This is a genomic window from Lewinella sp. JB7, assembly GCF_024297185.1.
Lineage (GTDB): Bacteria > Bacteroidota > Bacteroidia > Chitinophagales > Saprospiraceae > Neolewinella.
In genome coordinates, this window is record NZ_JANCTD010000007.1 from 1 (window position 1) to 57,671 (window position 57,671).

The 57,671-nt window shown below is 60.1% G+C and carries 51 protein-coding genes and 1 tRNA gene (1 of these 52 running past the window's edge); 16 read left to right on the plus strand and 36 right to left on the minus strand.

What is annotated here, in order from left to right; translation table 11 throughout:
• Positions 1–386: 386 nt before the first annotated feature.
• Positions 387–1,700: a lipopolysaccharide biosynthesis protein gene (locus NMA52_RS13095; RefSeq protein ID WP_254828139.1), complete on the minus strand. Its 1,314-nt coding sequence runs from the start codon at positions 1,698–1,700 to the stop codon at positions 387–389.
• Positions 1,690–3,024 carry a saccharopine dehydrogenase C-terminal domain-containing protein gene (locus NMA52_RS13100; RefSeq protein ID WP_254828140.1) on the minus strand — a complete coding sequence of 445 codons (1,335 nt, stop codon included), beginning with the start codon at positions 3,022–3,024 and terminating at the stop codon, positions 1,690–1,692. The genes NMA52_RS13095 and NMA52_RS13100 overlap by 11 nt, the downstream gene beginning before the upstream one ends.
• 152 nt (positions 3,025–3,176) lie before the next feature.
• Here NMA52_RS13100 and NMA52_RS13105 point away from each other — a divergent pair, with 152 nt between their 5' ends.
• Positions 3,177–3,569 (plus strand): four helix bundle protein, encoded by a 393-nt coding sequence (locus NMA52_RS13105; protein ID WP_254828141.1) that lies wholly within the window; start codon positions 3,177–3,179, stop codon positions 3,567–3,569.
• Positions 3,570–3,610: 41 nt separating this feature from the next.
• Here the strand turns inward: NMA52_RS13105 and NMA52_RS13110 are convergent, their stop codons facing one another.
• The 5 genes from NMA52_RS13110 to NMA52_RS13130 all read right to left on the minus strand — a co-directional run bounded on the left by NMA52_RS13110 (position 3,611) and on the right by NMA52_RS13130 (position 7,214).
• Positions 3,611–4,372: a zinc ribbon domain-containing protein gene (locus NMA52_RS13110; RefSeq protein ID WP_254828142.1), complete on the minus strand. Its 762-nt coding sequence runs from the start codon at positions 4,370–4,372 to the stop codon at positions 3,611–3,613.
• 28 nt (positions 4,373–4,400) lie between these two features.
• Positions 4,401–5,189, minus strand: coding sequence for a Nif3-like dinuclear metal center hexameric protein (locus NMA52_RS13115; RefSeq protein ID WP_254828143.1), 789 nt, complete (start codon positions 5,187–5,189; stop codon positions 4,401–4,403).
• 40 nt (positions 5,190–5,229) lie between these two features.
• The gene (gene rfaE2, locus NMA52_RS13120) at positions 5,230–5,715 is read right to left on the minus strand and encodes a D-glycero-beta-D-manno-heptose 1-phosphate adenylyltransferase (RefSeq protein ID WP_254828144.1); all 486 of its coding nucleotides are present in this window, start codon (positions 5,713–5,715) and stop codon (positions 5,230–5,232) included.
• Between the two features lie 91 nt (positions 5,716–5,806).
• The gene (locus NMA52_RS13125) at positions 5,807–6,283 is read right to left on the minus strand and encodes a hypothetical protein (RefSeq protein WP_254828145.1); all 477 of its coding nucleotides are present in this window, start codon (positions 6,281–6,283) and stop codon (positions 5,807–5,809) included.
• Positions 6,270–7,214 (minus strand): D-2-hydroxyacid dehydrogenase, encoded by a 945-nt coding sequence (locus NMA52_RS13130; protein WP_254828146.1) that lies wholly within the window; start codon positions 7,212–7,214, stop codon positions 6,270–6,272. The genes NMA52_RS13125 and NMA52_RS13130 overlap by 14 nt, the downstream gene beginning before the upstream one ends.
• Positions 7,215–7,269: 55 nt before the next feature.
• Here NMA52_RS13130 and NMA52_RS13135 point away from each other — a divergent pair, with 55 nt between their 5' ends.
• Positions 7,270–7,845: a CvpA family protein gene (locus NMA52_RS13135; RefSeq protein WP_254828147.1), complete on the plus strand. Its 576-nt coding sequence runs from the start codon at positions 7,270–7,272 to the stop codon at positions 7,843–7,845.
• 45 nt (positions 7,846–7,890) lie between these two features.
• Here the strand turns inward: NMA52_RS13135 and holA are convergent, their stop codons facing one another.
• The 12 genes from holA to NMA52_RS13195 form a co-directional block, all read right to left on the minus strand.
• Positions 7,891–8,925: a DNA polymerase III subunit delta gene (holA, locus tag NMA52_RS13140; protein WP_254828148.1), complete on the minus strand. Its 1,035-nt coding sequence runs from the start codon at positions 8,923–8,925 to the stop codon at positions 7,891–7,893.
• Between the two features lie 890 nt (positions 8,926–9,815).
• Positions 9,816–10,994 (minus strand): aspartate aminotransferase family protein, encoded by a 1,179-nt coding sequence (locus tag NMA52_RS13145; protein ID WP_254828149.1) that lies wholly within the window; start codon positions 10,992–10,994, stop codon positions 9,816–9,818.
• A 48-nt stretch (positions 10,995–11,042) separates the two neighbouring features.
• Positions 11,043–11,540, minus strand: coding sequence for a DUF4252 domain-containing protein (locus tag NMA52_RS13150; protein WP_254828150.1), 498 nt, complete (start codon positions 11,538–11,540; stop codon positions 11,043–11,045).
• Between the two features lie 40 nt (positions 11,541–11,580).
• Positions 11,581–12,081 carry a DUF4252 domain-containing protein gene (locus tag NMA52_RS13155; protein WP_254828151.1) on the minus strand — a complete coding sequence of 167 codons (501 nt, stop codon included), beginning with the start codon at positions 12,079–12,081 and terminating at the stop codon, positions 11,581–11,583.
• A gap of 40 nt (positions 12,082–12,121) precedes the next feature.
• Positions 12,122–12,577: a hypothetical protein gene (locus NMA52_RS13160; RefSeq protein WP_254828152.1), complete on the minus strand. Its 456-nt coding sequence runs from the start codon at positions 12,575–12,577 to the stop codon at positions 12,122–12,124.
• On the minus strand, positions 12,574–13,077 hold the full coding sequence (locus NMA52_RS13165) for a sigma-70 family RNA polymerase sigma factor (RefSeq protein ID WP_254828153.1): 504 nt from the start codon (positions 13,075–13,077) through the stop codon (positions 12,574–12,576). Before NMA52_RS13165 ends, NMA52_RS13160 begins: the two co-directional genes overlap by 4 nt.
• 907 nt (positions 13,078–13,984) lie before the next feature.
• Positions 13,985–15,022: a radical SAM protein gene (locus tag NMA52_RS13170; protein WP_254828154.1), complete on the minus strand. Its 1,038-nt coding sequence runs from the start codon at positions 15,020–15,022 to the stop codon at positions 13,985–13,987.
• Between the two features lie 161 nt (positions 15,023–15,183).
• A complete protein-coding gene (locus NMA52_RS13175; RefSeq protein ID WP_254828155.1) occupies positions 15,184–17,835 on the minus strand; it encodes a DUF5916 domain-containing protein in 2,652 nt (883 codons plus the stop codon).
• Positions 17,836–18,005: 170 nt separating this feature from the next.
• Positions 18,006–18,767 (minus strand): hypothetical protein, encoded by a 762-nt coding sequence (locus tag NMA52_RS13180; protein ID WP_254828156.1) that lies wholly within the window; start codon positions 18,765–18,767, stop codon positions 18,006–18,008.
• 11 nt (positions 18,768–18,778) lie between these two features.
• A complete protein-coding gene (locus NMA52_RS13185; protein ID WP_254828157.1) occupies positions 18,779–19,567 on the minus strand; it encodes a hypothetical protein in 789 nt (262 codons plus the stop codon).
• A 14-nt stretch (positions 19,568–19,581) separates the two neighbouring features.
• A complete protein-coding gene (locus tag NMA52_RS13190; RefSeq protein WP_254828158.1) occupies positions 19,582–20,250 on the minus strand; it encodes a HEAT repeat domain-containing protein in 669 nt (222 codons plus the stop codon).
• On the minus strand, positions 20,247–20,774 hold the full coding sequence (locus NMA52_RS13195) for an RNA polymerase sigma factor (RefSeq protein WP_254828159.1): 528 nt from the start codon (positions 20,772–20,774) through the stop codon (positions 20,247–20,249). The genes NMA52_RS13190 and NMA52_RS13195 overlap by 4 nt, the downstream gene beginning before the upstream one ends.
• Positions 20,775–20,953: 179 nt before the next feature.
• On the opposite strand from NMA52_RS13195, the gene NMA52_RS13200 reads away from it, so the two are divergent.
• Entirely contained in the window at positions 20,954–21,133 is a 180-nt protein-coding gene (locus NMA52_RS13200) for a hypothetical protein (protein WP_254828160.1), read from the plus strand.
• A gap of 3 nt (positions 21,134–21,136) precedes the next feature.
• On the opposite strand, the gene NMA52_RS13205 is transcribed toward NMA52_RS13200, so the two are convergent.
• The gene (locus NMA52_RS13205; RefSeq protein WP_254828161.1) at positions 21,137–21,598 is read right to left on the minus strand and encodes a cytochrome B; all 462 of its coding nucleotides are present in this window, start codon (positions 21,596–21,598) and stop codon (positions 21,137–21,139) included.
• Between the two features lie 38 nt (positions 21,599–21,636).
• A complete protein-coding gene (locus NMA52_RS13210; RefSeq protein ID WP_254828162.1) occupies positions 21,637–22,725 on the minus strand; it encodes an AI-2E family transporter in 1,089 nt (362 codons plus the stop codon).
• 89 nt (positions 22,726–22,814) lie between these two features.
• Here NMA52_RS13210 and NMA52_RS13215 point away from each other — a divergent pair, with 89 nt between their 5' ends.
• On the plus strand, positions 22,815–23,225 hold the full coding sequence (locus NMA52_RS13215) for a secondary thiamine-phosphate synthase enzyme YjbQ (protein WP_254828163.1): 411 nt from the start codon (positions 22,815–22,817) through the stop codon (positions 23,223–23,225).
• On the opposite strand, the gene pnuC is transcribed toward NMA52_RS13215, so the two are convergent.
• Positions 23,190–23,843 (minus strand): nicotinamide riboside transporter PnuC, encoded by a 654-nt coding sequence (gene pnuC, locus NMA52_RS13220; protein ID WP_254828164.1) that lies wholly within the window; start codon positions 23,841–23,843, stop codon positions 23,190–23,192. The two genes, NMA52_RS13215 and pnuC, sit on opposite strands and share 36 nt — an antisense overlap.
• A 6-nt stretch (positions 23,844–23,849) precedes the next feature.
• On the minus strand, positions 23,850–24,764 hold the full coding sequence (locus NMA52_RS13225; protein ID WP_254828165.1) for a PfkB family carbohydrate kinase: 915 nt from the start codon (positions 24,762–24,764) through the stop codon (positions 23,850–23,852).
• A gap of 97 nt (positions 24,765–24,861) precedes the next feature.
• On the opposite strand from NMA52_RS13225, the gene NMA52_RS13230 reads away from it, so the two are divergent.
• Positions 24,862–24,935, plus strand: a tRNA-Asn gene (locus tag NMA52_RS13230).
• Between the two features lie 42 nt (positions 24,936–24,977).
• Here the strand turns inward: NMA52_RS13230 and NMA52_RS13235 are convergent.
• Positions 24,978–26,324 carry a hydroxymethylglutaryl-CoA reductase gene (locus NMA52_RS13235; RefSeq protein ID WP_254828166.1) on the minus strand — a complete coding sequence of 449 codons (1,347 nt, stop codon included), beginning with the start codon at positions 26,322–26,324 and terminating at the stop codon, positions 24,978–24,980.
• 21 nt (positions 26,325–26,345) lie between these two features.
• The gene (locus NMA52_RS13240; protein WP_254828167.1) at positions 26,346–27,404 is read right to left on the minus strand and encodes an isopentenyl-diphosphate delta-isomerase; all 1,059 of its coding nucleotides are present in this window, start codon (positions 27,402–27,404) and stop codon (positions 26,346–26,348) included.
• A gap of 197 nt (positions 27,405–27,601) precedes the next feature.
• Between NMA52_RS13240 and NMA52_RS13245 the strand changes: the two genes are divergently transcribed.
• Entirely contained in the window at positions 27,602–28,111 is a 510-nt protein-coding gene (locus tag NMA52_RS13245; protein WP_254828168.1) for an SPOR domain-containing protein, read from the plus strand.
• Between the two features lie 67 nt (positions 28,112–28,178).
• Here the strand turns inward: NMA52_RS13245 and NMA52_RS13250 are convergent, their stop codons facing one another.
• From NMA52_RS13250 to NMA52_RS13290, 9 genes are all read right to left on the minus strand, one after another.
• Positions 28,179–28,472 (minus strand): rhodanese-like domain-containing protein, encoded by a 294-nt coding sequence (locus NMA52_RS13250; protein ID WP_254828169.1) that lies wholly within the window; start codon positions 28,470–28,472, stop codon positions 28,179–28,181.
• A 55-nt stretch (positions 28,473–28,527) separates the two neighbouring features.
• Positions 28,528–31,005 carry a T9SS type A sorting domain-containing protein gene (locus NMA52_RS13255; protein ID WP_254828170.1) on the minus strand — a complete coding sequence of 826 codons (2,478 nt, stop codon included), beginning with the start codon at positions 31,003–31,005 and terminating at the stop codon, positions 28,528–28,530.
• A gap of 44 nt (positions 31,006–31,049) precedes the next feature.
• Positions 31,050–34,601, minus strand: a complete 3,552-nt coding sequence (locus NMA52_RS13260) for a PASTA domain-containing protein (RefSeq protein ID WP_254828171.1) — start codon at positions 34,599–34,601, stop codon at positions 31,050–31,052.
• Between the two features lie 86 nt (positions 34,602–34,687).
• Positions 34,688–35,113, minus strand: coding sequence for a DUF2141 domain-containing protein (locus tag NMA52_RS13265; RefSeq protein WP_254828172.1), 426 nt, complete (start codon positions 35,111–35,113; stop codon positions 34,688–34,690).
• Between the two features lie 88 nt (positions 35,114–35,201).
• Entirely contained in the window at positions 35,202–36,704 is a 1,503-nt protein-coding gene (locus NMA52_RS13270; protein ID WP_254828173.1) for a trypsin-like peptidase domain-containing protein, read from the minus strand.
• Positions 36,705–36,814: 110 nt separating this feature from the next.
• Entirely contained in the window at positions 36,815–39,472 is a 2,658-nt protein-coding gene (gene clpB / locus NMA52_RS13275; protein ID WP_254828174.1) for an ATP-dependent chaperone ClpB, read from the minus strand.
• Positions 39,473–39,756: 284 nt separating this feature from the next.
• A complete protein-coding gene (locus NMA52_RS13280) occupies positions 39,757–41,760 on the minus strand; it encodes a hypothetical protein (protein WP_254828175.1) in 2,004 nt (667 codons plus the stop codon).
• Positions 41,761–41,871: 111 nt separating this feature from the next.
• Complete coding sequence (locus NMA52_RS13285) at positions 41,872–42,219, minus strand: hypothetical protein (protein ID WP_254828176.1); 348 nt, start codon at positions 42,217–42,219, stop codon at positions 41,872–41,874.
• Between the two features lie 258 nt (positions 42,220–42,477).
• Positions 42,478–43,602: an endo-1,4-beta-xylanase gene (locus NMA52_RS13290; RefSeq protein ID WP_254828177.1), complete on the minus strand. Its 1,125-nt coding sequence runs from the start codon at positions 43,600–43,602 to the stop codon at positions 42,478–42,480.
• 346 nt (positions 43,603–43,948) lie between these two features.
• Between NMA52_RS13290 and NMA52_RS13295 the strand changes: the two genes are divergently transcribed.
• Together NMA52_RS13295 and NMA52_RS13300 are read left to right on the plus strand one after the other, a co-directional pair.
• Entirely contained in the window at positions 43,949–46,453 is a 2,505-nt protein-coding gene (locus NMA52_RS13295; protein ID WP_254828178.1) for an FG-GAP-like repeat-containing protein, read from the plus strand.
• Between the two features lie 479 nt (positions 46,454–46,932).
• Positions 46,933–47,895, plus strand: a complete 963-nt coding sequence (locus NMA52_RS13300; protein WP_254828179.1) for a YHYH protein — start codon at positions 46,933–46,935, stop codon at positions 47,893–47,895.
• A 162-nt stretch (positions 47,896–48,057) separates the two neighbouring features.
• On the opposite strand, the gene NMA52_RS13305 is transcribed toward NMA52_RS13300, so the two are convergent.
• The gene (locus NMA52_RS13305) at positions 48,058–48,630 is read right to left on the minus strand and encodes a hypothetical protein (RefSeq protein ID WP_254828180.1); all 573 of its coding nucleotides are present in this window, start codon (positions 48,628–48,630) and stop codon (positions 48,058–48,060) included.
• A 478-nt stretch (positions 48,631–49,108) separates the two neighbouring features.
• Positions 49,109–49,858 (minus strand): hypothetical protein, encoded by a 750-nt coding sequence (locus NMA52_RS13310; protein ID WP_254828181.1) that lies wholly within the window; start codon positions 49,856–49,858, stop codon positions 49,109–49,111.
• Positions 49,859–50,104: 246 nt separating this feature from the next.
• Here NMA52_RS13310 and NMA52_RS13315 point away from each other — a divergent pair, with 246 nt between their 5' ends.
• From NMA52_RS13315 to NMA52_RS13350, 8 genes are all read left to right on the plus strand, one after another.
• Positions 50,105–50,836 (plus strand): DUF1080 domain-containing protein, encoded by a 732-nt coding sequence (locus NMA52_RS13315; RefSeq protein WP_254828182.1) that lies wholly within the window; start codon positions 50,105–50,107, stop codon positions 50,834–50,836.
• Positions 50,837–50,900: 64 nt separating this feature from the next.
• Positions 50,901–51,821, plus strand: a complete 921-nt coding sequence (locus tag NMA52_RS13320; protein ID WP_254828183.1) for a hypothetical protein — start codon at positions 50,901–50,903, stop codon at positions 51,819–51,821.
• Between the two features lie 11 nt (positions 51,822–51,832).
• Entirely contained in the window at positions 51,833–53,335 is a 1,503-nt protein-coding gene (locus NMA52_RS13325; protein WP_254828184.1) for a Gfo/Idh/MocA family oxidoreductase, read from the plus strand.
• 59 nt (positions 53,336–53,394) lie between these two features.
• Complete coding sequence (locus NMA52_RS13330; protein WP_254828185.1) at positions 53,395–54,660, plus strand: sodium:proton antiporter; 1,266 nt, start codon at positions 53,395–53,397, stop codon at positions 54,658–54,660.
• Positions 54,661–54,672: 12 nt separating this feature from the next.
• A complete protein-coding gene (locus tag NMA52_RS13335; protein ID WP_254828186.1) occupies positions 54,673–55,194 on the plus strand; it encodes a DsrE family protein in 522 nt (173 codons plus the stop codon).
• Positions 55,195–55,414: 220 nt separating this feature from the next.
• Entirely contained in the window at positions 55,415–56,653 is a 1,239-nt protein-coding gene (locus tag NMA52_RS13340; protein ID WP_254828187.1) for an inositol-3-phosphate synthase, read from the plus strand.
• On the plus strand, positions 56,650–57,612 hold the full coding sequence (locus NMA52_RS13345) for a hypothetical protein (protein ID WP_254828188.1): 963 nt from the start codon (positions 56,650–56,652) through the stop codon (positions 57,610–57,612). The genes NMA52_RS13340 and NMA52_RS13345 overlap by 4 nt, the downstream gene beginning before the upstream one ends.
• Positions 57,597–57,671, plus strand: partial view of a methyltransferase domain-containing protein gene (locus NMA52_RS13350; protein WP_254828189.1) — the start only. The gene runs 1,023 nt beyond the window's last position; 75 of the gene's 1,098 nt are visible here — the first part of the coding sequence; its start codon is at positions 57,597–57,599; its stop codon lies off the right edge, out of view. Before NMA52_RS13345 ends, NMA52_RS13350 begins: the two co-directional genes overlap by 16 nt.

Below are 57,671 nucleotides of genomic sequence, written 5' to 3' on the forward strand. Positions count from 1 at the left end.
CGGGTGGTGGCCAACGCGGTGAAGAACAAAATCATCGAGCGCGTCTTCGCCGTCGTGCGGCGGGGCACTACATATCAAAAAAATTATCAACCAAACTTGCAAGCATCATAGAAAACACGGATTGAACACGGATTTTGCTACCGCACGACTCAAGTCGAGGCGTTGCACGCCGAGCAGGCAATAGGTCGAGTGGCCTCCGGTCCGAGACACGTTCACCACCGATGGGCACGGATGAAACACGGATTTCGCTACCGCACGACTCAGGCCGAGGCGTTGCACGCCGAGCAGGCAATAGGTCGAGTGGCCTCCGGTCCGAGACAAGTTCACCATGGGTGAGTACGGATTAAGCACGGATGCAGCTTCTACTCGGCGGTCATGGAGTGGGGTTACACCACCCACCAATACACCACGAACAATCCGACCAGGTATAGGGCGTACCAGCGCAGATCGGCATAGGCACGCCAGCTCGTGCGAGTGCGGTAGCGAAGATAAAGTACTAGACAAAGCTCATGAAAGTAACTGGCGATCACGGTGGCCCATACGATTCCCATCAGACCGTAGTGGGGGGCCAGGGCCAGCGATAAGATGATGTTCACCAACAGTTCCAGCAACCCCCAGAGATACAGTCGCCGGGTTTCGTGGAGAGCGGTGAGCACGGTCATCGCGAATACGAGACGGCAACCGACGACCAAGAGGAAGGTCCGGAAAATGGGAAGGCTGGCGGCAAAGGTCTCGGTGAAAATTAGAGTCCACCAGTAATCCGCGGAGGCGAGCAGCACGAGCGCCAGGGCGAAAACGTAGTGAAACAAGCGCCGCGACTGGTCACGCAGAACCCGTAGTCCAGGCGCCCCTTCGCGGGTAATGACGGGGATCGCCACGACCGTCATCCCATTAATGAGGGCGGCCAGGAAGGGCAGTTCCCGCACCCCGTAGCGGAAGATGGCGAATACCTCCTCGTCCCCGCCCGACCAGTAGTTGACGATCCAGGGGTCGACGGCCGAAACCAGGGCACCCACGGTGGCGTAGGCCATCAGCGGACGACTGAGACGCACCCAGTCCCGCACCTCATCGCTTACTTTTCCCCGTTTCGGGTCCGGTATCGGCTTGCGGGTGACTACCAGTGCCCACAGCATGATGAGGAGGGCTTTTGCTCCCGCGAACCCCGCCAAAAATTGCAGCGCTCCCACCAGATTATGGCCCAGATACAGGGGCGTGAGCAGAGACAGCACCAGGCCCAGGGCGTTTGTCACGGCGTAGCCGGTGAGCAGGCGTACGCGCCCGGTAAGGAGCAGGGCCTGTTCGAAGCAGTAGGAAGGCCACCGGCTCAGCAGCAGGAGGAAGAAAAAATACCACCCGACGGGTTCTCCGCTTAGTTGCAGCAACTTAAAGACGGCCGAGTGAAACACCGTGGCCATTGCCAGCACTCCAACTGAGAATACCGCGGTGGTCAGGACGGCCGCGCGAGCGAAAGATGCGGTACGGGCGGGATCTGCCTGCCCCATCTTGACGAGAAACCCCTGTAGGAGCCCGGTAGTCCAGCCGAACCCGAGCACATAGCCGATGAACAGCAGGGTTTCCCAGGCGCCGATCTGTTCGGTGGGTACGCCCAGCCGGGGAAGGGCGAGGGCGATGAAGATGTACGCCCCCTGCCGTGCGGCCTGATTGAACTGACCGGCCCGGACCAGTCCGCTAGAGGTCAATCGTATGGTGGGTGAATTCCAGTCCGTAGTCCTCCATTTCCTCCAGAACGGGTTCGTAGACCTCGCGCATGGTAGGAATGTGTACCCCGGTAGTTTGGATCTTTCCCTCGGTCATGAGTCGGACGAAGATGCCGAGGGGGAGTCCGACGAGTCGGGACATGGCGGTGTCGCGGGCATTTTCGCCCTTCATCATCAGGTTCGACACGTCGCGATGGGTGCGCCCGTTAATCTCGTAATCGATTTGGTGCTGCATCACGATGAGGTCCTTATCGTCGGCTTGTAGCTTCCAGCGGTCGAGGAGCAGATTCTCGAGGATGAGGGCGGGGGTGGCACCCTTCAGCTTGATGCGTTTCTTACGGAACAGGCCGAGCCAGACGAGACGATCCATCACTTCACCGTTCGGATCGAGTTTGAGCATCTGGGCGATACGGTCCTTCACGGAACCGGGACCGCTGGGGGCGAGGGCCTCCATGAGTTCGTGGTAGGTGATCTGGCTGCTGTCGAGGATTGGAAAATCGCCATCCGTCATGCCGATCCGGACCAGGGCGTTCCAGGCGGCGCAGAACCCCGGGTAGCGGAGGGTGCCGCGCAAGATGGTGGGAATATCCGTCAGGCCATACTGCTCACGGTAGAGGAGGCTGTCGCGATTGGCGTAGGCTTCGAACTTGCCGATGCCGTCGAGCTCGACGTTCCAGGTGTTGTTGAATAGCCGGTAGTAAGGAAGATACTTGAGCTTACCGTTTTCGAGGTACTGGGCGGTACCCTGACCGGCCAGGACGACATTGCGCGGGTTCCAGGTGAATTTATAGCCCCAGGGATTATCGTTGCTTTCGGGGGAGATCAGTCCACCGGTGAATGACCGGAAGGCCGTGACCGTGCCGCCCTTCTCGCGGATCGTGTTGATGCGTTGCATGGCCGACATGTGGTCGATACCCGGGTCGAGCCCCATTTCCCCCATGAAGATCAGTTCCCGGTCGCGGGCCTCGTCTCCGAGTCGGTACAATTCCTGGCTGACGTAGCTGGCCGTGACGAGATGTTTTTTCAGCCGAATGCAGTCCTGAGCCACCTCGATGTGCAGGTGAGCGGGAAGCAGGGAAACGACAATGTCGGACCGGCCGATCAGTTCCCGTCGGTCGTTGGTCTTCGTCACGTCGAGCCAGGCGGTAGTTCCCCGGGAATGACCATCCACCTTAGAGGCAGCTGCTGCCGGATCGGCATCCGCTACCGTCACGTTCCAACCGAGTCGCTCGCTGTTGTCCAGGGCGTACTTAATGAGGGCGGAGGAGGAACGGCCGGCGCCGATAATGAGGATGCGGGAGGACATGTGGTGGTAGTGTAGTAAATGGGTATTGTGGTCGGTAGGTAGTATAGTACCTCAGTATTACACAAACGTCTATACTCGACTATATACGTTTAAGTCACGATTAATGAATGTTACTCGACGGACTTTTGGGGGAAATTACGAACCACACGACTATGCTTACCTCAGGATTCCGTGCGTGGCATGCATATCAATACGCTTTCGAGTTAGCCGCGTCAATTTTCCGACTCACGAAAACCTTTCCTAAAGATGAACAATACCGTTTGTCGGATCAAATATGCAGATCGTCGCGTTCGGTATGTGCTAATTTAGGCGAATGCTTCGGGCGCAGAAATTACCCCAAGCACTTTCGATCAAAACTTAACGACTGCATTGCGGAAAACTACGAGACACAAGTATGGCTTGACCTAGCATTAAAGGCAGGCTACATCTCCGACGATCACTATAGTGCGTACATAACGGCATCAGAGAGGGTCGGTAAGCTGCTCTCTTACATGCGAAACACACCCGAGCAGTTCACATCAATCAAAACGGTAAGCCGGTACTGATTCGACCATACGACTATAGTACCTTCCTACCATTCTACCCCTTACGCTTCCTCCATTTCCTCCAAAATCGTATCGTCCACCAAAACGCGACTGCAGTGCTCGCAGGCCATGAGGCGCTTGCGCTGACTGATCTCGAGTTGCTGCTGGGGCGGGATGGCGTTGAAGCAACCGCCGCAGGCGTTGCGCTCTACCGTGACGACGGCGAGACCGTTGCGGTAATTGCTACGGGTCTTGTCGTAAGCACGCAGAAGGCGGTCTTCGATGATCTTGCGCTGCTTGTCGGAGGCACGGCGCAGCTTCTTCTCCTCTTTCTCGGTCTTGGCGATGATGCTCTTGAGCTCTTCCTGCTTCACTTCGAGCAGTTTGAGCTTAGCGTCGCGGCGCTCCTTCGTGGCATCGAGGGTAGCCTGGCGACCTTCGAGGTCCTCGGTAGCGGTCTTGGCTTTCTTCTGGCTGAGCTGGATCTCGAGCCGCTGCATTTCGGTCTCCTTCATCAGGGCCTCGTACTCGCGGTTGTTCTTGACGTTGTTCATCTGCTCCTCGTAGCGGGAGATGAGCATGTCGGACTCGTTAATGTTCGCGTCGTGGCGGCTGATCTCGTTGCGCAATTCATCGACGATGGCTTCCGTCCGGCTGATGCGGGTCTCGAGGCCGGCGATCTCGTCCTCGAGATCGCTGACTTCCATGGGAAGCTCGCCTTTCAGAATTTCTATCTCATCTATTTGGGAGTCAATGAGTTGCAGGCGATAGAGTTCGCGCATTTTTTCTTCAACCGTCAGTTCGGTGGGGGCAGCAGCGGCCATGCAGGATAGCTTTATAAGTGAAGGATCCTCAGACGAAATAGCGGACCGGATTGGTGTTCCGCTCCGTCGAAAGGACCGCAAAGGTAGTAAATTCTTTACTTAACAAGTCCGCAAGTAATTGAGTTGTAAACTGTTCGCTTTCGTAGTGTCCGATGTCGCAAATGACCAGTTCCCCGTCGGCATCGAAGAACTCGTGGTACTTATAATCGGCCGTGACGAAAGCCTGGGCCCCGGCCTGCTTAGCGTCCGGCAACAGGAACCCACCCGCGCCACCGGCCACGGCTACCGTGCGGATCGGCGTACCGAGCAGGGGGGTATGGCGAACGACGGGCGCCTGCATCCGCTCCCGTAGGTAGGCCAGAAAATCGCGTTCGTCCAGCGGTCGGGGCAGCTCGCCCACCATGCCGGACCCAATTGTTTGTTCCTCGTTCTTAGCCCTGAGCAGGCGCAGGTCGGTAAGCCCGAGGCGCTGGGCGATCCGTTCGTTAACGCCGCGGAAGCGGACGTTGTCGAGGTTCGTGTGGATGGCATAAATGGCGATGCCGAGGCGGATGGCTTTAATCACCGTGCGTTCGACGTAGTTGGCACCGTTCAGCCGCTTGAGCCCCCGGAATACGATGGGGTGATGGGCCACCACGACGTTGCACCCGCGCGCCGCCGCCTCCTCCACGATGGCCTCCGTGCAGTCGAGGGAGGTAAGCACGCCGGTCACCTCCTCCGCCGGGTCGCCCACGATCAGCCCCGCATTGTCGTAGCTTTCCTGCAGGTGTGCGGGAGCGATGCCTTCGAGGAAATCGGTGACTTGCCGAATGGTCATGGGGAGATGCTTTTAGAGGCGGGAACGCAGGAGCGGAAAATTAACCGATGAGCTCCAGAATCTGGGTGGTCGAATGCCCTTCCAAAAAGGGAAGTACTTCCACCGTGCCCCCCCAGCTTCTTACCTCGGCGGCCCCCACGATGCCCGCTTCGGTATAGTCGCCGCCCTTCGTAAGAATGTCGGGCCGTAGGGTTTTGATCAGTTCAAGGGGTGTATCCTCTTCGAAAGCCACGACGCCATCCACGAAGAACAGGCTCGCGAGCAACTGCATCCGGGCGGCGAGGGGCATGACGGGCCGGCTATCTCCCTTCAGTCGCTTCACGCTCTCGTCGGAATTCACCCCGACGATGAGGCGCTGTCCGAGACCGGCGGCCTGCGCCAGGTACGTGAGGTGGCCGGGATGCACGAGATCAAAAACGCCGTTGGTAAAGACCGTAGGCTGACTCCGCGTCCGCCAGCCGCAGCGGCGACGGCTCAGTTCGGTAAGGGGAAGAAGTTTGTCGTAAACGAGTTCGAGAGGCGTCATGGCGAATATTCGCTGAAAAATTCGGTTGGGCCCTTCAAGCTAGCCCTTTCGTCACGGATATTCGGACTTAGCCACCGTAGATAACAAATATTTATTTCCGCACGCCGGCCCGGTAACGCAGCCACGCATTGTACGTAAGGCGAAACGGGGTGATGGCCGCCGCTACGATGGCCCAGATGCCGAAGAAGCGGTACTCGGCATGGAGGTAACTGTCAAGCGTCTTACCCATCGATTTGTCCAGCGACCGGATGAGTACGTCGGGGCCCCGCTCGTCGAAAAAGATGATGAAGCCGTTGAAGGCCTGCACCATGTAGAAAATCAGGGGGATGACCGCGAGGGCCAGCGCCGCCTGCAGGATCAACCGATCGCGTAACCAACTCACGCGCAACAGGAACAGGTAGCGCGTGAGGGTGACGGCCACGACCACGTATACCAGGTTGGGCACGAAGAAGGGAAACTCCGGTAGGGAATCGTAAATCGGCAGCAGTACCAGACCGGCCAGTACCAGGGTGAAGGCCCACCAGGCAAGTTCAAAAATCGCCGCGACCGATCGCTTACTTTTCGGCAAAGTGATCGCGGATTTTTTCGAACAGCTCGACGCCGATATTGTCCTGGGCCTCGTTGGTAGCGGCACCGATATGGGGAGAGACGCTGGCGCGGGGGTGCTCCAGCAGGTCGCGGCGGGGCTGGGGCTCTCCGACGAACACGTCGAGGGCAACGCCGGCAATCTTTCCGCTATTGAGTCCTTCGAGGAGGGCGTCCTCGTTGATCACGCCGCCGCGGCTGGTGTTGGCGATGATGACGCCGTCCTTCATGCTGGCAATCTCATCGGTGTTGATGAGGTTGCCCCCGGGAACGTGAATGGTGATGTAGTCTGCCTGCTTGATGGCCTCTTCGAGGGAGATCGTCTTGATGCGGAAGTCGAGGGTCTGACCGTCTGCGAATTCCAGCTTCACGGTGTCCTCCTCCTTGTAGGGGTCTACGGCGACCACCTTCATTCCGAGTCCGAGTCCGATGCGGGCGGCGGCCATGCCGATGCGTCCGAAACCGATTACGGCCAGGGTACGACCACGTAGTTGCCGGCCCTTGGCGTAGGCCTTCTTGAGCTTGTTGAAGTCACCGTCGGCGGCGGTCAACTCGCGGTTCGAGCGGTGGAGGAAGCGGCTCAACGCGAAGAAGTGGCCGAACACCAGTTCGGCAACGGCGTCGCTCGAGGCGGCGGGGGTATTGTAGGTAGGGATTCCCTTGCTGGCGGCGTACTCGTGGTCGATATTGTCGATGCCCACGCCACCGCGGAGAATCGCCTTCAGGTTGGGACTGGCGTCGATCAGCTCCTTACGGACTTTGGTGGCACTGCGGACGATGATGGCGTCGAAGTTATTGAGCTCGGTCATCAGATCGTCCTGGGCGATCTTGTCGGTGACGACTTCGAAGCCGGCGTCCTGGAGAAGCTGCTTGCCGTTAGCGGCGATACCATCGTTGGCGAGAATGCGGATCATAGCGGAGTAATTTGGGGGCCGCAAAGATAACCTACGCATCCCGTACCTTTGTGGTATGGTCATCGACATCGTTTGCCTCATATTTCTTGCTTACGGTTTCTGGGTGGGCTATAGCCGGGGTATTATTTCCACGGTCCTGAGCCTGGTGAGCTACGTCTTCGGAGTACTGGCCGCGATGAAGTTCGGCCCGATCGCCGGCGACATGATCTTTAACGCCTTCCCGTCGGTGACCAGCGCCGGGGCCTTCCTCATCGGGGTCGTACTGCTCTTCTTTCTGACGCTCATCCTGTTCCGGATACTGGCGCGGGGCCTGACGGGCTTTATGGAGTCGGTCAATATTAATTTCATCAACCAGGTACTCGGGGGCATCCTTTCCGGACTGTTCTTCACCTTCATTTTCTCCGGGCTCGTGTACTTCGGGGATCGCAGCAAGATCATTACCGATGAGGTGAAGGCCGACAGCATTACCTATCCCGTACTCATCCAGCTGCCGGATATCGTCATCGAGCGGGGCAAGGCTCTTTTCCCCATATTTTACGATTTCTACGAGCAGGCCGTCAACGCCATGGACCGCCTAAAGGACAATGTAGAGCGGGGGGAGAGTGATAGTATTTTTGACTTGGAAGAGTGAGTGGTGGGGTGGTAGAATGGTAATGTGGCAAACCAACCTACCACATTACCACCCTACCACACTACCAACATTCATCATCTTCCACACCATCTCCTTCAGCAACTCATGCTCTCCCTTACCGGCCAGGTTGCTGTCTACCCCCTTGCTTTTGAGGTCGTATTCCCGGAGGAGGGCGAAGAGGGTATGTAGGTCGCCTTCGGAGTAATTGCGGGCGGTGGTTTCGTAGTCGTCGAGGAAGAAGTCGAAACGCAGGCCGAGGGTTTTCATGATCTCGGACCGGCTTTCGCGCTTCCGGTGCAGTTCCTTCAGGAGGAATACCTTACTGAAGTAGTTGTAGAGACTGCCGGTGACCATGGGCAGGGGGGCGGCCTTCGGGTTAGCGCGGAAGTAGTGGAGGATGCGGGCGGATTTGGCCGTATCGTGGTGTCCGATGGCGCGTTGCAGTTCGAAGACGTTGTAATCCTTACTCACACCGACCTGCTCCTCCACGATCTGGGTCGTGATCTCGGTGCCGGGGGCCAGGTTGAGCATGAGTTTGTCGAGCTCGTTTGTGATCTTGCCCAGGCTCGTACCCAGAAACTCGGCAAGCAGATTACTGGCTTCGGGTTGGATGCGGTACTTGCGGTCGCGCAGGTAGCCGGTGATCCAGTTGGGAACCTTGTTGTCGTACAGCCCCTTGGATTCAAAGACGATGCCGGTCTGCTTAATGTTCTTCGTGAGGGCGAAGTTGCCGTTAAGCTTTTTGTGCTTGTGACTGATCACGAGCACGGTGGTAGGGGCGGGCTTGGCGGCGTAGGCGGCCAGTTCCTTCAGGTCGCGCATATCCTGGGCCTCGCGCAGAATGATCAGTTGCCGCTCCGCCATCATCGGGAACCGGCGGGCGGCGTCGATCACCTGCAAATACTCCGTGTCCTTCCCGTAGAGAATGGTCTGATTGAAGGCGCGTTCGTGTTCCTGGAGAGCGTGCTGCTCGATGGCCTCCTCCAACTGATCGATGAAGTAAGCCTCCTCCCCGTGCAGCAGGTAGACGGGCGCGAAGTCTTTCGCCTTGATTTTTTTGAGGAGAGAGGGGAAGTCCACGGGGGGGGGGTACGATTTACCCCGGCAAAAGTACCACTTACATTCCGCTAGGTCTGGATACCCTGCCGGTGGTTACCCCCACTTAGTAAAATTGGCCGGCCGATAGTCAGCCATCGCACGATACTATATATTCCTTTACACCCCACGTAAACAGCAGCGAGCTCGCCGCGCACGTTGCCCTGATAACCCGTCGATTACCGGAACAAAGGCACTGCAAGCTCGCAAATTAAAGTTCGCTGTAGTGTCAGCTTTAAATAATAAGGAATAATCTCGAGTCTAATATCGTTGAGTATAAGAATACTCGTTCCGTCAGTACGGCATACTGTATATCCGATCGCATCCGGCTTGATCACAATCCGGAACTACCCTATTCCTGCATAAGAATAGGTCTGTAATTATGGGTATCCTTGATAGGATTCTGGTCCCGAAGACCTCGGGAATTGGTATCTATCCGCCGCTCACAAATATGATGGAAGGGCGCCGTCCACACTATCGAAATACGGGTATCCGCGATATGTAATACTAAGTGGGCGGGGTTGATTGGGTGTTCGCATAGGTGAAGTGTAAGTCGTGAAGAAACGACGCGGACGCAAGAAACATCCTGAATGGTGAGTAAATCGTGCTACTGCACGGGATTTACGACAGATTCATGTCATCGGGTTTCGTTCGTCTAACTAACGGCCGTTTTTTAACATTAGGTATACAAAATCCCATGTTTCGACCCATAATTTTTCTCATTTATACGTTGAAAAATCGCGCTGGCCGACGTATCTGCCTCATTTTGTGATAGATACGTACCCGATCTATGGATTACAACACAAAAAGATTGAGTTGCTTATGCTCAGCAAGTGTTTTTGCCACGCATTATTCCATTCCGTACCTCCAGAAGCTTACGCATCTATGCTCTCCAGGAGTACCCCGCACGCCCATTCGATCTCCTCATTGGTGATCGTCAGCGGCGGGGCGATTCGGAGGCTTCGTTCGTTGAACAGGAACCAGTCGGTGATCACCCCCCGCTCCAGGCAGCGGGCGATCACGCGGCGAATTTCCTCGAAGTCGCTGAGCTCCACGGCCATCCATAGACCAGCCGAACGGATCTCACGGATGCGGTCGTGGACCAGCAACCGCCGAAAGAGCGCTTCCTTCTCCCCTACCGATGCGATAAGGTCGGTTTGACGCGTAAGGGTTTGCAGGGCGGCCAATCCCGCCGCGCAACTCACCGGGTGACCGCCGAAGGTGGTGATGTGGCCCAACACCGGATTTTCGGTCAGGGCTTGCATATTCTTCCGCCCGGCCACGAAGGCACCGAGGGGCATCCCGCCCCCGAACCCCTTGGCCAGGAGTAGTATATCCGGGACGATGCCGTACTGCTCGAAGGCGAACAGCGTGCCGGTCCGTCCCATACCAGCCTGAATTTCGTCCAGGATCAGTAGTGCCCCCACTTCGGTGCAGCGACGGCGCACGGCCTGCAACCACTCCGGACGGGGTTTTCGGATGCCCCACTCCGCCTGCACCGTCTCCAGGATCACGGCGGCGGTACGGGGAGTGATGCGCTCCAGACCGGCGTCGTCGTTGAACTCAAGGTGGTCTACACCCGGCAACAGGGGGTGAAAAGCCCGGGTAAAATCCTTGGGCCACATCAGGCTGGCGGCCCCCTGGGTGCTTCCGTGGTAGGCGTGGGTGGCGGAAACGAAGCCGCTTCTGCCCGTTACGCGCTTCGCCAGTTTCATGGCTCCCTCGGTGGCCTCCGTTCCGGAGTTGGTGAAGTATACGTTGTCGAGTCCTTCAGGCAACTGCGCGCATAATAAGGTAGCGAGCTCTACCTGGGGCCCGAGTACGAATTCCCCGTATACCAGGGTGTGCATATAGGTTCCGGCCTGCCGCTGTACCGCGCTCACCACCGCCGGATGATTGTGTCCGAGGGCACTTACGCCGATACCGGCAATAAGATCCAGGTAACGGTTTCCGGAAGTGTCCATCAGGTAAACACCTTCCCCCCCGGCAATCTCCAGACCCATCGGGGCCGGACTCGTCTGGGCTACGTGTCTTAAAAAATTCGCGCGCTGCATCCCGCAAAACTACAATGCGGTTTCCGACCGGGAGCCCACACCCCCGCTTTACAAGCCCTCCAACTGATTCACCAACCGCCCCAGCTCCTCCGCCGTCAGATGCGCCCGCGCCGCTACCAGCGTCGTACGGTCCTCCTCCGTGACCACGGCCACCAGTTCCCGTATTTTCTGTCGTTCGTACCGCACCGTCAGCGCCACCCGGTCCCCTTCCTGGGTGCGGACCTCCGCCCACCGTTCGAAGCCGCGGTAACGTTCAAGACTGTACAGCAGGTTGACCACGCTCGACTCCGGGCGCCGGAAGTCTTCGTTCAAAAAGGTGACCATGCGTACCGTTCCTAGTTCACCGAGTAGTCTAAAGAGCACTTGTTCGTCGGGATCGTCGCTCGCCGTCGCACCGATGTCGCTGGCCAGATTCACCATCCAGCCCGGCACCTTCAGGGCCACGTTTTCTTCCCCACGGCGGTGTTCCCGGATGAAGTCTTTGATGATATCGTCCTGAGCGGAAAGGACGGTCGTGAGCAGGAGGAGGGAGAGGAGGAGTTTCATGATTGGATGGGTGGAGGCTTGAAGGATTAGATAGGGGAGCTTAATCGAGGGCCCGCTGGAGTTGGGAGAGCTTGCTGAGGTCGATGTCGCCGACGAAACTGAGCATGGCGAAGGTGTCATTGGCACCGACGAGCAAGAAGAGTTCGTTGATCATGGCCTTTTCGTTCTGGATGAAGGCTTCCACGTTCTGGCCATCCCTGGTCCGGACCTTGAAGAGCAACTCGTAGGTGTCGGTATTGATGCGGCCCTTCGCGCTCCGGTAAAAATCTAGCGGGGTGACGTCGGTGTGCAGCACGCGGATTCCCCGCACATCCCGTACGACCTCCAGAATGGCGCGGAGCTCTTCCTCGTCGATTTCGTCGAGGTCGATTTTAGCATCATTAAACAATTCAAACATCTTACCACTGACGTAGACCGCCGTGAAGCGTTGGTCATCGACGTATTCGCTGAAATAATTTGAAATGGCATCGAGCGGCTCGTTTTTTTGCGCGGACGCGGGTGCCAGCGACAGCACGAAGAGCGCAAGGATCAGGTATTTCATCGTAGTATACTTTGCTTGGCCGAAGCCGGTGATTAAAATTTTAGTCCAGGATGTCCTCCACTTCCCGCAGCTCCCGCAGCGTGATGGCGGGTCCCTGCTGCATCTTCTCCGCGGTGGTTTTCAGCACGCCCCGGAGTATCCGTAGGGCCTCCCGTTCGTCGGTGACTTCGTAGCGGCTCCAGTCGACGGGCTGCCGTTCCGCTACGGGGAAAGCGGTCACCGTCGGGGCCGGGCGGATATTGCGGACCACGACCAAAAGCAGCAGGGCCGCCGCTACTGCGAGAAGTAGTTGGGGTAGCCTACGCGGACTCCGCTTCGGATGCGACGCGGTTATGCTCCTTTCTCTTTTCCAGTACCCGAAGAGCGGTACGTACTTACGCAGCTCGGGATCGACGTGGTCACTACCGAAGTAGGCCCGCAACTCCCGTTCTTCGGCGAGGCTGGTTTCCCCGGCGAAGTACCGCTCTATAAGCGCTCTGGCACGTTGGTGATTCATCTTTCTACGATCTTCTCGTTCAGTAATAATTGACGCAGTTGCGTACGCCCCCGGTGGAGGTAAACCTTTACCTGGTCCATCGTCAGTCCGGTGGCACTTACGATCTCCCGGTAACTCATGCCCTCCACCTCCCGCAGGTGCAGGACCGTGCGCTGCTCGGTCGGTAAGCGAGCCATCAGCCGGTGAATGTGCTGCAGGGTGTCTTCGGATTCCACTTGGCGGTAAGGATCCTCCGCGCAACGGTCGCCCGGCGCGGCGGCGTGTTCGTTGCGGCGGCGACTTTCCCGGAGTCGTAGCCGATCGATTGCCCGGTTGTGGGTCATGCGCATCAGCCACGCCGGCGGGTTGTCCAGTCGCACGATCTCCTCCCGTCGCTGCCAGCCGCGCAGCAGCACCTCCTGTACCACGTCCTCCGCTTCGCCCCCGTCGCCGGTCATTCGCAACGCTAGCCGGTACAGGCGGTCGCGAACGGTAGCGGCAATGGCATTAAAAGTTTGCACGGTGGGCATTTGACTGATCCACGGATCAAGCTAGCGCGATGTTACAGTCAAGATTATATTTTTTCGATGGCACCGCTCATTCGGCGGATGTATGATTGTTATTGATGTTTCGCGGGGAGGGGGGATGGCGGGGAAGATGAGCTCGGCGTGCAACGCCCCGACCTGAGCCGCGCAGCAACAAAATCCGTGAATACCAATCTGTGGCAATCCGTGCTCATCCGTGGTGAACCTGTCTCAGACCAGAGGCCACTCGACCTGTTGCTCGGCGTGCAACGCCTCGACCTGAGCCGTGCGGTAGCAAAATCCGTGTTCAATCCGCGCCCATCCGTGGTGAGAATGTCTCGGACCAGAGGCCAATCGACCTATTGCTCGGCGTGCAACGACTCGACCTGAGCCGTGCGGTAGCGAAATCCGTGGCAATCCGTGCCCATCCGTGGTGAGAATGTCTCGGACCAAAGGCCATTCGACCTATTACTCGGCGTGCAACGCCTCGACCTGAGCCGCGCGGCAACAAAATCCGTGGCAATCCGTGCCCATCCGTGGTGAACCTGTCTCGGACCAGAGGCCGCTCGACCTATTGCTCGGCGTGCAACGACTCGACCTGAGCCGTGCGGTAGCGAAATCCGTGGCAATCCGTGCCCATCCGTGGTGAGAATGTCTCGGACCAAAGGCCATTCGACCTATTACTCGGCGTACAACGCCTCGACCTTAGGTCGCGCGGCAACAAAATCCGTGGCAATCTGTGCCCATCCGTGGTGAGAATGCCTCGGACCGGCGGCCATTCGACCTATTACTCGGCGTGCAACGCCTCGACCTGAGCCGCGCGGCAACAAAATCCGTGGCAATCCGTGCCCATCCGTGGTGAGAATGTCTCGGACCAGAGGCCAATCGACCTAGCAACTACCGTCTACACCTCCGCCCCCAGCCACACTTCGCACCCTTCCGTGCAGTTCCGGCAAATGTCGATCTCGGCCCGGCCCCGGAGTAGTTTCTGGCGAAAATCATCGTAGGCAGCCCCGCCCCATACGTCGGCCAGTGCCTGGGATTTCACGTCGCCGAGGCGGTGGGTGACGTCCTTATCGAAACAACAGGGAGCAACCAGCCCGTCCCAGGTGATGACACAGCTGTGCCAGAGTTTCCAGCAGTGGTTTTGAAGTTTGTTCTTGAGGCCGTAGGTGCCGTCGTCCTTCTTGTAGTAGCGGGCGTACTGCTCCTGCTCCGGCATCAGGGGGTTGCCGTGTTCGTAGTCGTAGAGCTGGGCGGATTTAAACTTCACCTCATCGATCCCGATCTCGTCAGCCAGCCGGACTACCTCCTGCATTTGGTGTTCGTTGGGCTTCACGACCAGGAACTGGAAGATCAGGTGGGGCGTAGCTGACCGCATCGCCCGTTTGTGCTTCACGAGATTGCGGGCACCCTGGAGTACGGTTTCCAGCTTCCCGGACTTGCGGTACTGCTCGTAGACCTCCTGAGTGGTACCGTCGACGCTGATGATAAGCCGGTCGAGCCCACTCTCGATGGTCCGTCGGGCGTTGGCGTCGTTGAGAAAGTGGCCGTTGGTCGAGGTGATGGTATACACCCCCCGATCGCTGGCTTCCCGCACCATGTCCAGGAAGTCGGGATTAATGTAAGGCTCCCCCTGAAAGTAAAAGATGAGGTACAGGAGGCGGTCAGCAATATCATCCATGGTCCGGCGGAAGAAGTCCGCCTTCAGATTCCCGGTCGGGCGGGTAAACTGACGCAGTCCGCTGGGGCACTCGGGACACCGGAGGTTGCAGGCGGTCGTCGGTTCGAAGCTCACGGTAAAGGGCTTACCCCACACCACCGGCCGTTGTAGCCAACGCGTGGCGTAGTAACTTGCCGTGACCTGCACGGCATTGATCACCCGACGAAGCGTAAGTTTTCGCAGAAAGTTCAGGGTGTCCGCCGGATAGAGTTTGGCCATCCGCCAAAGATAAAGGAACCGGTCCGCGCGAACGGACCGGTCTCCCTAAAAACGTGGTGTAATCAACTAAATGCAATATTCATCGCTCCCGCGTCCCCGCCCCCTATGTTTCGACGGACGGCCAGCACGTATCTACCAACCGCCCCCCTGTTTTCCACCCGTCAACGCAGCCATCGGTAGGTGGCCTTGAGGAGAAAATTATTACGCACATCTTCCGAGAATACGTTGCGGCCCAGGCTGTGCAACAACCGATCGCCGGGCTCGCCGCTCGCCGTGTTGCCCTGCGACCAGACGAGGTATAGCTCCGACCCCGGCAGGTACTCCCACCGAACGACCAGATTCGACCGGAACTGAATGAAGCTGAAATTCGGGTCGTTCACCGTATGCCCTTCCCCGGGGCCCAGGCTATACCGCCCGGATTCCGCGTCGTACTGTACCTCCTCCGCCGCGTAGGGAATGAAGCGCTCGGCAAACCGATCGGCCAAACCCGCGCCGGAAAACCGCTTAAACTCCCGGTACCGTCCCCGGCTGATGAAGGGTTGCCCGTAGTACTGCACCGTAAGGTCGGGCGTCAGGTTGTAATTCAGGCGGACCGTGGTACTGAAGGTACGCTGGTCCACCGCGCCGACGATGTAGGTTTTGTTGCCGGCAGCTCCCGGCTGGGCTACGTACTGATCGGCCCGCGCGAAGGTGGAATAGCTCGGAGATATGCTCACCGAAGCGGCATCCAGGGGTTGCCAGTTGAAAAAGAGGGAGATGGACCCCTCCACCTGTGTCCCGTCGAAGGTGCGAAACTGGTAGCCCTGGGCGCCCACGGTAGCCTTCTTTCGGTTGTCGGAGGTCACGTAGCCGAAGTATTCGTAGCCGGGGCTCTGGCGGAGAATGGGCCCGCCCCGCAGATCGGTCTTGGAGGCCCGGTAGTGCACGTAACTGAATCCGGTGCCCGCCCGCATGAAGTTGGTGAAATTGGCGTGGCTGTTCGTATTAAATACTTGTCCGAGCAGATTGCCCCCGAAGTCCAGGGTGGTGTACACATTGCCGTTCACCTGGAAGCGGCGGAAGATGGAAAAGGGTTGCTGCCACCGCCGCGCCGCCCAGCCGAAGTAGTTAATCTCGTCGGCGTTGCGCATGAACCCGATATCGTTGACCTCGAAGCCCGGCGAGCGCCAGGTGGCACCGGTTTCGAAGATGAAATTGCCACCCAGATTACCCACCTTGAGCATACCGCTGCTGCCGTTGAGGCGGGTGGCGGTGCTGTCCACGGAAAGATGGTCCGCGTCCGGTCGCTGAAAGAAATGCTCGAAACCGGTTTGCGTCCGGAGGATGGACTCCCGGCTGCCGCTTACCGACGATAAGACGGTATTGCCCGCCACGTACCAGGAGCGGTCGTTCCAGCGGTGGGTGAAGTCCAGCCCCCCGGAATACGCCTGCCGGTGGAGAAAGTCAAGCTCGGGATCCTCGCCCAGGCTCCGCTGTACGCCGGTAAGAATGGCGCCGACGTAGGTATCCCCGCCCCGAAAATCCTGCTGTACCCGACCGACCTGGAAATTGGTGAGCGGCTCCACGACCGTTTCGCTGCGCTCGCCGGCTAGGTCGATGGTGGCCAGCTCCCGTTCGGTGATGCTCTGCAGCAAACCCACCGACAGGCCCGAGGCGGTCTTCCCGCTAAATTTGGCCGCCCCGAGGATCGTCGTATTCACCGGCTGATCTACGTAGTAGCGGCGCCCGGCGTCCGAGGAGACCGACCGGTGGGGGCTCCCCCCGATGCGGCGGGAATAAAAGATCTGGTCCGAGGTGTGTCGCCCCCCCGCTTCGGCCGGTGACAGTCGAAAATCGAAGATGTTCTGTCCCTCGACGAAGAAGGGCCGCTGCTCCCGGAAGAATATCTGGTAACCATCCAGGTTCAGGGCGCCCGGATCGGCTTCTACCTGTCCGAAGTCAGGATTGATGGTTAAATCGAGCGTCAGGTCGTTTGTAATGCCGACGCGGGCGTCGAGCCCGGCGGAAACCCGGTTATCGGTCCCGTCGGCGAAGGGATTGCCCTCCTCGGCGGGGTAGGTGGAGCGTTGGGCGACTACGTAGGGTTGCAGTTCGAGGGTGCGACGGGGGCGTAGGTTCCGCAGGCCGCGCAGTTCGCCGAAGCGACTTACCCACCCGGAGGCGTTGCGGGAACGGGGTTGCCAGATGCTGCGCTCGTCCATGCGGAAATCGCGACGGGTGGACTGGATGCCCCAGACTTGGTCATCACCCGCTGAAAACCGGATCTGGGAGAGCGGGATGCGCAACTCGGCCGTCCAGCCGGCGGAGTCGAGCTGGGTCCTGGTTTCCCAGATGGGGTTCCAGGAGCTGTCCCAGTTGTTGCCGTCGTTGGAGACGAATTCGTCGCTCTTTACTCCGGAGGCGGAAACCGTGAAGGAAAATGCCGTGCGTTTGTCGTGGTAGCTGTCGATGTTCATCTCCACCCAGTCTCCCGGAAATTGGTCCCGCCGCCCCATGCGCTGTTCGATAAGCTCGGGCTGACTGTCCAGGCAGCGGTAGGCGACGTACAGGTTACGATCGTCGTACAGAATTTTGAAAAAGGTCTGTTGCGTAGGTGCGTCACCGGGATTGGGCTCGAACTGCATATAATCTCCGCTCCACTCCACGGCGTCCCAAGCTGCCTCGGTGGGGCTGCCGTCGATCAGGGGGGCATCGCCGACTACCCGTTGGGTCTGGTAGTGCCGGAGGGGGTAGGTTTCTACATCGGTCGAATCCTGCGCTGCCGCTATGCCGGAGAGGAGTATCGCAACGGGAAGGAGTAAATGGTTGAGCATTGCTGGAGGTGTGTAGCGTTAAAAGGGACGAGCCCGGACGACCGAGGTTGCGCGTTGTTTGATATTTCTCTTTCCCCCCGGCGGCCGCCCCCCCGTTGGACCGCTATAGCCGTTGGACGGTGTGACACCGTCCAACGGCTATAGCGGTCCAACGGCTACCCCAGGCTACCTCACCCGCCGCCCCGCCCCCGCCGCACGTACACCTTGCCGTAGGGTGCGGTACACTTGACCGATGTCGCGGCCGGCCCCGACCCCACGGTGCTCACGATGTGCTCGTAGAAATCACGGCGTTCACTGGCTTCCCGGTCGATGAGCAGATCGAAGTCGGTGAGCAACTCGCCAAACTCCGTAATGAGCTCCAGGCGGGCGGCGACTCCCGGGGGCAGGGTAAGGTCGACGGTGCCGTAATTGCTGTACAGCGTCAGTTGCTCGGGTAAAGCATCGGCTACTGAATAGATGACGTCCACCCCGCCGTAGGTAGCCTTTACCTCCCGGAGACCGGGGTGATCGATGACGTTCACGCTGCCGTATACGGTCTCGATGGTCAACGGCAAATTTTCGGGCACGGTGACCACCAGCGCGAGCTCCATGTGGCGATCGTCGTAGCCGGAGGTCCGCCGGCCGTTGATGACCGTCGATACCCGGCGCATCTCCGGTTCCAGCTGTTCCTGAGTCGGACCGGCCTCCGCTATCCGCAGCACCCCGCCTTGCCGGTCCATTTGCAGCTCACTGAGTTCGGCGCGTGCGCGGCCGTCGATGAGGATCATGTGGTCGATTTCGATATTGGGGCCGTCGCCGGTAATTATTTCGACGCTGCTGAAGAGGGCGGAGAGGTGAAGGGCGGTAGCCCCCTCCGGCGCTACGGTGGTTGTCGACTGGGCATACAACTGGCCCACAGCCAGCAGGAGGCTGCAAAGAATGGTGCGGAACATGGGAGTTTATTTTACTTCTTGCGGATGTAGAGGTTGTCGTAGGTCGCCGTCAGCGACAGCAGGGTGCCGCCGCCGTTGATGGTGCCGACCAGGTTGCCCAGCGAGACCCGGTGCGGTTCGTCCCGGTCGTTCTCATTCTCGCGTTCCTGACCGGCTACGGTCTGGGTCTTGATCTGGATATCGAAGTCGGTGTACATGTTCCCGTAGCCGGTGTTGAGGCGCAAATCGGCCTTCGTAGCGGCGGGGAGGGTCACGTCAACGTCGGAATAGGTGGAGTGCAGGCGCACTTCCTTAGTCGGAGGCGAGTCCCAGCGAGCCACGATGTCCTCGTATACCGTGTTTACGGCGACGGGGCCGGTCACGTTTTCCAGGTTCACGGTGTGGTACATCATGCTCACGTCCAGTTCGCCACCGAAATCGCTGATCTGGAGGTCCCCGCCCCGGTGGGTGCTCTGCTCGACCGTCACGCTGGCGCTGTTGGGCACCCGCACGGTCACCCGGCTGCCTTCCCCCCCGACCTGTTGTACCAGGATTCGCCCCTCACGCTCGGTGACGCTGAGTCCGAATCCGGTATTGTCCTTCAGTCCCGAAGCGCTGATCTTGCGCAGGCCGGCGGCCCGGTCGTCCTTATCGCGGCCGTTCAGTTTGGCTTCCACGACCATCTCGGACCCGGAGCCGCCGACGATGGTGAGGTGATCGATCTCCCGAAATTCAACGGTTTTGCCCGCGGCGGCGATCTTGAAGTCCTGCTGGGCTCCGAGGGCGGAGGTTAGGCAGAGAAGCAATAGTATACGTAGCATGGGGGTCTGTTTTTTTAGATTAGTTTGAAGGTTCCGAGCTCGGCGGCGTCGCGCAGTCGGCGGGGGATGCTGTCGTTGGAAATAATGTCTTCCAGGTAGGGCAGCACCCGTTTTTCGTTCAGGCTCACCAGCGTTTCGAGCAGTTGTACCTGGACGGCGGGCGGGGGGGCTCCGGCCATGGCGTCGAGCATTTCCCGGCGGGCGGAGGGATCATCGGAGAAACGACGCAGGGCATCCAGGGCGGCCAGGCGCACGTTGGTGTTGGGGTCGGTGCGGAGGAGTAAACCCAGATTGGCGATCACTTCCGGATCGGCGACTTCGATGCTCAGACTGACCGTCGCCGCCTGCATGCGCTGGCTGCTTCGCCGGTCCTGCATCAGTTCCAGCATCAGCGTACGGGTGGCGGCCAGTTGCCGTTCGGCGGTTGATTCCGCGCTCCCGAAGTACCAGCCCAGTCCGAAAACGAGCAGTAGCAGAGTCGCCGCGACGGCCAGGAGGGCGGCGGGGCGCAGGTGCCGCGGATTTCCGGAAGAGCGGGCGGTCCCGGTATGGGCCGCGAGCATTTCGGTGAATCGGCGGTCGGCAGCGGCGCTGGGGTGCGGATCGGGTAGTCCCGCGATCTCGTTACGCAGGTCGCTGAGGGCATCGATCTCCCGTTGCAGTTCGTCGTCGTTCGTGTTCATAGCCGGTTAGCGTTTTGGTAGTTGGCCCGCAGTTGCTTGCAGGCGCGGTGCATACGCACCTTGACGTTGGCCTCGGTGGTGTCAAGCACCCGGGCGATGTCGGCGTACTTCAGGTTGCGTTGCCAGGCCAGTTCCACCACGATGCGGTAATTGTCGGGGAGGGCGGCCAGGGCGGCGCGGCAGTCGGTCGGGGCCTCCTCCGGGGATTCCAGGGGCAGATCGCCGAACTCGAAGTCGTCGCTCAGCGGCATCCTGCCTTCGCGGCGACAGCGATCCCGGTGTACGTTGCGGGCAATGGTGAATGCCCAGGTTTTGAAGTTTTGCCCCGTCCGCCAACTCGTCCGGTACTTAATGATTCGTTCGAAGGTGGCCTGCAGGAGGTCTTCGGCGGTGGCCCGGTCTCCGTTGGTCCGGTTCAGCAGGAAACCCAGCAGGGGGGACTTGTAGCGCTCGTACAGGGGAGCCAGGCAGTCGAGCCGGTTGTCGGCAACCCGTTCCATCAGTGTTTCGTCGGTGAGCGTCAAGGTCCGTAGCTTGTTTCCTTCGGTAGGGGATACTCAAGTTAGGCCGGATGGTTACACCTCCGTTATAGTTTTCTTCACCTTTCTGTAAGGGTACCCCGTGTCCGTCTCCGGAACGGGCCGCGGAGAATGCACAATTCGTTGCCCGCCTTCGTTTCGGGAGTCTACCAGAGACGTTTGCTATGCCGCCCACCAACTCCGCACCCGCGACCCCGCCAAAAAAGCGGACCTCCACCCTGATGAAGGTGGTCTACGTAATCATTCTTCTGGTGGTGCTGTCGTTGATCCTACAGGCACTGGGCTTCGGCGTGATGGACCGCCGGGAAGAAGATACGCTCATCGAACGGCCGCACGCGGAGTAAAGCCTACCCCCAGCCTACGCTTTCCAGACCGGGATAGAAGGGCCAGGGAATGCCGGCGAGCATGATCAGCAGCCCTACCAGGTAATAAATGCCGATGGTCTTCCACCCCTTGTTGAGCTCCGCCTGCCGCTTGGCCTTGCTGTAGCCCACGGTGATGAGGATGACGGCGATGAGCATCGTCCACCAGTGTACGTAGTTGTAATACTTGGCTACGGCCGAGCCCCCGCCCTCGATCGGATCGGCGGCAATGCCGTACGGGCTGAGCCACAGAAAAAGGGCGAGGCCCAGCAGCAACTGGATATGCACGGAAATAAGCGCGAAGAGCGCCAGCTTATCCTTTCCCGGGTACACCTCACCGGTGCGGCGGCGGGAAGCGGCCCGCCCGATGGCGGCGAGGAGCAGGATGAGGACCACCCAGCGCAGGCCGGAGTGAGCGTGTTGAACGGCGGTGTAGAGTACTCCCATGGTAACGATTAGTGGGTTGCAAGATAGGGGCGCGGGAATTAATCCTGCCCGAGCAGATAGGCGTAATCCTTGGTACCTTCTACGTGGCTGAACACGATGCGCAGCATGGCCACGACCGGTATGGCCACGATGGCCCCCACCGCCCCCCAGAGTACGGTAAAGGCGATGACGGCGACGATGGTGGTCAGCGGGTTGATGTCGACCTCGTCGCCCACGATGAGCGGAGTGAGGATGTAACTCTCGAGCATTTGCGCGACGGCCATCGTGACCAGCACGCCGATCATGGCCGAGGTGCCGCCCCCACCGGCCAGCGCGATGGCCAGCGCCAATCCACCGCCGATGATGTTGCCGAGGTAGGGAATGATGCTGAGTACGGCGGCCAGTACGGCTATGATCAGGGCGTATTCAAGGCCCGACACCAGAAAGCCTCCGGTATAGAGCACGGAGAGAATGAAGATCAGGATCAGTCGACCCTTCAGGTACTTCTGGGCAACGTCGGCACTTTCGTTGATGGTCTGGTGAGTGAGCCCGCGCTTATCCTCCGGGGCCCGGCGCAGCACGAATACCCGCAGCCGCTCCTTCTGCGACAGGAAGAGCACTACGTACACCAGGATGAGGAGGAAGTCCCCGACAACGCCTAGCGTGGTAGACAGCAGGCCGGTGATCTGGCCCCGATTGATGGGCAGCTTACCGGCAATACTGCCCGTGGTGTTGCCCCCGCCGGGATTACCGATGGGTAACTGGGCGGATTGTCCCGTACTATCGGCGGTGGATTGCCCCTGGCTACTTCCGGTGGAGGTCGGCAGTTTTTCCTTCACCTTCTCCAGTTGCTCACCAAGTCGCTGTTCGATTTGCGGCCAGTTCTCGGCGAAGCGGGTAGCCTGCTTACCGACGGCGAAGAAGAGGGCGGCGAAGACCAACAACAGGACGGAAACGGCTCCGGCAATGGCGAAACCCGGTTTCCACCCCCAGCTTCGGAGCTTTTCGTCGATGGGGTCGAGCAGCACCGCCAGCAGTCCGCCGACCGTCAGCGTGAGAAGTACCGGCTTTCCGAAATAAAGAATCGTGACGACGCCGATGACGAGGGCGAGCCGGAGGACAACCGCGGTGAGTTTAGACGAGGGCATAGATGGCAGGGCGTTTACCCTTTGATAGGTCGTCGCCCCACCCACTGTTCACTCCGCCGTACTTTTGCGCCTTACCCAATCCCACCGCCGTGGTCGCCCAATCTACCTTCCGCCTCGCCGCACGCCCCCGTGGATTTCACGTGGTAACCGCCGAAATCACCCGTCACCTGCCCACCCTTCCCCGGACGGGCCTGCTTCACCTGTTTATCCAACACACCTCCGCGGCCATCACGGTCAACGAAGCGGCGGACCCGGACGTCCTGGCTGACTTTGAGTCGATCTTCAACAAACTGGTGCCCGAAAATATGCCGTTCCTGATCCATACGCTGGAGGGTCCCGACGACATGCCGGCCCACATCAAGGCGGCCATGATCGGCAATGCCATCACGTTGCCCATCACCGAGGGGCGCATCAATCTGGGTACCTGGCAGGGCATCTACCTGTGTGAATTTCGCAACCGGGCTTCAGAGCGCAGTCTGGTGGCTACGGTCTACGGTTGATCGCCACGTGAAGTAGCCGTACACTGCCATGATCACGTACAGGACCATCAGCAGGGCAAAGAGCGTGGCCCCGGAACGGAAGTAGATGTAGACATACACCGCGTCGATCACCACCCAGTACAACCAGTTCTCCAGCCTGCGCCAGATAAGCAGGAAGGTGGCGATGATGCTGAAGCTGGTCGTTATGGCGTCCAGGTACGTCTGGGTGGCCGTGGCTACGGCACCGACCACGTAGCCCAGCAGGAGCCCGACGGTCAGTCCCAGGGCTAACGTCACGGCGTGTTCGCGTGCGTCCATGCGTAAAATTCCCGTCTGCGGTCCTTCAGCAGGCATGGCTACGGCGTCCAGCATCGGATTGTCGGGGCGGGTCGCGCGGGAGCGTTGCCAGCGGAACAGTCCGACCCCCGCCATGACGAGGTAAAACAGTTGGAGTAGGGCATCCGATACCAGCCGGTACACGACGAAGGACTGGTAGGCCCATAGCAGGGCGCTCACCGCCGCGAAGAACCAGCACCAGTTATTGTCGCGCGCGGCTAGCCACACGTACGCCAGCGCGGTCAAAGTAGCGATCCACTCTACGATCTCCGTCGCCTGGATCTGATCGAGCAGAACTTCCATCCTGGCTTACAGGCTCACGTTCATCAGTTCGACGAAGCGGGCGACGCGGGCGTCGATCTGCGCGCGATCGAGGTTTTGCATGCGCCGGGTGCCGAAGTCTTCCACTACGAAGCTCGCCATGGCCGAACCGTAGATCACGGCCCGCTTGAGGTTAGCGAAACTGAGGTCGTCGGTGGCGGCCAGGTAGCCGACCAGTCCGCCCGCGAAGGTATCGCCGGCCCCGGTCGGGTCCACCACTTTGGGAAGCAGCAGGGCCGGTGCGTAGAAGACCTTATCTTCCTCGAAAAGCAGAGCTCCGTGCTCCCCCTTCTTGATGATGAGGATCTTCGGCCCCATCTCCACGATTTTGGCGGCGGCCGTGAGCAGGCTCCGTTCCCCGCTGAGCTGCCGCGCCTCCTCGTCGTTGATGATCAGGATGTCGATGCGTTTGAGTACCTCCTTCAGATCGGCGAGGGCAACGTCCATCCAGAAGTTCATGGTATCGAGGGCGATCAACTTGGGGCGCCGGGCCATCTGGTCGATCACGCGGGCCTGTACCGAGGGGGTGAGGTTGCCCAGCATCACGTAGTCCGTATTCCGGTATCCTTCCGGCACCTTGGGGTCGAAGTCGGCCAGCACATTAAGCTGGGTGTCGAGGGTGTCGCGGCCCATCATATCATCGTGGTAGCGACCGGCCCAGTAAAAGGACTTCCCCCCGGGGATCACCTCCACGCCCTCCAGGCTGGCCCCCCGCCGCTCGAGGTCGGCCAGGAAGTCATCGTTGTAGTCGCCGCCGATCACGGACACCAACTGTACCGGCTGGGTGAAGTACGTCGCCGCCATGGCGATGTAGGTGCAGCTTCCGGCCTCGATCATTTTGACCTCTCCGTAGGGGGTGTACACATCATCGTAGGCCAGGGTTCCAACTGCGAGCAGACTCATAATTTATTTTTTTGCGGGGGCAAAGATTGCAAAATAAAGCGGGACGGCGTAAATTTGCGTCCGCTTAGGCAACCACCCGGTTTGTCTTGAGTGCCCTGCCTCAGTAGCTCAGTTGGTTAGAGCGGCGGACTGTTAATCCGTAGGTCAAAGGTTCGAGCCCTTTCTGAGGCGCATTTCCCGAGGGGACGCAATGGTTTGCGTCCCCTCGCTCGTTTACCCCCCTACTCCCCCTTCCCGCAGTCGATCGAGGTACTGCCGCACGCCGTGGTGGCTGACCGTGCGCCCCCGGAAGAATTCGGCCGTTTGTTGGCGTTCCGGCGGACTGGCCTGCAGACTGGACAGGATATTCTGTAAGTGCATCTTCATGTGGCCCTGTTGAATACCCGTAGTGACCAGGCTGCGCAGGGCGGCAAAATTCTGGGCCAGGCCGGTAGCCGCGGCGATGCACATCAGTTCCCGCGCCGACGGCCGCCCCATAATGTCGAGGGCCAGATCGGCCAGTGGATGCAGGCGGGTAAGCCCCCCTACGGTGCCCAGGGCAAGCGGGACGGTCAGTTCGAAGTGAAAGATATCGTCCTCGACGCGGCAACGGCTCAGGGAGCGGTAGCGACCACTTTCGGCCGCGAAGGCATGAGCGGCGGACTCCACCGCCCGGAAATCGTTGCCGGTCGCCAGCACGACCGCATCGATGCCATTCATGATTCCCTTATTGTGGGTAACGGCCCGGTAGGTATCCTCGCGGGCGATATCTACGGCCAGTCGGAATCGGCGCACGAAATCCGCGGCGTCGACGCCGGATCCGGGGATATTCATCTCCTCTATGGGGCAGCTCACGGCGGCCGTAACCACGCAGTTCGGCGTGTGGTTACTCAGGATGGCCATGATGACTTCCACGTCACGCTCCTCATCACTGAGGGCGGCGCTGGTGGCCGACCAGGCCTCCAGTTCGGTGGCGTACGCTTCCAGTACGGTGTTGATGAAGTTGGCGCCCATGCTGTCCCCCGTTCCGAAACGGACGAGCAACTGGTAGCACTGGGGATCCACGGTGGGCAGGTGCTTCCAGGTGAGCCCGCGCACCCCCCCGCCCCGGGCCTCCATCCGGTCGGTGATGCCGGCGGTCGCACGCTCCAAGTGAGCCTTCAGATCGGGCAGTAGGGCGGCGCGGCGGTCGGGGTGTCCCGCCCAGCGAAAGTGCAGCTGGCCCAATTTTTCGGTGGCGACGACTTCGACCCGGAAGCCCCCCCGGGTGAGCCAGTACTTCGCCGAACTGCTGGCGGCGGCGACGACGCTGCTCTCCTCGGTGACCATGGGTACGGCGTAGGTCTTCCCGTTGATGAGAAAGTTGGGGGCAATGCCGAAGGGGAGGGGGAAACTGGCGACGGTGTTCTCGCTGAAGTTGTCGAAGACCTGCTGCAGATCGCCGCTGTCGGCATCGAAGTAGGTGAACTCTTCGTTCGTACGTCCGGGAAGGAACTGGTTCAGCAGCCACTCCCGCCGTTGACGTTTATCGAGCTTACTGAACCCGTTGATCCGTCCGTTTTCCTGCTTGTTGTCGGCCACTGCGTGGAAGGTGTATGGTGATTAGCGCCGGGGGTGAAGATAGGCCTTTGCCAATTCCAGTCCCCGAAGCTGGGTAGCGACGTAGCGGCGCAAGCTGTCGTAATCTTCCCGGGCATGCCGCAGGAAGGCCGACGCCTGACCGTAAATGGCCGGCATCCGGGCGATCTCCGTCAGGTAATACCCGTCGAGGAAGCCCTGTACTCCCCCGCTGATGATGAGATTCTGGCACCGGAGTTGGAGGTGTTCGTCTGACGTCAACGCATTGATCCGGTGCACCATATCGGTCGCCGAATGCCCCACCCGGGTGAGCCCCCCGTAAGCTGACCGGGCCAGCGCGTCGGAGCGAAAGAGTTCCAGTTTGCTGAAATTGGTCCCCCCGTTCGCGGCGGTATCGAGCGCCAGTAGGGGCAACTCCAGGAGGGCGCGTAGACTCGCCGGTCCCATCCCCTGCCCTACTTCCTTCACGATGAGCGGCAGGTCCGGCAACTCCTCCAGCAGGGCACGTACCGTGTGGATGGGCGCGACGGTGAAGCGGTCGCCCTCCGGTTGCAGCCACTCCTGCAGGGGATTGACGTGTACGATGAGCCCGTCCAGTTGCAGGGCGTCGACGAGTTGGGGGATCATTGCCAGTTCGCCCCGTTCGAGAAGGATTTGCACCTGGGCGGAGCCGAGGTTGGCGAAGATGGGGGCGTCCGGGCCGGCCGCAGGCCGGACGTTGAAGTCATGGAAGCGACCGTCGTCGTACAGCAGGCTGCGGCAGGATCCCAGTCCCATGCCCAGGCCGAATTCACCGACCGCCCGGGCCAGATTATGATTGATGGTATAGGCCTTATCGGTCCCCCCCGTCATACTGCTTACCCACAGCGGAGCACGCAGGGTGGCCCGCCCCCATTTCATGCGAGGCAGACTTCCGGGAACCGGGTGAGCGGCGAGTAGGGGTTCGTAGTCGAAGCGGTCGTCCAGCATGCCGTGCTCGACCTGCGACTGGAAGGCCAGCTCGATGTGGTCGTCTTTCCGACCGGGGGCGGTGGGATCGTTGGGCACCGCGCCGGGCAGGTGAACGGGAGAGGGTTCGGGCATACCAAAGCCAACGTTGGGTAAAAAGAATGGTTTAGCGCAAAAAAAAGGGAGCGCCGATTCGGCACTCCCTCTAAAAACGGTCTTTCCAAAAAGCAAACACTTGACAAAATTCTTTACTTCGCCGCTCCCTAGAACCGGGAGGGTAGTTATTTCCTTAGGTGTAAGTCCTCACTATACATTGTCGAACTGACTTACTGATGAAATCATCCATTCTCGTTCCCCTGATCCTTATCGTCTGCCTGCTCGCGCTCGCGCTGCTGATCTCCCAGGCCTTTACCGCATCAAACCAGGATAATGAGCCCGAAGATACCAACTTTACGGGCGCACGGCCAAACGAGACCGGGGAGGATTCCGTCGACTTCTATGACATCCAAACGGCCGAAGAAACCGGAGAGGAACCCGTAGTGGAAGAACTTTTCGCCGTTACCGAAGCGGATTCCGCCGATGCATCTCCCGGCGACGCTACGTTTGGCGACGACGGGCGGTTTCTCGTGATCGCCGGCACCTTCCGCCAGGTCATCAACGCCCGTGCTAGGGTCAACGACCTGAAAAGGGCCGGATTTTCCGAAACCGAAATGGCAAAATTCGACCGGGGTACCTTCGCCGTGGCACTCGTCGATCGCTCGAACGACTACACCGAGGCCACCCGTATGGCCGAACGCGTTCGCTCGGCCGGTTTTGAAGCCCGGGTGTACCGCAAAAGATAGTCCTTTTTTAGTACATGCTTTCGACCTGCCTCCTCCGGGCGGGAGAGGGGCCGTTTACCGTTTTCGTCTATCCCTGGTAAGCCAGCATGCCGCCTTCCAGGTTGCGGACGTTCTTGAATCCACATTGCCGCAACAGCTCCTGCGCCATCGCCGAACGCTTACCACTCCGGCAGTACACGATGATCTCCTGGTCGCGGTAGGGGGTAAGCTTGTCCATCGACATACTTAGCTGGCCCAGGGGCACGTGAATACCGCCTACGTTGAATTCCGCGCGTTCGTAATCTTCCCGTACGTCGAGTAGAACGTAGTCGTTCTTGCCGTCGGTTTCTCTTTGCTTCAGCTCCTCTACGGTTGCTTCCATTGTCGGTTTCAATTTCTCTTCAAAGGGTGCCCAACAAGCTCAACGACAAAATAGATTAACGCCTGACAATCTTGTGACGACTGACGCGATCTCCGATTCTGCACTCCAGTACGTACACGCCGGCGGGCAGGGTCGCCAGCGACACAACCGTCGCCGCTTTCCCGTCCCGCACCAACCGTCCGTCGGTGGTGAAGAGTCGGTAGCTGAGGTCCTTAAGCTTGAGCGCTTCAAGCGGCCGAATGTTCAGTACCTGCCCCGCCGGATTGGGGAAAACGTCTACAATACGTGTAGAAACGTCAATTTGTTCGGTGGAGGTAGGCCGCACCTCCGCACCGGAGAGCAACGGACGAATCATGATGGCTCCCCGGGTGGCCCCGTCAAGCGCCTGCCACCCGGCCCCGGCGTCAAAAAATTGCACGCCCGCCGGCTGGTTGTTCCGGTCGAATCCTACGGGCAGGGAACGATTAGCCGTCGGCTGCCGCCACCCCACGAAGAAATCGCCCACGGGCAGCGCTACGGCTTCGTCCAGCTCGTAACTACTGAATGCCTGCAGCGAATCCCGGTAGTAATCCTCGGCGTACAGGATGGGCACCTCGGTGGAGTACAATAAGGTCCCGGGCAGTCCCTCGGCGTCGGCTCCGTACACGACGAAATTTATGTTTTGGTCTCCGGTGCCGCCCAGAGTCCGGGGGATGCGGATGCGAATGCCCGTCAGCTCATCCGCCACGTAGGCCGTGTAGCGCTGCACGATCACGTTGCCGCTCTGGCCCTCAATTGCCACTTCCGCGCTTCCGTCGTCGTACGCCAGGTAATCTCCGAGGACGGTGATCTCACTCGCCCGATTGTTGCGGCCGATGCCGGGGGCGAAGGAGGCGTCCTCGGTCGCCACGGTCAGGTCGTAGGTGGTGCGCAGTCGATAATTCTCTTCCGGGTCGAGGTCAAACAGGAAGCTGCGAATCTGCTGGTACGTCGGCAACTGATCGAAGGTGGCCCCCCGGGTTTCGAAAGTACGGGGAGCGATGCCGTTATCCTGCCCGAAATAACTGGAGGGAAACAGGCCCCCTTCCGAACGGAAGGCGGGGTCGCCCAGATTCTCAACTAGGTAGGTGGAGGCCGTGACCGGCGTTACGTCCGCCCGGTGATTCCACAGTTTCAGGTAGATAGAGTCGACGAGCAGTGCCTGACCGCCCGCCTGCAGATGACGGACCGGCAGGCTCGTATAGGGAGCCACCAGCCGGAACGGGGCCTCGGTCAGCGCCAGATCCTGGGTGACCAGGGAGGTCGAGGTGTTACTGAGCTTCACGTAATCCAGGTGCCAGTTATCGACCGCCCCGACTTCGGTACTCAGGTTCAGAAACCGAAACTGGAAGCCGTCGTACTGGTAATCCGCCGCCACGTTCACCAGGTAGCCGGTGAAGGGATTGACGAACGTGTTGGATTCGGTGGTGGGCCGACCGGCCTGGGCGAAGACGGTATTCCATTCACCGCTCCGGTCCAGGAACTGCACGAGGAAACTGTCCTGCAGTTCCGGACGGTTGCCCAGTCCCTTTGGCTGAACATAGAACGACAGCACCGTGCCCTGTTTCCCGGCCAGATTCACGGGGCTGGAGGTCAGGTAGTCGCGGGGCTGGGCGATCCGGTTGTTCCCGCCGGTGTAGGGCTGCCCATTGTAATCGATCGCGTCGAAGGTCGCCACGCCGATCGACGGAGGACGAATACCGTAGTTCCGGTTGACGAGTACGTCCTCATCTTGCCACAAGGCTACCGCCGGACGTACACCCTCGTACGAGAAGTCGTCGAAGAAGGGCAGTTCCACCGATGGACGGTCGACCGTAAACGTGGTGCGGTAGGTATCGCACAGGCCAAATTCGTTACAAACCCGGACGCAGACCCCGTCAATCCCCCCGAAATTGGAAGCTTCGTACACGAAATCGTTGGCGGTGCCGAAGGCCCGCGAAAAGTAGCTCAGTTGACTGCGCCCCCCGTAATCCTCGTTGTCGCAACCGTTGATGGTGCGACAGACCGCCCCCCCCGGAAGTTCGTCGGTCGGGATTCCCACGGTGTCTATCGTACCGGGAGCTATCAACCGATTACCCAGTTCGATCGTGCGTCCCGGACGCTGTACGAGGATCACCAACTGCACAGTATCCGCGCACACGCCCCCCGGTGAGCAGACGGTAAGTCCCAGCGTATCCAGTCCCTGCTGCACGTCGGGGTTCGGGGTATACAGGATGGTGTCGCTGCGCAGGACCGCCGTGCCGTAGCGGGTGGTCGTACAGCCGATGCAACGGTAATCGTTGAGGTCGCTGCCGAGCCCGACGGTGTCCAGGTCGATCTTGATGGTACCTGCTTCACCGGTCACGATGCGCTCCACGCCCTCCAGCTCGGGTTCACCGCAGACGGCCCGGGCCGCAACGGTGGTGCCGCGGCGCGCGTCGTGGAGTTGCGGCTGCTCCATGAGCGGAACGATCCGTTGGGCCGTCAGGCTTTGTAGGCCCGCCAGCAGAAGAATGGGGAGGAGATAAGGTCGCATAAGTGTTTGTTGGCCAAGCTCAGAACGCTGCCGGCAATCAATAATTACTCACATCCCGTCGGAGGCGTATCGCTCAAGACCAGGTTCACCTTCGCCCCCGTTTCCATTACGGTGCCCGCCGCCGGCTCGGTGCGCTCGATGTAGGCTTCGTAGCGGTTCGTAAAGGTTCCGGAGACCGTACCGATCACCAGTTGGCTGCCGGTAATGGCGAATTCGGCGGTCCCGTACTGCTGGCAGCGATACTCGGGCAGGGTCACCTTTCCCCCCTTCCGCTGGGTGATTACGAAGTCGACGGTGCTCCCCATGGGCACCCGGACACCCTCGCGCAGGTCCTCGTCGGTGATCTTCCGATCGTCGTAGTAGAGGTACAGGATGGTCCCGTCTTCCTGCTTCGCGTCGAACTGCCGTTCGCGGACGCGGTAGCGAATGTTCTTCACCTTCAGCAGGCGCACGTACTGATTGTAGTCGTAGTTACCTACCAGTCCCGGAAGCTCCACCTCGGGGGCATCCTCGCTGAGCACGGTCAGGTAAACGGTACGGTTGTTCTTCACCCGGCTGCCCACCCGGGGCTGTTGCTGCACGACCAGTCCGGGGCGTTTGGCGGGATCGAAGGCGCCGATGGTCACGTCGATGTTGAGGCCCTCCCGCTCGGCTACCTCCCGGGCCTCGTCGATCAGCATGCCTTCGAAGGTGGGGATGGCCATGCTTTCTCCGTGATTGGTGTAGAGGTTCAGCCCGGTACGCAGGAGCAGAAACAGGACCGTCAACAGGAGGAGGGCCGCCCCGATGTTCTTCAGCCATACCATGGCCGGAGAAGGTTCGGGCGGGTCCGCGGGAGCCGTGTAGGCGGGAGCGGTAGCGGCCACGGGTGCTTCCGTCACGGGTGGGGTGACCGCGGAGCGTTGTTGCCGCTCCTTGGCGAAGTCCAGAATAGCCGCGATAAACTGGTACGGCTGGTAACCCGCGATGGCTGCCTGGTGGAAAATGGCCGTGGCCGGGGTCATGCCGGGCAGGTTATTCACCTCGATCACCACCGTCTCGGCCCGGCCGTCCGCGAATATCCGGACGAAGGCATCGATGCGGCAGTAGCCCTCGACGCCCAGCAGGCGGGCGGCCCGTTCCAGATCGGCCTTGACCTGTCCGGCGACGTGGTCGTAATCATATGCCCCAGAAGCCAGCCGGGCCGGCGTGAGGTTTTGCCCCTCCCCCGCCAGAAATTTCTCCTCCAGGCTGAGTACCTCTCCCCCCGCCAGGGCCTCGCTGGGCTCGAAGACTTCGTAGCGCAGCTCTCCGTCCGCACCGTAGTGGGTGAGCATTCCACCGGTAATCTCCAGGAATTTCTCGGCCCCGGCCGCGGTGATGGCCGCCTCGAAAAGAATGGACGACTTGCCCAGGGGCCATTCCTCCCCGGAACTAAGCTTCAGAACCTTGCGGGCCTGCCGTTCGCGGTTGCCGCCGGGCTGAAAGGTGAGCTGACAGTAAGCCACCAGTTCTTCCCGCCGGCGGATCAGCTTCACGGCCGAGCTACAGCCGTCGTCGACGGGCTTCGCGATGAGGGGGTAGCTGAACTTCTGCTCGACGCGATCGTAAAAGGCTTCGGCGTTGAGCAGGAAATCTTCCCGGCGCGCGAGCCACTGGTCGGTGACCGGCATGCCTCCCGCGCGGAGAACCTGCAGGGTCTCGTACTTGTCGATCGTGATGGCCGAGCTTTCGGGTCCCGAACCGTTATAGGGCAACCCGAGCCGGTCGAGTTTGCGCTGTACCTGACCGTCTTCTCCGGGCCGTCCGTGCAGGGCGATGAATACGGCGTCAGCCACCTCGGGCAGGCGCTCCAGGGGTAGATGAACGGGCTTGAAGACCACGTCGGGGTCGGCGTAGCGGTCCGTAATGGCGGCACACGCGCGGCGGATGTCGGCAATGGCGAGGTGATCTTGGGCATCGGCGAGCTTGTCGCGGATGTCGTCGGCGTTGTCCTTCAGGAGGAGATTGACGGGCAGTTGGTACAGAACGAAGTCTTCCCCGTGCTGATCGTCGGTCACGGGATTCGTCAGAAAGACGGGCAGGGGTCGGTGGGCTTCGCTGGAGCTCAGCTTTTCGTATATGTTACGGCCGCTCTCCACGCTGATGTGCCGTTCGAAGCTCGTACCCCCGAGAAGCACTGCTACCCTTTCTTTAGCTCCCGCGCTCGCCCGCATATCATCCAACGCGCGATCCAGCAGCGCCATCAACTCGTCGGCTCCCCGTTCCTGCAGGCTGGTGCGGATGATGTAAGTTAAAAACTGGGAAGGGCTCAGGCCGATCTCGGCCGCCTGGTGGAAGAAGAACGACGAGGGCATCATGCCGCTGGTCGTATTGGGATCGTTGAGGTAGATGGTGCCGTCCGGCGTGTAGAAGCCGTCGATGCGCGCGTATACGGCGAAGCCGAGTTCGGTAAACAACCGCTCCGTCTCCCGGCGAATGTCGTCGATCGCGGTGGCCGGCAGGTCGATGGGCGTGACCTTGCGGCTGCGGCCCGGCAGGTACTTGCTGCGGTAATCGAAGAGTTCGCCGGCGAACTTGACGATTTCCGTGGGGGGCAGAGCCACGACCCCGCCGTCGGGCTTGCGGAGCACGATGGTCGAAAATTCCTTGCCGTCGATAAAGCCCTCCACGATGACCCGCTCCTCGTTCTGGTGCCCCTCCAGAATGACCAGGGGGGAGGCCTTCTTATCCTTTACCGCCCGTTCCAGGTACTCGTGCAGCTCGTCCGGAGTGTAGAGCGTCAGGCGGTGGTCACCGCGTATGGCGTCCATCGGAAAGGCGATCCCGTCACGCAGGTCGCTGACGTGGCGCACATATTCGAGGCGTTCGGCGGGACTGCGATCCGCATACTCCTGCAACAACAGGTTTTCGCGGAAGAAAGCGGCGCTGACGGCCCGCTCGAAACCGGCGAGCCCCTCCTCTTCCTTCAGTATGTGTACGCCGATGCTGCTGCCCTGCCGGGCGGGGCGTATGACCATGGGCCAGCCGATGTCTTCCACCGACTGCTGATAAAAGGTATCGATCGGCGTCGTCCCGAAGGCCTCCCGCTCGATCACCAGGATCGGCGGCGAGGGATAGCCGGCGGCGGCCATCAGTTCCTTCTGTAGGGCCTTATCCATACCGATTTCACTGGCCCGGACCCCGCTACCCGTATAGGGGATACCGGCGTACTCCAGTTCACGCTGTAGTTGACCGTCTTCTCCGTACTCTCCGTGCAGGGCCAGAAAAGCCAGGTCGATCAGCTCGGGCAGTTCTTCCCGGCGGATGCGGCGACCGACGTGGTCGCCCGCTTCGTTGATGGCCAGTTCGTCCAGCGGTCCCAGACTCTCCTGGTACACCTGGAAGCCGTGGGCGCTAGCGGGAGCGAGGGAGACGGGCGGGAAGAAATCGCGAATACTGCCCCGGTAGAGGTACTGCCAGTCGAGTAAATGCCAGCGGCGGAAGCTATCGACGAATATGGGTACCGGCTCGAAGAGGGATTTGTCGAGGTTATCGTACACCGTACGCCCCCCCGCAAAAGAGATTTCGCGTTCCCGGGAAGGGCCGCCAAAAAAGATTCCTACTTTGATACTCATACGCTGGTTTGAACGATGGCCCGCCGGGGTGCCGTACGAGCGGCGAAGTTAAAGCAAATCTACGGGTGCTCCCCGCCGGCTCCGCCTCAGCGCAATACCACCGCGGGAAGGCCCGCCCGGGGATCGTACACGAAGCTCATTTCCGCAAATCGGGGGCGGCGGAACCAGCTGCGCAACGGACGGCTGAGTGCCCAGGGTTCGGCGGGCAACCCGAGAAAATTGGTGTCGAGCTCCCCGTTGTCGTTCAAGTCGTGGAAAACGGCAATGGCGTAGGCCTTGCCCGGCACCAGCCCCTCAATGCGTACGTGCTCGCAGCCGGTGGCGGTGACCCGGTGACTGACCAGGCGGGCCTTGTCCCGGTCAAGAAAATCGTCCTCGGACTCATAAATCCCTACCCATAGCGTACCTGCGGCCTCGCGTACGTTGTCTACGTTAAGCACCGGCACGGTACCCCCGCCCCCCGCCGAAGCGGTGGAAAGAGCGAGGAGTAGGATGAATATCGGAGGAGGCATACCGTAAAAACCGCCGGGCGGGTATAATGTGTGCGGGGCATCCCCCTTCCGAGAGATGCCCCGCAGCGAAAAGCCGGTTATCCGTCGTCTACTTGACGATGGCGTACTTATAGGTTTCGGACGGATTATCGGGGTATACTCCCTCGATGGTAATCACGTCCTTGTTGGTATCGAGGAGTTTCTTCAGTTGGTCGACGCCGGTTACTTTGCGGCCGTCCACTTTGGTCAGGATGAAGCCGGGGCGCACCCGGGTTTGCTGAGTAAGCAACCCATTGCCGAGGCTGTTAACCACCACGCCGCCGTCCAGACCGAGCTGAGCGGCCGTATCGTCGTTCAGTTCCTCGAATTCGGCACCCAGGGCGGTGTACTCGGTGGGCTGGTCCTCGACCCGCACGACGCCGGTCGTACCGTTCGAATTCTTCAGCTCGGCGGTCAGGTCGCGTTCCTTTCCGTCGCGCTCGACGGTCAGGACTACCTTGTCTCCCGGACGGTGACGGCCCAGTTGCTCCAGCAGGTCGCTGCTACGGAGGGTAGGTACGCCGTCTACGCTCAGAATGATATCGCCCTCCTTGACGCCCGCTTCCTGGGCGGCGCTACCGTCCATTACCTGCGCTACGTAAACGCCGTCGTTGCGGTCGATGTCGTCGCGGTCGGTGAGGGTATTCACTTGCTGAATGCGGGCACCGAGCAGACCGCGCTGTACTACGCCGAATTCCCGCAGGTCTTCGGCGACCTTCTTCACGATGGCCGAGGGAACCGCAAAGCTGTAGCCGGCAAACACCCCGGTGGGGCTACTGATGGCCGTGTTGATGCCGATCAGGTCGCCGTTCTGATTCACGAGGGCACCGCCGCTGTTGCCGGGATTGACCACGGCGTCGGTCTGAATGAAGGACTCGATCGCCAGGTCACCGCCGCTGCGGCGCACGATATCGATGCTGCGGCCCTTGGCCGATACGATTCCAGCCGTGACGGTGCTGGTGAGGCTGAAGGGGTTACCGACGGCCACCACCCACTGCCCGACCTTTACTTCGTCGCTGTTGCCGAAGGCGATCGGGGTTAGGCCGGTCTCTTCGATCTTGATCAGAGCGATGTCGGTGGTCGGGTCGGTGCCGATCACCTTGGCCGTGTAGGTGCGCTCATCGTTGAGGACGACCTCCAGGGTCTCGGCATCGGCTACGACGTGGTTGTTGGAAACGATGTAACCGTCACTGCTGATGATGACGCCCGATCCGGAACCCTGTTGCAGGGGCATCTCGCCGTCGCCGTCGCCCCGCCCGGGATTTCCAAAGAGGTCGCGCAGAGCGTCCGGCAGCTGGTTACCGAAGGGCGAACCGCCGCCCCGGGACGCGTAATCCGCCCGCTTACTGGCCTTGATGTGGACCACGGCGGGTAGCGCGCGCTCAGAGGCTACCACGAAACCGTCGGTGGGGGCCGGCACGACGCGCGGAGCGTTCGTGAAGTTGGTGTAGGTGGCGGGGCTACCGGGAACTTCGACGTATTTCGTCTTACCCCAGCCCAGATAGTTAGCGCCGCCCAGGGCGATAAGGCCACCCAGTACCGCGACGAATACGATTAGCAGTAATTTTTTCATGTTGACGGTTCAGTTTATTCTAACGACTCGGTAGATCATGGTATAAAACCCGGAAAGAAGACCATTCAACCTTCCTATTAGTTGGTAAGGTCGAATGGTCTTAACAAAATTTAACCCGCGGTGGATTCGGTCGGAGCGGCGATCCCCGGTCCGGCGACCGTACGCTCGCCCTGCCGGGCCTGCCGGAAGACGACCACGTCGCCGAAGACGTCCAGCACGATCTGACTGCCGGGCTTCACGTCGCCGCCCAGCATCTGCTTCGACAGCTGGCGCAGGACCCGCTTCTTGATCACCCGCTTGAGCGGACGGGCCCCGAACTCGGGATTGTAGCCCTCGGCGGCCAACCAGTCCATGGCCTCCGGAGCCACGGTAAGGGTGATTTCCTGTTCGGCCAGCATCCGCTTCACTTCGTCGAGTTGCAGCTCCACGATCTGGCGAATGTCGCCGCGGCTCAGCGGACGGAACATGACCACGTCGTCGATCCGGTTCAGAAACTCGGGACGCACGGTCTGCTTGAGGACGTTGAAGAGGGTTTCCTTGGTTTCCTCGATGATGTCCTCCTCGTTACCGCCGTCGATCTGGGAGAACTTCTCCCGGATGATGTCCGAACCGATGTTAGAGGTCATGATGATGATCGTATTCTTGAAATTGGCCACCCGACCCTTGTTGTCGGTTAACCGGCCGTCGTCAAGCACCTGCAGCAGGATATTGAATACGTCCGGATGCGCCTTCTCGATCTCGTCGAGCAACACCACGCTATAGGGCTTGCGGCGGACGGCCTCGGTCAGCTGACCGCCCTCGTCGTAACCGACGTATCCGGGAGGGGCACCCACCAGCCGGCTCACGGCGTGGCGTTCCTGGTACTCACTCATATCGATGCGCGTCATCATGTCGGCATCGTTGAAGAGGTAGTCGGCCAGGGCCTTGGCCAGCTCGGTCTTACCCACTCCCGTAGTTCCCAGGAAGAGGAAGGAGCCGATCGGACGATCCTGGTTACTCAGTCCGGTACGGTTCAGGCGGATCGAGTCGGCGACGGCCTCGACGGCCTCGTCCTGTCCCACCACCCTTCCGTGCAGGGCCTCCTCGAGTTTTAGCAGCTTCTCCCGCTCGCTTTCGAGCATGCGGGTGACGGGGATGCCGGTCCAGCGGGCGACGATCTCGGCGATGTCTTCACTGTCCACCTCCTCCTTCACCAGCATCTTGGCGTTGGACTGCATATCGATGAGGCGCTGATTGAATTCCTTCAATTCGGCCTCCGCGGCGGGGATCTGGCCGTAGCGGATCTCGGCCACCTGGGAATACTCCCCGGACCGCTCCAGGCGCATGGCTTCGTTCTTCAGCTCGTCGATGCGTTGCTTGGCCTGCTGGATGCCCAGCACCACTTCCCGCTCGCTTTCCCACTGGGCGCGCAGTTCGTTGCGGCGCTCCTCGAGGTTCGCGAGGTCCTGGTTGATGCGCTCGATCTTCGTCTGGTCGTTTTCCCGCTTCACGGCCTCCCGCTCGATCTCGAGTTGCCGGATACGGCGTTCGATCTCGTCGAGTTCCTCGGGCATGGAGTTCATTTCCAGGCGCAACCGGGCGGCGGCCTCGTCGATCAGGTCGATGGCCTTATCGGGCAGGAAGCGGTCGGTGATGTACCGTTCGGAGAGCTGCACGGCGGCCACGACGGCCTCATCCAGGATATTGATCTTATGGTGCGTCTCGTAGCGCTCTTTTAGTCCGCGCAGGATGCTGATCGCGTCCTCTTCGGAGGGCTCGTCGACGGTGACCTGCTGAAAGCGACGTTCGAGGGCCTTATCGGTTTCGAAGTACTTCTGGTACTCGGCCAGGGTGGTGGCCCCGATGGCGCGGAGCTCTCCGCGGGCCAGGGCGGGCTTCAGGATATTGGCGGCATCCATGGCCCCCTGCCCCTTTCCGGCGCCTACGAGGGTGTGGATCTCATCGATAAACAGGAAGATCTGACCGTCGGCCTGGGTGACCTCGTTGATCACGCCCTTCAGCCGTTCTTCGAATTCGCCCTGGTACTTGGCCCCGGCGATGAGGGCGCCCATATCGAGGCTGTAAATGTCCTTTTCCCGCAGGTCTTCGGGCACGTCGCCGTTGACGATGCGGTGGGCGAGACCCTCCACGATGGCGGTTTTACCCACACCGGGTTCTCCGATGAGAATGGGGTTGTTCTTACTCCGGCGGGCCAGAATGTGGAGTACCCGACGAATCTCCTCGTCACGGCCGATCACCGGGTCGAGCTTGCCCTCCCGGGCGCGCTCGTTGAGGTTAATGGCGTACTTCTCCAGGGAATTATAGGCGTTCTCGGCGCTGTTGGACGTGACCCGCTTACCTCCACGAAGTTCTTCGATGGCGAGTTTAAGTTCCTTGGCGCGCACCCCGGCATCTTTAAGTACCTGTCCGGCGGGATCGTTGATCTTCAGACCGGCAAGCCACAGATGTTCCAGGGAGACGTATTCATCGTTCATTTCCTTGGCCACGACGTTAGCTTGCTGTACCAACTCAACACCACTACGACTCAGCACTTGCTGAGCACCCGTAACCTTGGGTACGCCGGCCACGATGCTGTCGATGGCGGATTTGATGGCGTTAAGATTTACCCCCAGCTTCTTAAACAGAAAGGGCGTGACGCTCTCGTCCACCTCGAAAATAGCCTTAAAAATATGGCCGGGATCAATCGCCTGTTGTTGGTTGCCGACCGCGATTTCACTAGCCCGCTGGAGCACTTCCTGGCTCTTAATGGTGAAATTATTGAAGTTCATAGATCTTATAATTGGTAGTCGTCGTACCCGAGCAGGCCGGCGACCATCGTTTTAAAATTAAACGCCGACCGGGGAAGCGGGTGTTCGATTTTCCGGATAACCCCGTCGCGCATATCCAATTAGGCAAACAGCAGACCCAATGAAAGCGTCGGAATATTTGTCAGGTGTTTTCGCGGCTAATGCGCCATATTTTCAGGCGTAAATGGGGGGCGGCGGCGCGCGGGAGCCACCATCGCAGGTAAGAGCTTTCCGACCCGGTAATCGTCCGCCAGACCAATCCCTTCCTAGCTGAAGTACATGCCCACGATGTCACTCAGCGCGGCGGAGTTGACGTGCGCAGCCCAGGTTTGCTCGCTGTGGTGACCGTGGTTGAGTTCCCGGCGCTTCAGCCATTCGATGTACTCGCCACGGGTAATGTACTTGCCGTGACCGAAGGGCAGGCGGGGATACTCTTCGTAAAGTTGCTGCACTACCCGGTGGCGGGGGGTGAGCTCTTTTGCCGCGAGGAGGGCAATGACGTCATCCAGGCGCGCCTGCCGATCCTTGGCTTCCGCGGGGTTGATGAAGCACTCCCGGATCGTTCGCATCGCCGCCTTCCCACTGGGGCCGGGGAACATGGTGTGTAGAGTGAGTAGCAGTTCCAGCAGACAACGGTTCTGGTTCCAGCCGTGGTTGGCGCGGATTGTTTGTCCGATGGCGGTATAGATGGAGTCCAGCTGGGGGCGGCTGGGACTTTCGTTGATGATGGGTCGGGCAAAGGTGCTCCACAACGCGTTGAGCACCACCCCGGCCTTGATGCACTTTTCGTCGGGTTTGCTGAGTATGCCGCGGGGAATGTTGTTAATCTCCCGCAGCGTATAGCGCACCAGCGTGCTCACGTCCAGAATCCGGGCCGTATCGATGAGGGGCCGTCCGGTGCGGTACAGATCACCGGTGATCTGGTAGCGATCGCGGTACCAGTAGGAATAATCCTGATTGAAGGAACCGTGGGACTGGTACGCGGCCAGCACCTTCTTGACGTCCTGCTCCTGCAGCAACTGCTTATCGCGGATGTCGATTGCCCGTAGAAAGTGGGGTCGGTTCCCGTAAGGGTGGAGGGTCACGGCATATCCGCGGAGTCGGAAGGTCTTCGTGCGTTTGTCCATCCGCAATACGGTGTCCAGGCTTAGCTGGTATTTACGCACGTTGGGGTCCTCGCCCAGCCGGGTGGCCAGTACGCGGAAACTGTCGTTGGGTTCCCGTATCCGCGATCCCTGGAAGTAGTTGATACGGACCGGGAGAAACTGGCTGCTTCCATCCGAATTCAGGTAACCGACGGCAAACTTCTCCGGCAGTCGCTCGGCGGTGACCGGATACAGACCGAACCGCCACTCCTCGGACCGGATGTCGGTCTGGCGAATCCGATCGTCCACCACCGGCTGATTCTCCACGAAATCGTAGACCGCGAAGCGATCGTGATCGCCGATCCGAATGGGGTGATAGTAGTAGATCACGGCGGCGGTTGCCGCGATCAGCAGTATCAGTACATACCGTAGGGCGGAACTGGAGAGCGTCCGGAACAGCTTGTAATCGAAGTGCAGCTCCGGCGACCGGATCACGGACAGGAGGACCGACCAGCTGGAAACGTACTTCAACAAGTTTTTTGCCGGGAAACCGAAGAAGCCGATCACCAGACCGATAAAGAAGGCAATATTGGAATTGCGGAAAAGCCCCGCGTCGTGGACGCTTACGTTAACGAACCTGTTCCAGTACGTGAGGCCCGCAATGAGCACGAGCAAGCCCGCGAAGTTCTGTAGTACGATGCTTCGCCGCGGATCGGGTACGCTTTCGATCCGGGAGACTTCGAGCAAGGTCGAATCCGCCTCCTGCACCCGCGCAAATGCCCGCACGTCGGCGACTACGTTTTCCAGGAAATAAATGCGCAGGGTGACCTGGACGGCATCGTCGTCGGTCAGGGAGGATAACTTCACCCCGGCGGACGCTCTACCCTCCATACCGAAGATGAGAGTATTCGTATCCAACACCTCGGTACGAAAGCCGACCGGCCGGGATTCAATGCAGGTCGGCTCGTCTTCCCCATTGTCCAGGCCGTAAATGACTACCTGCCCGGAGGTGCGCAGCTTCTGTCCGCCCAGACAAAGGTTCGTCGCCTCCACGCGCTGAATGCCCTGCGGCCCGTGGTTCAGGTCGCGGAATTGCACCGGAAGCCTGAGGCAGAAGCGGGGCGCGCCCTCTTCCGTCGCCTTCGACTTCAGACTTCCATCAATGCCGGCTGCTACGATCTCCACGTAATAGGTGTTGTAACCGGAAGTTAACCTGTACGCACCTTGTTAGCAAACCTTCCCAACCTTTTCCGCCGCCCCGGCGCTTGCGGCGGGATGGGTGGCGCCGACCCGGTACTAGTGCCGTATAGTCCCTGACTGCACCCCTGGGTTTGGCATATGCCAGTAGTGAACGAATTCCCGGCACACGGTCGAGCACTGACGGGTGAAGGGATGATCGTAGTGCGCCCAGTTCGTAGCGCTGAAGGCACAAGCCTCCACGCAGAACCGAACCTTGTCGAAAGCGAAGTCGCTGTCCACCTCGATCAGGATCGTAGCGACCTCCAGCGCCAGAATCAGGTCGGGCAGCGTGTCGTGGCAGGCCTCCGCCGGCGTGGTGGTAGCCAGGCAGTGCCGGCACATGCCCAGACAGGCCCGACAGTGAATAAGGTAGTCCGCGGAGCACGGTTCGGAAAATTCATGCATGACGACTGGCTTTTCGTACCGCAAAGACGGGGCCAAGCCTCCCCTAAGTTGCCTCATTTACCAGCACGCGGAATTATTTGCTGTACGGCTCGCCGGGGCGGATATTCCCGTCCGCTCGTGGGTGAGACCGGTCATATTGACGGAACGCATAGGTCACGGAGTCAGGGTAACACTTGATCGCGGGCGGGGCCGCGGGAGCAATCAAATGCCGGAATGGACCGCCCCCGGGCGGCAGCCGGCCCTGAGGACGAAACAAAGCTAGCGAGGGGTAGCGGCAACGGCCGCGACGCTGTCGTAAGCCGGCTTCGGCCGGTATTTCCGGTCGAAGAGCAGGGGGTAGTTGGTCCGCCCCCTGATCGGCCAGCCGTTGAGCCAGGAGGATGCGTCCGTAGTGCCCCAGAAGGTGACCCGCTCGATCTTGTCGCGGTGTCTGTGGAACAGGCGGAAGAGGTCGGCGTAGCGGATGGCGAGGGCCGTCTGTACCGAATCGGGCAGGCTTTCGGGGTAGGGGTTCATGTCCGGTGCATTCTCGAAATTCTGACTGACTTCGGCCCCTTCCAGGTCCCAGGGGTTGGGCAGCACCGTCACGTCTAGTTCCGTAAACATGACCGGCAGGCCGGCGGCGGCGTAGGCCTCGATGGCCGCTTCGATGGTGTCGATCGTCGGGCCGGAGATGCCGTAGTGGCCCTGCATACCGATGCCGTCGACCCGGCCGCCGTCGGCACGAATCTTCTCGATCATACGAATGGCCCCGTCGCGTTTTTCCCCGTTCCACATATTGTAGTCGTTGTAGTAGAGCTGGGCGTCGGGGGCGGCCTCGGCGGCGTACCGGAAGGCCAGGGTGAGGTACTCTTCCCCGAGCACGCGGTAAAATTCCGACTCGCGGTAAGTGCCGTCGTCGTTGAGGGCCTCGTTGACTACGTCCCAGCCGTCGATGCGTCCGGCGTAGCGGCCGGCCACGGCCCCGATGTGCTGACGCAAGGCGGTTCGCATCGCGCCCGGATCCGTAATCTGCTTAACGTAGTCGGAGAGCTGACTGTGCCAGACTAGTGTATGCCCTACGATGAATAGGTCGTGCTCCTCCCCGAAGGCAACGTAATCGTCTGCCGGGCCCCAGTTATAGGTATCGGCGGTGGGTTGAATTTTCTCCCACTTCATGACGTTCTCCGGCGTGATCGTGGAGTATTCCCGGACGACGAGCGCCCGACTCAGGCTGTCCTCATCCCGGATGACGCGCCCCCCGAGAGCGGCACCGACCAGGAAGTCCGTGGCGTAGAGAGCGGCCAGCCCGGCCGGCGGGGATTCCGCGGGGGGAGGGGGCGCTTCCGCGCAGGCTACAAGCAGACTGAGTAATACCAGTAGGGACAAAACTTGATCGATCATCTCGGGGACGTTGTACGGCGTAGTAGATAGCCAATCCGCACGGAAGGTAAACTTCGGAAGTATGTGAGAAGAATATACCCCGGTTTTCGTCCTCTTCCGATGAATGTTGCGGCGCAGCGAACTCCCTAACGATGCAACTTGCTTAGTCCCAAAAAATGTCGGTGATCGCCCTATACCCAGGTAGTTACGCCCATGTTTGTGTACGACGGAAAGTATGCCGCCGTTCGCACTAATAGAAAATTAACCAATCGGCCCGTACCGATGCCGCGCTTCCCCAATTTTGGTTCCTCGGTGCCGTACCAGCTGTTTCTATTCGGTAGTATTATTGTACACCGAACCCTCTACTATGTCTCCCGGAGTCAGTAGTTTCTTCCTTGTTGCTATTCAATTTGTTATCTCCCTCCCCCTGGCCGGGCAGTTCACCAGTACCTGGTTCCGAGCGTCCCTCGGGAACGGCGGTGGACACTCCGGAATGGTGGTGGCTGACATTGATGACGACGGACGGGATGAAATCATTGCTAATGCTAGTATTCCGTGGACGTACGGTACCAACTTCTGGTTCATCCTCGAGGACGAAGCCAATGAGGGTAACCTCAATCCTACTTTCGTCAGTGGCCTTGAGTTGTACGCCAACCAACGGATACAGCACGTGCACGTGGACAATCGGCATTACTACCTCGAAGGCGCGAGATTGGACCTTTCAAACGTCCAATTCCCCCTCCAGCTCCGTCTGTACGATCTGTCTTCCCGGGAACTACTCCGACAAGAAGTTTTTCCGAACACGCTTAACTGGTTGGTGGGCGATCATGACGGGGATGGCTCCCAGGAACTCCTTGTCCTGAATGGTAGCGGTGGCGTCGACGTATACGATTTTCCCGCACTCACCCTCTCGCATTCCTATTCAGGGTCCAACCAATACTGGTTCAACCCCGAGCTAAGTGATCTTGACGGAGACGGCAAACCCGAACTGCTGGTCGCGGGCCGCGGAAGTTTTGAAATCTTAGACTTTACGCCGGACAGCTTACGCTCCGTTTGGTTATATCAGGAGTATTATTATATGTCAGAGATGACGCAGTACGTGATCGTAGACGACCAAAGCGCAGACCTTCGATCCAAAAAATTGTACGCGAACATCGGTAGTGACCTGATGGAATTCGACGTCGGTACCCGGCTTCGTAGTAGAACCATCAACGTCGATGAGCTCTTTACCGATACTATCCGCTACGATATTCGGAATATGAAGGCCCTGGCTGCCGTAGATCTGGACGGAGACGGACAGGAAGAACTGGTCGGTCGCGGCCTGGAAAACATCTTCCTGATCGACCCGATCAACCTGCGGGTCATTAAAACGCTCAACGACTCGTATACCGATAATTGGATTCGGGGATTGTTTGACCTACACCTCGGAGATACCAATGGTGACGGGCGGCCCGAACTAATCTGGAGTACCGGCCACGATGCAAGTCCTCCGGCATCGACGCGTATCTTCCTGCAGGACCTTGCCGAACCCGACCGCTACTGGTACAACATTCCCCAGACCCTCTACCTGCATAAATTTGCTATCGCGGACTTTGCCGCTAACGGTCGGCCGTTACTTATACACGCACAGGGAGACGATGGATTCTCCTCCCCCCGCCCCGAAGAAGAAACGACCATAGCCTCCGTGTATGACCTTACAAATAAGCGTCGTACCCCCATCAAAAACGGGCAACTGGCGGGATTAACGCCCCTGCAGTGGGATGATGACCCCGAACTTGAAATGATCGGTACCGCGGAAGCCAGGATGATGGTCATAGACTATCCGGGGTTCAACCTACTCTGGGCGAACGATTACCCTACGGACGCAGGCATACAGTTTCAGCAACTGTCGGCCGTGGATCTTGACCACGACGGGGTGGAAGAAGTGGTTGGGGTACTGAATACGTACGCCGCCTCCGACCACGGCGAAAGCCGGATCATCGTTTTTGATAACCGCCTGAACGAAATCTTCCACGTACCCCACCTTTTCCCCAACAATCACTATGTTGACAACTTCACCTTCGCGGTTGCCAATACGGACGACGATCACCAATTGGAAATCGTCGTCGGCATGCACGCCGCCCGTTCGGACTATTGGGCGGTAATCGAGGTAGACGGCGTAACGGGCCAGTATCGACTATTTGATTTTCCGAATGTTCCCATCGAAGGGCTGGAGTTGTACGATACGGATGGAGACGGAAAGGCGGAGGCGATACTGGGCTTGCCCAATCGGGTAGCTGTCTTTAATCTCACTCCTGGTTCGATCACCCGCGAGATAGCCTTAGAACCCGTACTCGGCTACTTTCCCCTCGTTGCAAATGTCCAGGTCCGCGACTTCAATGCGGACGGCGCCCCCGAGCTGATCATTACGCACGACGGTAGTTTGCAGGTTCTGGACTTCGGCACCGGCGAAGTGCTTTGGCGAAGTCGATTCCTCGGTACTCAGCTTGCCCCCAACAACAGTATGCGCATTGTGGAGGTGGCGGACACCGCCCGCATCTACGTGGGTACGGAATACTTTCTGGAGGAGTTTTCCTACACCGGAGGCTTAATTTCGGGTGCCAGAGACCCTAATCCCGGTCTCGAACTCAGTGTACACCCGAACCCCGTCGCAGCAAAAGTATCTGTTTCGGCTACCGGAGTCCAATCGAGTAATCGCCTCCTCTACCAGCTTATCGACCAACACGGCCGCGTCGTAATTCAGGGCGAGTGGATCGACACGACGGGTAACCTTACGCTGGATCTGCAGTCCCTTACGCGGGGAAATTACATTCTCTACCTCACGGATGTACGCAGGGGAACAGTAGGCATGAAGAAGATCGTTAAAATGTAGGGTCACGCCCATTTCAACGCAAGTAAAGACCGGAGACAGAACAGTTAATCACCATTTATCACCTTAGACTGCATGTATCCGGGGTGGAGTGCTTGTGACCGCTCATCGTATCTTCCGGGTTCGGGTCGTCAAGAGATATGCAACAAGATCTGTGCATTTTACAGATTATGACACTGTTTTCTACTTTACGCTAGCTCGCCGAATGACCTTACGGTTTTTGGCGGATTCGGCATTGGTGTGAATTCCGCGGGGGGAGGGGGTGCTTCCGCACAGGCCACGCATAAACCGAGCAGGAGTAAAAGCGTAGCGTGCAGTCGTTCATAGTGGAACATTGTACGGTCGGGGGGAGGGTGAACCCACACGGAAGGTAATAGGCCCCCGCATACCGGTCGGGCAAGAAAAATCTACGCCGGCGAAGGATTAGCCAAGTTCGTGGGTCTAAGCGGCGGAAGCTTATCCGAACAACCCAAGCGTGCGCAATGAAACTGATCCTTTACCCCTTCTTGGCTATACTGCTTACCGCCGCCGTAGCCTGCGGACAACCCGCCGGCAACCGTACCCCCGCCCCCGATCCGGTGACCCTGGCCGTCGACCCCGCTCAATTTTTATCCGCCAGCCTCGCCGAACCCGTTACCCGGGTCCCCTGCACCCTTTCTGACGGGACCCAAACTGACTGCTACCAGATCGTCGCCACCTCCGTTCCCACTGATCACCGAATGGGCCCCTGGTGTCCCGATCACATTTCCGACGACGCCGCGGCCGGGGGCATCTGGCTGGAGGATGGCGAAGTGTACGACGTGGACGGGGCGTTCATCGCCCGGCTCGCCGAATTCTACGACGACGATACCTGGCGCATGTACGACGACAACGGCAATATCCACGTCACCGACTCCCGGGAAGATTGTGCCAATGCCGCCAACCCGAATGTCGGCCCCGAACACGAAAATTTCTGCGTCGAGTGCCTTCCCTCCTACGTGACGGACCTTACCCAGACCTATCTGATCCCGGTGACGCCGGTCAAACTCGCCGAGGCCAATGCTTACGGGCGCGGCGGTCCCCGGGGGCTGGCCGTCCGGGGTATCGCCTTTAACGGGATCCGCTTCGACGCGCCCGCCCCTACGGACGCGATCCTGGGAGCCTACACCCTGGCGCCCTTCGACGATGCCGGCGGCCACATCAACCTCCACGCCGGCTACCACTACCACGCGGCTACGGGACAGACTACCGAAATCGCTCAGCCCGACGGCCATGCCCCCATGATCGGTTACGCCATTGACGGCCACGGCCTTTACGCCCGACTCGACGGGGCCGGTACCGAGTCCACCGATCTCGACGACTGCCGCGGTCACTTCGACACCACCCGGGGCTACCACTACCACGTCGACGCGGCCGGAGCTAATAACTTTATTAACTGTCTAAGCGGTGCTTACGCCCGCGATTAAAGCAGTATTTCGACTCGCCCTAATCCGGAAGGGAAGTGCTAGCGGTTAATCGCCGTCTATTCCTGGGAAGGCAGGAGTGACCTGAATCCAGTACATATTCCGCAATATGTATTGCGTTCCATCCGCATCTCAACCAATATTTGCTTCCCAGACACCCAGTCATTATTCGTCGAAATACACATCAAACTTACCGTCCGTAATCTCCATAAGTATACTGGGATCGTCGTCGGATACCAGCACCATATCGAAGGAGCCGCGGATAGCGGGACCCTCCACGCGGTCGTAGATCTCATAGGTTAGATTAACCATCGAACCGGGGGTATCCTCATCGGACACGAAGGCGGCGTCGATATCGCCGTCACGGTCCGAGAAGCCGTAAGCGGCTTCCAGACAGGGAACGTCCTTAGTAAGGCACTCCCCCTCCATACTGAAGGAGCCGGACGCCGGCAGTTCGGTGCGGTCTACAAAGAACACGATGCCGATGGCCTCTCCATCTTCCTCGCCCCATACATCGCCACCGACAATGACGAGCGTGGACAATCCGAGGCCGTCAATGTTCTCTTCCCGCTCCGCCCATGCAACCCGCCCGCTGAATGCCCGACCGTCGATGCGGGCCGTCAATTCCCCTTCTCCGAATTCTTCTTCGAACATGGTGATGTCATCATCGGAACGATTATTACATCCGAGGGCAGTAAATAGGCACATCAATAGCAACAGGGGCAGTAGGGGTCGCATAAGAACCGTTTGTTTGGTCCCGGAATGTAACCGCAAATTTGGCTATGCATTACTGAAATTCACGCTTAAATACTCGGCAGGCCGTTTAATCACCAGGTTTGGGGAGTCACTGCGCGAGCATAACCATGATGTCGGTTGCTGCGGATGAAGCTGATCTAGTGCAATGCCGTCATTCCATCGTGGTGTACGACGGGCGGGTTGAGCCGTGCGGCAGCGAAATCCGTGAAGACAAATACGTTTAAATCCGTGTTGAAAAAAGGACGTTTGCATGAAGTGTCTCGGACCGGAGGCCGCTCGACCTGACTACGCGTGCGGTAGCGAAATCCGTGGAAATCCGTGGGCATCCGTGGTGAACGTGTCTCGGACCGGAGACCGCTCGACCTATTGTCTTTGCTCGGCGTGCATCGCCTCGACCTGAGCCGTGCGGCAGCGTATCCCGACGGCCAATTACCAATTCAAAATTTCACATTATAAATTTTCACTCTTCCCACGATATATACGCCCCCACCTCCGCCTGCATCCGGCCAAGCGCGCCGTGACCGGCCAAGTGATTTTCTTCCACATACCCATTTCCACCCCGGTGACGGGCCCGGGCAGTTAGCCACACGGGGACCAGCGGCGGGTACGCGGACACCGCCGGTGCCCCCGGAATCCAAATGGACACACCCCCCCGTGCCCGCCGCAGATCATCGATCACCCGGTCGACGGCCGCGGACATACGCCGGGGCACCACGGTACACGCGCCGATCTCCATGGTCGGGACCAGGTGTTCGGGCCCGGGGAGCATCCGCAGGCGAACTCTCCCTTTTTCCCCCTCCGCGGTGGGTAGTAGCCCTCTGGTGTACACGGGTCCGGAGATCACCCCGGTCATCCGCAGGTCCGATAGCTCGTAGTGCGCCGCGCCGGTTCCGTAAATGATGTCCGCCCGTACGTCAACCCGATCGACTCCACCGGTTATTCCCGGACGGAAGCCATATTCCGCAGTAGCAGTGAGGTCGCCGTATGCCAGGGCGGTCAGTTGAAAATTGTCAAAGGCAAAACCGATGGTCGGACTTCCGGAAGACGGGAGGTAAGTACGTGCGTGGAGGTCCGCTCGGTAGGTATACGTCGCCCCCCGGTACTCGCCGGTTCCCCGACAGGTTTTGTTCGCCGAAATGTACTGGGCTTGTGCCGCCACCGTGGCGGTCAGGAGGCTCACTACGGCACACAGCAGGATTAAATAGCGCATAATCGTGGAATTATGGATGATCGGAGCTGGTGCCCCCACTTGGCCATCAGCTTCCTTGGTCACTCCGTTCATCCGATTCCGATCGGGCCCGTAACCCAGCAAGGGGCAAAATCTTCTAAGTACCCGCTAATCCACCTGGTTTTCCAATAAAATATCAATTTGGCGGAAAAATTAGTATTTAGCAGTAGCCAACCGTGCCCCTACGAATACATTATTCCGAATGAGCCGCAGCGAAATACCGATCTCATGCACCACGTCCGACTACTGCTCTTCCTTCCGTTCATGCTCGTCTTACTGGGTAGCTGTGCCCAGCGTGGGGGCGAAACCCCGGATGCGCCTCCGCCGCCTTCCTCCGCGGCCGAAGCTGCTGCGTCCGATGACTGGGTCACGCTATTCGACGGTACGGGTACGGACAACTGGCGGATGTACAACGGCGGCACGCTAACCGGCTGGGAGGTCGCCGACGGAGAACTCCGCGCCTCCGGTGCCGGCTGGGACGCCGACCAGGACCTGATCACCCGCGACGCTTACGATGATTTCGAGTTCGAAGCGGAGTGGAAGCTGGAGGCCGGCCAGAGCTCCGGCATTTTCTACCACGTGCAGCCGTCGGCCGATCAGCCCATCTACGAGTCCGCCCCCGAGTACCAGGTGATTGACGCTACGGGTTGGTCGGACCCCCTGGAGCCGAATCAACTAACGGCCGGAAATTACGCCATGCACGCCCCCGAAAACGCGACCCCCAAACCCGTCGGGGAGTGGAACACCACCCGCATCGTTGTCCGGTACCCCCGCGTGGAACACTGGCTCAACGGTCAAAAAGTCGTCGATTACACGCTCGGCGACGAAGATTGGCAGGCCCGTAAGGCCGCCGGTAAGTGGAAGGACGTTACCGACTACGGCACGGCCCGCTCCGGCCACATCGGCCTACAGAACGCGGGAAAGGTAGCCTACCGTAATGTCCGCATCCGGGAGTTGTAAGAACACCACGGTTCCCTACGGATGGCTCCCGCGCTCCGCCGCCACCCCTCTATATCCACTCTTCATGAAGACTATTTCGCTCAACCTGTTTTTCCTTCTTTGCCTGCTGCCGCTCCTCCCCGCCGCGGCCCAGGATCGTCCCCTCGTCTCTACCCTGGAAATCTTCGATCTGGAAACCGGCACCCGCACCCGGGTACTGGAAGAGAATGACCATTTCGAAGCCCCGAACTGGGGACCGGACGACCGGTGGCTCCTCATCAACCAGCACGGAAAATTGGTGAAGGTGTACCTCGACGACGGACGTAAAGAGCCTTTCGACACCGGCTTCGCCGACCGCTGCAACAACGACCACGGCATCTCGGCCGACGGCAAGACGGTAGCCTTCAGCCATAATCTGGAGGGTGGTCCCGACGGGTGGCTTACGTCCTGCATCTTCACCGTACCCATCACGGGCGGCACGCCCACCCGGGTAACGTCGCTCACTCCCTCCTTCTGGCACGGGTGGAGCCCCGACGGCGGACTGCTGGCCTACACCGCCCTGCGCGACGGCAACTTCGACGTGTACGTCACGCCGGTCGCCGGGGGGATCGAAACCCGGTTGACGGACGATCCCGGCCTGGACGACGGGCCCACCTTTGCCGCGGACGGTAACCACATTTTCTACAATTCCGTGGCCTCCGGCAGCATGGAGATCTGGCGCATGCACCTCGACGGAAGCAATAAGGAGCAACTGACCGACGACCGCTACTCCAACTGGTTCGCCCAGCCCTCCCCCGACGGGCGGCACTTCGTCTTCATCTCCTACCTGACGGATCAGGGGGACGGCCATCCGGCAATGAAGGAGGTCGTACTGCGCCTCTACGATCTCCGGGATCATTCCGTCCGCGTCCTCTGCGGGTTCACCGGGGGGCAGGGCTCCATCAACGTCCCTTCCTGGTCGCCCGACGGCAAGCGCTTTGCCTTCGTCAGTTACCGCTACCAATAAATTAACCGATCGTGCAAGCAAACAAAACGGACACTTCCCGCCGCCAATTCGTCAAGAAGTCCCTGGCGGCCGGCCTGGCCTTCACCATCGTCCCGAGCACGGTGGTCAGCGGCCTCGGACACGTAGCTCCGAGCGATAAGCTCAACATCGTCGGCGTCGGCGTCGGTGGAAAGGGGATGCAGAATCTGCAGGCCATGGGATCGGAAAACATCATCGGCCTGTGCGACATCGACTGGAAGTACAGCCAGCGCTGCTTCGACGCCTTTCCCCGGGCGAAAAAATACTACGACTGGCGGGTGATGTTAGACGAGCTCGGCAGCGAGATGGATGCCGTCGTAGTGGCCACCGCCGACCATACCCACGCGGCCATTGCCGCGACGGCGATAACGCTGGACAAGCACGTTTTCTGCCAGAAACCGCTCACCCACTCGGTGTACGAATCGCGACTGCTCACCCGCCTGGCCGAGACCCGCCCCCGGATCGCCACCCAGATGGGTAACCAGGGCAACTCCGGCGACGGCGTCCGCCAACTCTGCGAGTGGATATGGGCCGGAGAGATCGGGGAGGTCCGGGAGGCCCACACCTGGACCGACCGTCCGATCTGGCCCCAGGGACTGGAACGGCCCGCCACGCGGATGGAGATTCCCAAACGCTTTGACTGGGAGCTCTTTATCGGTCCGGCGCCCCTGCGGCCCTACCACGAGATATACACCCCCTGGAACTGGCGCGGGTTCTGGGACTTCGGTACCGGTGCCTTCGGCGATATGGCCTGCCACGTCATGGATCCGGTGTACCGGGCCCTCCGCCTCGGCTACCCCACCGCCATCTCAGGCAGTTCGACCACGGCGAACACCGAGAGTGCGCCCCAGGCCGAAAAGGTGCGCTTCGATTTTGCCGCCCGCCCGGACTACAAGGATGTTAAACTTCCGGAGGTGGAAGTGCACTGGTACGACGGCGGCTTCCTCCCCGACCGGCCGGAGGGTCTGGAACCCGGCGTGCCGCTCATTCGGGACGGACTCGGAGGCTGCATGTTCGTCGGCTCCAGGGACACCCTGATCGCGGACTGCGGCGGCTTCAATCCGCGCTTACTTTCCGGTCGGGTGCCCGAGGTGAAGCCGTACCTGCGGCGGGTACCCGGCTCGGTTGACTACAGTGACGGGCCCCACGAGCAGGACTGGATCCGTGCCTGTAAGGAATCGCCCGAATCGCGGGTACAGCCTTCGGCTAACTTCGCCTACGCCGGCCCCTTCAATGAAATGGTGCTGCTGGGGGTACTGGCCATTCGCCTGAAGGGGCTGCACAAGCGGCTGCTGTGGGACGGGAAAAACATGCGGTTTACCAACATCGGTCCCGACGAAACGATGCAGGTGATCAAGCACGACGGCTTTGCCATGGTCAACGGCATCCCGACCTGGAATACGGAACGGGTGGAGCTGAACGCCCTCGCATCGGCGCAAGAGTACATCCGACACACCTACCGCAACGGGTGGGAATTGCCGCCGATGCCGGGCTGAGCAACCGGGAAAGTCGTTCTTTGCACCAAGCGACCCTCTTGCGTGAACCGAACGATGTTATGAACTACTACTTGATAATTTCCGGCCTGGTGTTTCTGGCGGCCGTCTTCGGCTACCTCAACGTCCGGTTTCTGAAACTGCCGACCACCATCGGACTGATGCTGATCACCATCGTATACACGTTGGGGGTACTGGGACTCAGCTTTTTCGATGATACCTTGCTGCGGGCGGAGGCCCAGCTGATCCGGCAGATCGACTTCGAGTTGGTGCTGATGGACTATATGCTGAGCTTTCTGCTCTTCGCCGGTGCGCTGCACACCAACTTTCAGGAGCTGAAAAAACTTCGGTGGCCGGTCATTGCCTTCGCGACATTGGGGGTCGTGGCCTCCACCTTTCTGATCGGTACGGCGACCTATTACTTGCTGCAACTGCTGGGGACGAACGTCCTGTACACTTACTGTCTGCTCTTTGGTGCGATCATTTCCCCGACCGACCCGATCGCGGTGCTCGGCATTCTGAAGCAGGCGGGCGCCCCGAAAAAACTGGAGATTAAGATCGTCGGCGAATCGCTGTTCAATGACGGGGTGGGCGTCGTACTCTTCCTCACCCTATTCGAAATAGCCTCGGCGACGGGACCCGCCGTTGAGCCCCTGGATATAATCGAGCTGTTCGGTCAGGAGGTGTTCGGGGGTATTTTGCTCGGGTTGCTGATCGGGTGGATCACCTTCCGGCTGATGAAGTCCATCGACGACTTCAGTACCGAGGTCATCCTTACCCTGGCCGCCGTCATGGGGGGTACGGTAGTGGCCGACCAACTGCACCTGTCGGCGCCCCTCGCCATGGTGGTGGCCGGCCTGTTGATCGGCGACGATCGGGCCCGCAGCAGCGCCATGTCGGAAACCACCGAGCAGTACGTGGATAAGTTCTGGGAGCTGATCGACATTCTGCTGAATGCCATCCTTTTCGTCCTCATCGGCATGGAAATGCTGGTACTTACGTACGAGATCAATTACCTCGTCGCGGGTCTGCTCACCATTCCCATCGCGCTGTTGTGCCGCTATGCTTCCCTCTGGTTGCCGGTACGCATTTTCGAGCGTAAACTGGACTTCGTGCCCCATACCACTGCGATCATGACCTGGGGCGGACTCCGGGGCGGCATTTCCATCGCCCTGGCCCTGAGTCTGGCGCCGGAAATGAACCGCGAAATGTTCCTCGTGATGACCTATACGGTCGTCGTATTTTCGATCATCGTACAGGGACTGACCATCGAACGGGTGATCGGAAGGTTACTGCCCCATTCCAAGTCCCCGGCCAACCCCCACTAAACTTACTCTACCATGCGATTTCTGCTCTTCCTTGTACTCCTTGCTCCCGCGCTGGCCGCCCAACAAAAAGTCACGCCCGCCGTCCCCTTCGGTGGCATCTACGACGTTCCCGAAGCTACCGTGCGGCCCGATACGAGCCTGACGTACAACTTCGTCGTCGACGTGGTCACCGGCAGCGAGGAGCCGGACAGCCTGGGGGAAGGCCTCTACCGCGTTGCCCGTATGGTCAACTTGTTTGCCGTGGGGGGAATCCCCGCCGAAAAGGTCGACGTCGTGCTGGCCATTCACGGGGGCGCGACCGTAGGGGTCATGGACAACGCCTCCTACCGCGAACGCTTCGGTGTCGATAATCCGAACATCCCCCTGATCCGTGCCCTGAAGGAGGCCGGCGTGCGGGTGACGGTGTGCGGCCAGTCCCTCCTCGGACGCGGCGTACCGACGGAAGCGGTCCTTCCGGAAGTCGAGATCGCCACTTCCATGCTGACCACCGTGGCCATGTACCAGATGCGGGGCTACGGCGTGATGCAGTTCTAGGTCCGGTCCTTCTACCCTGATCTGCTCGGGGCGGTCCGTACTACCCCGGCGGCACCTTGTTGCCCGAAAATACCCGTTCCACCACCCGTCGATTCCGGAAAAAATAGCCGTTATTGATTGGCCGTCATCGATGAACCATTCTCCGATTACCGGTATTAGGTGACCCCGGTCGCTACGCTGCGGACCGTCGATCCCATTGCTTAACCTTAACGAACACCATATGTCCACCCCCCCCCCGCCCGGCACATCGGACACGCTCGGTATTGCCATCGTCGGTCTCGGAGGCGCCGTTGCGACGACGGCCGTAGCCGGCTCCATTCTCCTACGCAAGGGCCTGCAGACCACTACCGGCCTACCCCTCGCGGAATTCGATCACCTCGACCTGGCCGATTACACCAACCTCCGATTTACCGGATGGGACCTGTACCAGGACGATCTCTACCGGGCCGCCGCCCACCACCGCGTCCTCACCAGCGAGCAGCTCGCCGACGTCCGCGAAGAACTGTCCGCCATCTACCCCCTGCCCGCCATCGCCAACCGCGCCTACTGCGAAGGCGTCGTGAACGGGGAGGACAGTACGGGCGGTCACCGCGAACTGGTCGCCACGATCCAGCAGCAGATCCGGGAGTTCGGGGAGCGCATCAACGGTCGCGTAGTGGTGATCAACCTGGCCAGCACCGAATCCGCCCTGGATCTGCAGGCCGATCTTTACCAGACCCCCGCCGCCTTCGAAGCCGGCCTCGACGGTAACGACCCGGGCATCAGTCCGGCCATGCTTTACGCCTACGCCTGTATCGATATGGGTACTCCCTACGGCAACTTTACCCCCAGCGTAGCCGCCGACGTGCCCGCCCTCCGGAAACTGGCGGCCGAGCGCAACGTGCCCGTAGCCGGAAAGGACGGTAAGACCGGACAGACCTACCTGAAGACCGTACTTGCCCCCGCCCTCCGGGCCCGGGCTTTGCACGTCGACGGATGGTTCAGTACCAACATCCTCGGTAACCGCGACGGGGAGGCGCTCCGCCAACCCAAGAGCCTGCTCAACAAGATCAACACTAAGGGCGACGTACTGACCAACTGTCTTGGCTATCCCGTCGAGGACCACGTGGTGAAGATCAATTACTACAAGCCCCGCGGTGACAATAAGGAAGCCTGGGACAACATCGACATCGCCGGCTTCCTCGGTCACCAAATGCAGATCAAGGTGAACTTCCTGTGCAAAGACAGCATCCTGGCCGCCCCCCTCGCCCTGGAGATCGCCCGTTGTCTGGACCTCGCCGGACGCAAGGGCCGCGGCGGCGTAGCCCAGTCTCTCGGTGTATTCTTCAAGGCCCCCATGACCCCCGACGGCAGCGAGCCTAACCACAACTTCACCGAGCAGCAACTGGAACTCCTACGCTGGCTCGAGGAACTCAATGCCCTCCAACCCGTAAACGAACGCCTAGCCACCACCCCATGACCGCCCCCGGGCCGAACTCTTCCCCGACGGCTACCGCCGGCCTGTTTGCCGAACTGCAGGACCTCAAACGCCTCGCCCCCGCCGGAGTACGCTACTCCCTCTCCGACGAACTCTTCGTCGGCGCCTGGGACGACTTACTGAGCGGCACGGCGTGGGACACTGTAGCCGACCGCAGCAGCGTACGCGCCGTCCTGTACGTGTTGTTTCCGGGGGTCGGTGCCGAGTTTTTCCGGGCGGCCGGCCTGTCCGCCACCGCCGTGACGGAAGTATGCACCGGGGCCTTCGAACGTACGCTCTCCGGCCGCGTGCCCTCCGCTACTTACCGGCGACTGGCGACCCAACTGCCGACCATTCTGGAAGAATTCGCGGGCGGCGGCGCGCGGGAGCCGGCCAAATTCCGGAAGCCCACCCGGCCGCCGTGCCTGCAAAAACTCCGGGAGCAACCCCGGGCCGGGGCCACCCACCCCGACCACCCCCGGCTGGTGCTGATGCCCCCCGAGAGCCACGCCGATCACTGCCTCCTCACCGCCGTTTACGCCTGCCTCGTCGCGGACGACTACGGCGCGGCCCCGGGGGAAGCCTTCGTTTGCGGACTCGCCCACCATCTGCACAATGCCTTTCTGCCCGACTGCGGCTGGGCGGGCGAGCTCGCCCTCGAACCCTATCTGGAGCAAGTGATCGCCAACTGCCGATCGGCCGCACTCCGAGAGTTCGACCCCGTCCTGCGCGATCGCCTGACGGACGTACTCCGCCACCACGAGAGCATCGCTACCCCGGTGGGTAAGGCCATCAGTACCGGCGACGTGCTCGACCGGGTACTGGACGTCAAATGGCGTGTCCGGGCAGCCAGCGTAAGCGAGCAAAAGGTGCTCGGCGAACTCGACCTCGTGCACCCCGGCCCGCTGAAGGATTTTCAAACCGATCTGCTCACCAAGACCGGGCTGTGGACTACGCACTGATCAGTCCGCGGAACGGCGAAGTCCTGCGGCAGGCCGGACCCGACTTTCTGACCGACGGA

Bases quoted from the DNA above. Each gene is read 5' to 3' on its own strand.
- NMA52_RS13335 (WP_254828186.1), top strand. From the start codon at position 54,673: ATGCGATTTCTGCTCTTCCTTGTACTCCTTGCTCCCGCGCTGGCCGCC.
- NMA52_RS13295 (WP_254828178.1), top strand. From the start codon at position 43,949: ATGTCTCCCGGAGTCAGTAGTTTCTTCCTTGTTGCTATTCAATTTGTT.
- NMA52_RS13290 (WP_254828177.1), bottom strand. From the start codon at position 43,602: ATGATCGATCAAGTTTTGTCCCTACTGGTATTACTCAGTCTGCTTGTA.
- NMA52_RS13145 (WP_254828149.1), bottom strand. From the start codon at position 10,994: ATGCAGCGCGCGAATTTTTTAAGACACGTAGCCCAGACGAGTCCGGCC.
- NMA52_RS13345 (WP_254828188.1), top strand. From the start codon at position 56,650: ATGACCGCCCCCGGGCCGAACTCTTCCCCGACGGCTACCGCCGGCCTG.
- NMA52_RS13200 (WP_254828160.1), top strand. From the start codon at position 20,954: ATGCCGCCCACCAACTCCGCACCCGCGACCCCGCCAAAAAAGCGGACC.
- NMA52_RS13150 (WP_254828150.1), bottom strand. From the start codon at position 11,540: ATGAAACTCCTCCTCTCCCTCCTCCTGCTCACGACCGTCCTTTCCGCT.
- NMA52_RS13310 (WP_254828181.1), bottom strand. From the start codon at position 49,858: ATGCGCTATTTAATCCTGCTGTGTGCCGTAGTGAGCCTCCTGACCGCC.
- NMA52_RS13265 (WP_254828172.1), bottom strand. From the start codon at position 35,113: ATGCCTCCTCCGATATTCATCCTACTCCTCGCTCTTTCCACCGCTTCG.
- NMA52_RS13255 (WP_254828170.1), bottom strand. From the start codon at position 31,005: ATGCGACCTTATCTCCTCCCCATTCTTCTGCTGGCGGGCCTACAAAGC.
- NMA52_RS13115 (WP_254828143.1), bottom strand. From the start codon at position 5,189: ATGACCATTCGGCAAGTCACCGATTTCCTCGAAGGCATCGCTCCCGCA.
- NMA52_RS13270 (WP_254828173.1), bottom strand. From the start codon at position 36,704: ATGAAAAAATTACTGCTAATCGTATTCGTCGCGGTACTGGGTGGCCTT.
- clpB (WP_254828174.1), bottom strand. From the start codon at position 39,472: ATGAACTTCAATAATTTCACCATTAAGAGCCAGGAAGTGCTCCAGCGG.
- NMA52_RS13315 (WP_254828182.1), top strand. From the start codon at position 50,105: ATGCACCACGTCCGACTACTGCTCTTCCTTCCGTTCATGCTCGTCTTA.
- NMA52_RS13205 (WP_254828161.1), bottom strand. From the start codon at position 21,598: ATGGGAGTACTCTACACCGCCGTTCAACACGCTCACTCCGGCCTGCGC.
- NMA52_RS13185 (WP_254828157.1), bottom strand. From the start codon at position 19,567: ATGCTACGTATACTATTGCTTCTCTGCCTAACCTCCGCCCTCGGAGCC.
- NMA52_RS13305 (WP_254828180.1), bottom strand. From the start codon at position 48,630: ATGCGACCCCTACTGCCCCTGTTGCTATTGATGTGCCTATTTACTGCC.
- NMA52_RS13190 (WP_254828158.1), bottom strand. From the start codon at position 20,250: ATGAACACGAACGACGACGAACTGCAACGGGAGATCGATGCCCTCAGC.
- NMA52_RS13160 (WP_254828152.1), bottom strand. From the start codon at position 12,577: ATGAATCACCAACGTGCCAGAGCGCTTATAGAGCGGTACTTCGCCGGG.
- NMA52_RS13155 (WP_254828151.1), bottom strand. From the start codon at position 12,081: ATGAAATACCTGATCCTTGCGCTCTTCGTGCTGTCGCTGGCACCCGCG.
- NMA52_RS13240 (WP_254828167.1), bottom strand. From the start codon at position 27,404: ATGCCCGAACCCTCTCCCGTTCACCTGCCCGGCGCGGTGCCCAACGAT.
- NMA52_RS13135 (WP_254828147.1), top strand. From the start codon at position 7,270: ATGGTCATCGACATCGTTTGCCTCATATTTCTTGCTTACGGTTTCTGG.
- NMA52_RS13105 (WP_254828141.1), top strand. From the start codon at position 3,177: ATGCTTACCTCAGGATTCCGTGCGTGGCATGCATATCAATACGCTTTC.
- NMA52_RS13260 (WP_254828171.1), bottom strand. From the start codon at position 34,601: ATGAGTATCAAAGTAGGAATCTTTTTTGGCGGCCCTTCCCGGGAACGC.
- pnuC (WP_254828164.1), bottom strand. From the start codon at position 23,843: ATGGAAGTTCTGCTCGATCAGATCCAGGCGACGGAGATCGTAGAGTGG.
- NMA52_RS13320 (WP_254828183.1), top strand. From the start codon at position 50,901: ATGAAGACTATTTCGCTCAACCTGTTTTTCCTTCTTTGCCTGCTGCCG.
- NMA52_RS13210 (WP_254828162.1), bottom strand. From the start codon at position 22,725: ATGCCCTCGTCTAAACTCACCGCGGTTGTCCTCCGGCTCGCCCTCGTC.
- NMA52_RS13130 (WP_254828146.1), bottom strand. From the start codon at position 7,214: ATGATCCGCATTCTCGCCAACGATGGTATCGCCGCTAACGGCAAGCAG.
- NMA52_RS13285 (WP_254828176.1), bottom strand. From the start codon at position 42,219: ATGCATGAATTTTCCGAACCGTGCTCCGCGGACTACCTTATTCACTGT.
- NMA52_RS13250 (WP_254828169.1), bottom strand. From the start codon at position 28,472: ATGGAAGCAACCGTAGAGGAGCTGAAGCAAAGAGAAACCGACGGCAAG.
- NMA52_RS13100 (WP_254828140.1), bottom strand. From the start codon at position 3,024: ATGTCCTCCCGCATCCTCATTATCGGCGCCGGCCGTTCCTCCTCCGCC.
- NMA52_RS13175 (WP_254828155.1), bottom strand. From the start codon at position 17,835: ATGCTCAACCATTTACTCCTTCCCGTTGCGATACTCCTCTCCGGCATA.
- NMA52_RS13170 (WP_254828154.1), bottom strand. From the start codon at position 15,022: ATGGCCAAACTCTATCCGGCGGACACCCTGAACTTTCTGCGAAAACTT.
- NMA52_RS13245 (WP_254828168.1), top strand. From the start codon at position 27,602: ATGAAATCATCCATTCTCGTTCCCCTGATCCTTATCGTCTGCCTGCTC.
- NMA52_RS13180 (WP_254828156.1), bottom strand. From the start codon at position 18,767: ATGTTCCGCACCATTCTTTGCAGCCTCCTGCTGGCTGTGGGCCAGTTG.
- rfaE2 (WP_254828144.1), bottom strand. From the start codon at position 5,715: ATGACGCCTCTCGAACTCGTTTACGACAAACTTCTTCCCCTTACCGAA.
- NMA52_RS13340 (WP_254828187.1), top strand. From the start codon at position 55,415: ATGTCCACCCCCCCCCCGCCCGGCACATCGGACACGCTCGGTATTGCC.
- NMA52_RS13110 (WP_254828142.1), bottom strand. From the start codon at position 4,372: ATGGCCGCTGCTGCCCCCACCGAACTGACGGTTGAAGAAAAAATGCGC.
- NMA52_RS13300 (WP_254828179.1), top strand. From the start codon at position 46,933: ATGAAACTGATCCTTTACCCCTTCTTGGCTATACTGCTTACCGCCGCC.
- NMA52_RS13330 (WP_254828185.1), top strand. From the start codon at position 53,395: ATGAACTACTACTTGATAATTTCCGGCCTGGTGTTTCTGGCGGCCGTC.
- NMA52_RS13225 (WP_254828165.1), bottom strand. From the start codon at position 24,764: ATGAGTCTGCTCGCAGTTGGAACCCTGGCCTACGATGATGTGTACACC.